Here is a 57,671-nt window from a genome sequence, read left to right as displayed (position 1 = left end):
TGTTGGGTACGTTCATTAGCTTGTTCTCGTTCTTCTAAAGTTGCGCCATTATTCAACTTTGTTAACGCTTCTTGTTGTTGGTTTAATTGATTTTTAGCAAGGGTCAAAGACTGTTCTGCATTGTCCATATCGGCTTTGGTACTGAGTCCAGAATTGTATAATTTTTGTGTACGATCATAATTGATTTGAGCCGTTTGAAGACTTTGGGTCGCTGATTGGATGGCAATTTGTTGTTGCTTGATATCTTCTGCTCGTGCGCCATTGTTGACTTCTTTTTCAGCCGCTTGTACTTGACGATGAGCAGACTGTGCTTGGCGCTGAGCAGCTTGTGCACTTTCGAGAGCAGACTGACTTTTACTCTGAGATACTTTGGATTGTTCTATCGCTAATTGGGCTTGTTTTTCCTGTGTGCTTGCTTTGGAATAACCCAATTGGATTGATTTTTGCTGTTGCATGATTTGTGTATCATACTGTTTCATTTGTTTTTGAAGTTTTTCAATTTGCAAGTCGACATCGGTAGAATCAAGAGTCATTAAGATGTCTCCTTTTTTGACTATTTTTTCTTCTGTGAAAGGAATGTTAACGACTTTACCACCTACTTCTTCAAAAGAAACATGGATGCTATCTGAACTTAAAGTAGAACTTTTGGAAGTCTGCGAGGCAGTGACTTGATCATGCCCTTTGGCTTGCAACAAAAATCCACCACTAAGTAAACATACAATAGAAATAACAGGGATAATAAGACTGGCTACTTGACTGCGATTCATGAATTAAACGCTCCTTAATCTAGTATAGAGAATAATATAAAGGATTTCTGGAAATAAAGTAAGCCGGCTAACTAAGTGATAGAAAAGACACTATTTATGTCTGATCTGATACGAATTATAGACTTCTTCACCTTCAGGAATGCCTAATTTAATTTTTTCAAGCAATAACAATAGCATTGCTTTTTCTTCTTCAGAAAGACCGCTCATAATCTTAGAAGTACTGAGAAAATGAACGGGTAATAACTCATTCATTAATGTCATACCGGTATCTGTAAGATGTGCAATACTCATACGACGATCAGAAGGGTGATCTTTTCTAAAAATCAGATGATCGCGTTCCATACGTTCTAACAATCCCGTCACAGTTGCTTTGGTAATACCGGCTCTCTCAGCGAGTTCGGATGCAAGAAGCCCTGTATTTTGATTGCGATATAACAAGATCAATAGAGCGAACTTGCCACTAGAGACATCGAATTTTTCAAAACCATTGGAACTGACTTTGAAAATGTTAGAAGCGGTACGCATAAAAAGAAGCATGGCTTCTGTAGCCGAAATATCGATTTCAGGTACAGATTTTGAAAATTCTTGAAGCATTTCTTTGGTAGGTAGATCACGTATATCAAAGTCCATATCTAATTCGTCCCTTTCAGACAGATTAGCCGTCATATCCATGTATAGTAAAGCAATTTCGACAGCCGCTCGATTCGTTATCACTTGATTATACAATGGAAGTTCTTGAGATGTCTCATGTTCTGACGAAATTAAATAATCCAAAAATACCAGACTCCTTCACTGTTTATTTTTTAGTAAGCCGGCTAACCATTTGATAAAAAAATATAGAACGACTTTTAGAATAGGATTGTGATCCCTTTAGCTAGGTTATAATAATTCAAATTTATTCTTTTGACAAGCTAAATATTTTTGAATATGCTACTTCTTAGCTTTGGATTGTTTTGAATACTTCTCTTTATTTTAAGTATTATTGACATCCCCAAACCTGAAGAGACGCAAATGTAAACGCCATCTTCAGAAGGGGACAAGATTATTTTTTAGCTGTTATTATTTTTTAATCCTATCAGATGCCTGTTGTTCTTCTTTGGCAGCGCGACGAGCAAACCATGTCGCTAATAACGAACCTGAAATATTATGCCATACACTGAAAATAGCACTCGGCACAGCAGCCAAAGGATTAAAGTGAGCCGCAGCAAGACTAGCCCCTAGCCCTGAATTTTGCATACCTGTCTCGAAAACAATTGCTTTGCGTTGTGCAGGATTCATGCGAATCGCTTTGGCAAATAGATATCCGAGCAAATAACCAAGTCCATTATGTAAAATAACGACAAGGAAAATCAACAATCCTGTTTCAACAATTTTGTCACGATTAAGACCAACAACGATCGAGACGATCAATACAATCGCAAGTGTAGAAACAAAAGGCAATGCCACTGTAGCCGCTTCTGCTTGCTTGCGAAATAGTGATTTTACAATAACGCCCAGTACGATAGGAACGATCACTACTTTGAGAATATCTAAAATCAGACTGCTTGCACTAATATCCATCCATTGTCCAGCAAGTAAAGAAATCATCGCTGGTGTAGCAAGTGGAGCGATCAATGTTGATACAGAAGCTATCGATACACCTAGCGCTACATCTCCTTTAGATAGAAAAGTCATTACATTAGAAGATGTACCACTTGGACAACAACCGACTAATATTACACCAACAGCAATATCTGGTGGAAGTTGCAACGCAATCGCTAGACCATACGCAAGTAACGGCATAATAATATAATGCCCTACCACTCCAAGTGCAACATCCAAAGGACGGCGAAACACTTCGCGAAAATCAGCAGAAGATAACGTTAGCCCCATACCAAACATCACAATTCCAAGCAATAACGAAATCTGTCCTTTCAAACCGGTAAACAACGTGGGCATAAAAAATCCAAGCAACGCAAACAATATGACCCAGATCGAAAATGTATCCCCTACAAACTTACTCACTTTGGCTACAGCATTCATGATGTAATCTCCTATTCTTGTAATTTGATAAAAACGTTGATTGTCTAAACAATAGATATAACTCAAGAGCATACCTGTGTTAGAATATTCTCCATCAACGCTTTAATGCGTAAAAACTAAAGTATGCAAATTTTACTATAAAAGATTTTACATGGCTATTGTTTTTTATTTCACAACTGATGCATGATAGACAAATAAACCAAATTCATAAAAAATGAGATCATCTATACTTACAATGAGAGCCATTTTAATTGATAAGGAGAGTCATTCAATATGCCAATCAATAATGATCTTCCAGAGCGTTATCAAGTCGGTATTTTGTTATTTGATGAAGTAGAAGTGATGGATTTTGCAGGGCCGTTTGAAGTGTTCTCACTCGCAGAGACAGTCGAAAAGCAGAAATTATTTCAAGTACATACGATATCTCCAGACGGGCAGCAGATCAGTGCTCGTAACGGGTTAAAAGTACAACCAGATTATGCTATCCATCATATGCCGGCATTGGATATATTGATTATTCCTGGCGGGTACGGTGCAGAAGAAATCATTATTCATGATCCTGTCATCATAGAGTGGATACAGACGCAGTCTCAACAGGTGAAATTGCTAGCTTCTATTTGTACCGGTGCATTAGTGTTAGCGGAAGCAGGATTATTGAATGGTCTACAAGCAACGACACACTGGATGGATCTGGATCGATTGCAACACGATTATCCTGAAGTGATCGTCAAATCAGGAGTGAAATTTGTGGATCAAGGAGCAATTATGACATCCGCAGGGATCTCCGCAGGTATTCATTTGGCATTACATATTGTAAAAGAATGGGTTAATATAGAGTGTGCTCGTACAGTAATCAAACGAATGGATATAGATATCGAAGTGTAATGAAAGAACTTACTTATGTAGAAAAGAGTGATTAACGATGTTTTACGGTCAGGCGATTTTGCCAGCAGCCAAAAGTATGAAGCAATTTGAACAAATCTTATCCAGTTCGTATGAATATGGAGTATTTTTAGATACTCATATCGCACAACTCAAAAATATTTATAAAATGGCAAATCAACAGCATAAAAAAATGTTTTTGCATGCTGATCTGGTGCACGGGCTTAAAAATGATGAGTATGCAGCCGAATACTTGTGTCAGGAGATTAAGCCTTACGGTATTATTTCGACACGTGGTAATATGATTTTGAAAGCCAAGCAAAAAGGTGTTATAGCGATTCAACGTGTATTTATGCTAGATACAATTGCGCTTGAAAAAAGTTATGCTTTATTGCAAAAGACACAGCCAGATTATATTGAAGTCTTACCGGGGGTAGTCCCTCATATGATCAAAGAAGTGATTGAACGTACTAATATTCCTGTATTTGCAGGCGGTCTTATTCGCACAGCAGATGATGTGGAACAGGCGCTAACTGCGGGGGCAACAGCGGTCACAACATCCAATGATCAGTTGTTTGCTCACTATCGTACAGATAAGTGAAAAATCATTAAAATGAAGATCACATGAAAATTATCATATTGACACCGCTTACATGTTACGATATGATGAACTTATCAAGTTAATAATGTGACGGAGAACCGGAGAGCCACGCAAAGACCCCTACAACTGAAGGGGTGGTTTGCAGTGGCTTTTTCTGTTGTCTATCGGTTGAAATAACTTGCTACTTTGAATGGAGGGAATTATCATGTCACCATTTATAGCAGAATTAGTAGGAACAATGATTCTGATTGCTTTAGGCGCTGGCGTTTCGGCAGGCGTTGCATTAAAAGGATCATTTGCAGAAAGTTCAGGTTGGATGGTTGTTACCGCAGGTTGGGGTCTTGGGGTAGGAATGGCTGTATATGCTGTAGGTGATATTAGCGGGGCTCATTTGAATCCGGCTGTCACACTAGCTCTTGCTTTTAACGGCGATTTTGCATGGAGTCAGGTTCCGTCATATATTTTGGCACAGATGATCGGAGCGATGGCAGGTGCATTGCTGGTCTATTTACAATACTTACCGCACTGGAAAGCAACTCCAGATCCTGCGACCAAACTAGGCGTATTTTCAACATCACCGGCTATTAAACATCCTGTCGGAAATATGCTGAGTGAAATTATCGGTACATTTATTTTTGTCATGGTATTGTTATCTATGGGTGCGAATCAATTTACAGAAGGTGTTCATCCATTGATTGTTGGTTTATTAGTGGTTAGTATCGGCTTATCGCTTGGAGGAACAACAGGGTATGCAATCAATCCAGCTCGTGATCTAGGTCCTCGTCTGATGCATACATTGTTGCCGATTGCAGGTAAAGGTTCTTCCAATTGGAAATATGCTTGGGTTCCATTTATCGGGCCATTGTTAGGCGGTTCGATCGGTGGTCTATTTTACAAAAATGTATTTCAAGGTCAAAGTACACCTCTGCTATGGGTACTGTTAGTAGTTACAGCGATTTGCTTGTTTTTCGCTCATCGTTCAGGTCGTAAAGCACAAGATTCTGTTTCTCGTAAAGTAACTGCGTAACTCATAACTATTCATCATTGTATAGGACTTATTAGTGTATACCACTCAAGGAGGAACTTATTTATGGAAAAATATATTATGGCACTGGATCAAGGAACAACAAGCTCGCGCGCAATTTTGTTTAACAAAAAAGGTGAAATTGTATATATGGCGCAGCGTGAATTTCCACAATATTTCCCGAAGCCGGGCACCGTTGAACAAAATGCAAATGAAATTTGGAGTTCGATTCTAGCGGTTATCGCTTCTTGTCTGTCCGAGTCTGGAATCAAGCCGGTACAGATCGCAGGAATCGGTATTACCAACCAACGTGAAACTACAGTTGTCTGGGATCGCAAAACAGGAGATCCTGTCTATAATGTACTGGTATGGCAATCTCGTCAAAGTGCTGAAATCTGTGAAGATCTCAAAAAACGTGATCTAGAACAAACATTCCGCGATAAAACAGGATTGTTGATTGATCCTTACTTCTCCGGTACCAAAGTAAAATGGATTCTGGATCATGTGGAAGGTACACGCGAACGTGCAGAACGTGGCGAATTAATGTTCGGTACGATTGATACGTGGTTAATCTGGAAATTATCCGGTGGTAAAGCGCATGTAACTGATTATTCTAATGCTTCTCGTACGTTAATGTACAATATCTATGAATTGAAATGGGACGAAGAGTTGCTTGATATCTTGGGTGTTCCAGCTTCGATGTTGCCAGAAGTACGTCCTTCTTCTGAAGTGTATGCACATACTGTCGATTATCATTTCTTCGGTCAAAATATTCCGATTGCTGGTGCAGCAGGAGATCAACAAGCAGCACTATTCGGACAAGCTTGTTATGAAAAAGGATCGATCAAAAACACATACGGTACAGGTTGCTTTATGCTGATGAATACAGGTGAAGAACCTATTCGCTCCGAGCATGGTCTAATTACAACTATCGCTTGCGGTGTAGATGGTAAAATTCATTATGCACTAGAAGGAAGTATCTTTGTAGCGGGTTCTGCTATTCAATGGTTACGCGATGGTCTGCGGATGTTCCGCGATGCAGCAGATAGTGAAGCTTATGCTGCACGTGTAGAATCTACAGATGGCGTCTATCTTGTACCTGCTTTTGTAGGATTGGGTAGTCCTTATTGGGATAGTGAAGTACGCGGAGCGGCTTTTGGTCTTAGTCGCGGTACAACCAAAGAGCATTTTATTCGCGCTACATTAGAATCACTAGCATATCAAACCAAAGATGTATTAACCGCGATGGAAAGCGACACAGGGCTCAAAGTCGAATCGCTTAAAGTCGATGGTGGAGCAGTAAAAAATAAATTCTTAATGCAGTTCCAAAGCGATATTCTAGGTGTTCCTGTAGATCGTCCTGTTGTAAATGAGACGACAGCTTTAGGAGCAGCTTATCTTGCAGGACTTGCAACAGGATACTGGACAAGTCTAGATGAGATTGCCGCAGCACACGAAGAATTGAACGATCAATTTACCCCGAATATGGAAGAATCACGTCGTGAAAGTCTATATGCTGGCTGGCAAAAAGCTGTTCATGCGACAATGGCTTTTAAATAAAATCATAACGTAAGTATGATCAGATCCATATAACTCATACCAAAAACCCCTTTTCTTATTCTAGAGAAGGGGTTTTTGGTCTAGTGTATTTTTAAAAAATGGATGCAATGCTTTTCATTCTGTGCTAATATTCCAATTGATAATGATAATCTTTATCATTTATTCAGGAATAAAATATTACGGATAAAAGGCGGTTATACAGCATGTACATCCTCAAAAAATTCAGTATGATTTTCACTACCATTTTGCTGATTGCTATTCTAGCGGCTTGTGGTCAAAGTACAACACCAACAGCTTCTCCACCGACATCATCAACAATGGAGAAACCAGCCACAACAGAAAATAAGACGATTACATACAAAGCGGCAAATGGCGAAGTGAAAGTGCCCAGTCATCCTCAGCGTGTTGTTGTTATTGCAGCTAGTTATTATGGATATCTATATGCGTTGGGCATTAAGCCGATTGCTACAATTGATTATGTTTTTCAAAGTTCTATGTTGAAAGAAACGCTGAATGGTGTTACTAATTTAAGCGATAGTCCAGATATTGAAGAAATATTAGCATTGAATCCAGACTTGATTGTGATCTGGGATAATGATAAAAATCTAGAAAAATATCAGGAAATTGCTCCGACTGTTGCAATCAAATATGGACAATATACGTACAAAGAGTTATTGCAAGAATTAGGTAAAATGACAGGCACAGAAGATAAAGCCAAAGAAGTAGCCGCCGCATGGGAAGCGAAAATTAATGAAGTCAAACCCAAAGTACATGCTGCTGTAGGCGACAAAACAGTCTCTATTCTTCAACCGTATGCCAAAGGAATCTATGCGATGGGAGATACCTACGGCCGCGGTGGAGAGATTATCTATCAAGCATTAGGTCTTAAAGCTACCCCGATGTTACAAAAAGAAGCGATAGATAGTGGTGCAGGTTTTACAAGTCTTTCTTTAGAAAATTTGCCTGATTTTGCAGGAGATTATATTTTCACTTCACCATGGGGTGGAGACGATGATAAAGATGGAAGTACAGTGTACAACAGTAGTCTATGGAAAGACTTGCCGGCAGTGAAAAGCAATCATGTCTACCGCATTGATCCTATCGCGTATTATTTCAACGATCCTATTTCGATGAATGCACAGCTTGATTATATCGTAAAAAGTTTAACTCAATCTTAATGGGTCAGTATAAATGTCTAAAAAATTGTCTAAATTCTTTGCTACCCTAAAGCTAATATGGTACAATGTAGTTAACAAGTTAATAATAACGTCATGAGACTTTGGAGAGACCACGAGTACACGCGGTATACAACCGTTTTAGTGTAATTATTCGTGGTCTCTTTTTTATTGCTTATGACTGGTAAAAATAAACAATATAGTGCGTTCAAATAAGGGAGGAACTACAGATGAATACAACATTTTCAGCACAAAACAGAGCCAATGCTTTAGAGCATATGAGTAGCGAAGTATTAGATGTATTAGTAATTGGTGGCGGAATAACAGGATCGGGAATTGCGTTAGATGCTGTGACTCGCGGTATGAAAACAGGTCTGGTTGAAATGCAAGATTATGCAGCAGGAACATCCAGCCGTTCTACTAAATTGGTTCATGGTGGATTGCGTTACTTGAAGCAATTTGAAGTGAAGATGGTAGCTGAAGTAGGGAAAGAACGTGCAGTCGTTTATGAAAATGGCCCGCATGTCACTACACCAGAATGGATGTTACTTCCTTTTCACAAAGGTGGAACATTCGGTAGCTTCAGTACTTCGATCGGTCTACGTGTATACGATTACTTAGCAGGCGTCAAAAGAAATGAACGTCGTAAAATGTTAAGTGTAAAAGAAACGATGTTCAAAGAACCTTTAATCAAAAAAGACGGTCTACAAGGTGGCGGTTATTATGTAGAATACCGTACCGATGATGCTCGTTTAACGATTGAAGTAATCAAAGAAGCGGTAAAACGTGGTGCGTATGCGTCTAACTATACCAAAGCATCTGAATTTATTTATGAAAATGGCAAGCTAAAAGGGGTTAAAGTTACCGATACAATTAGCGGTCATGAATATAGCATTTTCGCGCGTAAAGTTATCAATGCAGCAGGCCCGTGGGTAGATACACTTCGCCAATTGGATAAATCCAAAAAAGGTAAAGTGCTACAAATGACTAAAGGGATTCACCTGGTTATCGATCATGAGCGTTTCCCGCTTGAACAAGCTGTTTACTTTGATACACCGGACGGTCGGATGGTATTTGCGATTCCAAGAGACGGCAAAACGTATGTAGGTACAACAGATACGGTCTACAAAGCCGATCCTATTCACCCACAAATGACACTGGAAGATCGTGATTATGTATTAAAAGCGATCAATTATATGTTCCCGAGTGTAAAAGTGACAGCGGCTGATGTAGAATCTAGCTGGGCAGGTGTACGTCCATTGATCTATGAAGAAGGTAAAGATCCTTCTGAAATCTCTCGTAAAGATGAAGTATGGCAATCCGATAGCGGCTTGATTACGATTGCTGGTGGTAAATTAACCGGTTATCGCAAAATGGCTGAAATGGTTATCGATCTAGCGGCAGAATTAATCGGCAAAGAGCAAGGCAAAAAATTCAAAGCTTGTCAGACCAAACATATGGCTATCTCCGGTGGCGATGTAGGCGGTTCCGCTAACCTACCTGCTTTTATCTTGCAACAAGGAGATAAAGGTAGACAAGCTGGATTAACACTAGAACAAGCGGAATATCTAGCAGGATTTTACGGTTCCAATGTTAGCAAATTATTTGAACTGGTACGTCAGGCAGATCCGATTGCAGACGAGTTAGGATTACCAGCAGATATTCGTGCTCGTATTGCTTATGCTATCCAAGAAGAAATGACAGTCAAACCGGTTGATTTCTTTATCCGTCGTACAGGAGCTTTATTTTTCAATATCAACTGGGTACATGAATGGAAACAACCTGTAATCGAATATATGTCCAGACGCTTCAACTGGACAGCCGATCAAAAACGTCGTTATACAGACGAATTAGAAGGGCATTTGCATGATGCTGTTGTACCTTCTGATGCGCCAACGAAAAGTGGATTTGCAATCTAAAATTAGCTTGAGCATATAATCAAATTATGAAAGACTCTTCCGTTGTGGAAGAGTCTTTTTGTATGTAGCTTGTAATCAACTACGACTTTAGTCTAGGTTTATTATCTTCTATAGGCGGATGAGTTGAAGAGCAAGTTGTGATACAGTGTAATCAAAGATTACGAAATAGAAAAGGGGTGTGTAAGGATCATGATTAAAAAAGCAGTTCTTGCACCGGTATTATTGTTGTTGGGTGTTTATTTATTTTTGAATCCAGGTGGATCGACAGGAGTCGGAGCGATTTTTGCTACATTTTGGCCGACATTATTTGTGATTCCGCTAGGACTATTTTTTCACTGGTTGCATTTTTCGTTGCTGCATTCCAAACATAAAGGATTATTGATTCCAGGTGGAATTTTGCTAGGAGCAGGTGTAGTGAGTCAAATCGCTACATTGTTTGATCTTTGGGCAGTGATGTGGCCGGGTTACATACTTGCAGTAGCATTAGGATTATTTGAATTTTACTGGTTAGGTTCTCGTAACAAATGGTTATTGATTCCGATTAATATTTTAACTGTAGTCGGATTGTTGTTTTTTGCTGTATTTTCGTTAGATTCTATTCTTCATCATGTAGTATTTGTACAACCTCTGGTTGCGCTTGCTGTTCTATTAGGTGGAGCATGGTTATTGGTCGATCGTAAGCCAAAAACCAAATAATAAAGTACAGTATATTGAAGTTATTGCTAGATGATACATTCGTATAGGTTATAAAATCATTCCAAAGTAAAGCGATTAGAACGGTAATCTCAGTTCTGATTGCTTTTTTTGTTGTGTATCACTATTCTTTTTTTGAATAGAATCAAAGCACAGCAGTCAAAAATGGGTAATGTATTGCATATGTGTACATCTATACATACTTTTATTGTACAAAGAGATAGATCACGCAAAGGGGAGCAAGGGATGGAATTTTTGAATTTAATATTGGTGATTGTACTTATTTTGTTAACCGCCTTTTTTGTGGCATCTGAATATTCGATTATTCGTGTACGTATTTCCAAAATCAATCAATTGGCTGAAGAAGGCAACAAAAACGCAGTTGCTGTTCAGAATATTATTTCCAAATTGGATGAGTTTTTATCAGCTTGTCAGTTGGGAACAACATTAACATCGTTAGCACTGGGTTGGTTAGGCGAGTCGACGATTGAAGAATTACTTCATCCGGTCTTTGTCTGGGTGCATGTTCCAGCAGGATTAGAATCGGTCATATCGTTTATTATCGCGTTCTTATTACTGACTTATTTTGAAGTATTGATCGGGGAACTGGTTCCCAAATCGTTTGCGATTCAATTGGCTGAACCGATGGCGTTATTTTTTGCTCGTCCGATGATGGTGTTTTACCGGATAACGTATCCATTCAACTGGGTATTGAGTCGTTCAGCACGTCTGATTACAGGATTATTCGGCGTAAAGCCTATTTCTGAACAAGATGCGGCGCAGAGTGAAGCAGAGTTACGATTTGCTTTATCTGAAGGATTCAAAAGTGGTAATATTACACCGACCGAATATCGTTATTTGAATAATGTGTTTGAGTTTGATGAATTAGTCGGTAGTGAGATTATGGTTCCGCGTACAGAGATGAAGTATATCGGGCATGAAGCACAATTAGCAGACTTCTATGAGCTGGTGAAAGAAGAGCCTTACAGCCTGATTCCTGTGGCTCTGGATGGAGACAAAGACCGAATTATTGGCTTGCTCAATGTCAAAGAAGTATTGCGAGATGCAGTAAGTCATCCACATACACCTACCGATCCGATTGCGCCTTTTATCAAGCCTGTACTGCAATTGATTGAGACTGTGCCTGCTCGTGAATTACTAGGGCAAATGCAAAAGCAAAATATTCATATGGCGGTTTTGTTAGATGAGTATGGCGGAACAGCAGGTATGGTGACACTAGAAGATATTTTAGAAGAAATTGTTGGTGATATTCCTTCCAAATCCGATATCGAACCTGCCGCTACACCAGCGATTCATAAGCTAGGAGACAAGCATTATCGTCTACAACCACTGGCATTAATCCATGAAGTGAATCGTCGTCTAGGAACCGATATCGAAGCCGGTGAAGCCTATACGATTGGTGGTTGGATCTGGGCGCAGAAATTTAATATTCATGAAGGTGAATCGGTACGGGTCGAAGAATATGAATTTACCGTAACTCGTATGGAGAATCGTCATATCAAAGAAATCGAAGTGACTACATTTGAAGAGGAAGATGAAGAAGAGCAAGAGTAATCATTTTCGTCTATTCTGTAACGATGGTATACTATAACAAGTTCGTATACTCAAAGAGGTGATTATAGATGGCTAAGAAAAATAGAGCATCTGCAAGACCGACCGCTACACCAGCACAAGATCGACCAGCTACACTCAAAGACATGCTAAGTGCTGATGTACTGGATAAGCTCAAAGCGCAAGCAACCGAGCTCAAAGCAGAAGAGCAACAACGCAAAGAAAAGCAACAACAAGAAGCAGAAGATGCTCGCAAAGCAGAACAAAAACGTCGTGATAACGATTTTGAATATTTGCTCGAAAATACCAAACAAGACTGGAAAAAATTCAAATAAATCGGTATATGATCTTTTGAATAAAGAAGTAGTATAGTCTTGATCAGGTATACAGAAGTAATCCAAATGCCGGTATAGTGCTCGTAGGAGTGCTTTATCGGCATTTGTTATACATGTTAAATATAGAAAGTGGGAATAAATAATGAGTGGTCAGACACGTGCCAATATTAAAGCAGGAATAGAAGTCGATATTGTACTCAAACAAGATCAACGTACAGGTAAATTAACAAGAGGGATTGTCAAAGATATTTTGACCAATTCACCCAACCATCCGCATGGAATCAAAGTGCGTCTACAATCAGGAGATGTAGGACGGGTAAAAAATATTATTAGTATTTAAAGTGAAAAATTGTTAAATTTATAGTAGTTAAGATTTTTAAAAGAGAGGATATTAATTATGACACAGCAAATGAGTCCAGATTCATTAAGTGAAATTATAATTAAAGCACAAGATTTTTTTAGAAAAGAAATTATACCCAGTCATCAAGCCAATACTAAGAAACTCAAAAAACTTAAAGAATTTGATCTTAATCCATTTTTAGATAAATACAAAGCTAGTTTTTTAATGGGAAATGATAATCCAGAGAGTATAGCTCGAGCATTGGTTTATCCAAGGGTTTTGGGAACATCAATCAACACTTCTTTTGGAAATAAGCTACAGAAGTTTTGCCATGAAGTTTTAGAAGGATTTTCATCAACTACATCTGGTATAGATATTGAATTTATAGATAAAATAGATGGACGAAAAAAGTATTGTCAAATAAAAGCGGGACCAAATACTCTTAATAAAGATGATGTTAAAACAATTAAGGATCATTTCAAAGCCATTAAACATCTTGCTAGAACAAATAATATGAGAATTGATATGGAAGATTTAATTGTAGGTGTATTTTATGGCACATCTAAAGATTTAAGTTCTCATTATAAAAAGATAAACGATGATTATCCAGTCTTTGCAGGAAAAGATTTTTGGCAGAGGCTAACAGGACATGAAGATTTCTATCAGAACTTAACGGATGCAATTGGAGATGTTGCTTCTGAAATTGATGGTTCTCAATTAATCGAAGAAGTTATTGATGCTCTAGCTTTAGAGATAGAAAATGAATTAAAAGCAAAAAGACTTTGAATGTACTTCAAAGCCTTTCAAACTAAAACATCTAATTATTTGATTTGATTTAAAACATTAATAATAGATAATCCGATTGCTTTTGCCATATTAATAGGTACTGCATTTCCTATTTGTTTATACGCATTAGCAGTTGAACAATCAAACTCCCAACTATCAGGAAAACTTTGTATTCTAGCATATTCTCTGACTGTAAATGGTCTGGTCTCGTCAGGATGGCAGCGTTCAGTTTGTTTTTGAGCTGGGGAACAGGTTAAAGTTAAAGAAGGTTCTTCCCATGAGAGTCTTCTTGCCATTCCTGTTCTACCACCACCTGAGTAATAACTTTTTCCCATATAACTTTTAGCTATTTCATCAGGAAGGTCTCTCCAATATCCACCTGGTGGTACAAGATCTAAAACCTTCTTTTTAGATTCAGGATATTTAGCACCATCTGAATAAGGAACGTCCTTTAAAATATCTTTTAAGGTAGGTTTATATTCAAATGGTTGTGGGAAATGATATTCTAAATGATAGTTTTCTACTAAATCGTTTCTGATACCTATAATGACTAGTCTTTCTCTTTTTTGAGCAACATTATAATCCAGCGATTTCAAAACCTGCCAACTAACTTTATAACCAATGTCTGAGAATACTTTAAGCATTAGAGATAAAGTTTTTCCATTATCATGGTTAAGTAAACCTTTTACGTTTTCAGCTAAAAACGTTTTAGGAAGAAGTTGCTTCAGTATTTGAGCATAATAATAAAACATAGTGCCTCTAGCGTCAGATAATCCCATTTTCTTTCCAGCATAACTAAAAGATTGGCAAGGATAACCTCCAGATAAGAGATCAAGTTCACCTATAGGAATATTTACAAAGTTTCGAATTCCTTGATCTGCTACTTGAATAATATCTTTTTCAATAATATTAAGATGAGGTCTGTTTTTTCTGAGAGTTTTGCAAGCATACTTATCTATTTCTACAAGACCTTTAGATTCAAAACCGGCTTTTTCGAGTCCTAGTGCTAATCCGCCTGCCCCTGCAAAGAGTTCTATTGCTGAATAGGTTGTGGATGCTTTAATATCGTTTATTGATTTAAAATTATTATTTTTATAATCCGAAGCATGTATTGCTTCATTTTGTGACTGTTCTAATAAAGTTTCTGTATCATCTAGAGTAAGAGAAATTTGCTCGGGTAGAATAATGTCTTCAAATTTGACGTTTAGCATTTCACATAATTTCATGGCATTAGATTTTATAGGATTAAAATTAGGAGATAGCAACATTGACAATTGACTCTTGCTAATTCCTAACTGGGCTGCTAAATCTTTTTGCGTAGAGATTCCATTTTTTTTCATATGTAATCTCACTTTATCTTTACTAATTGTATACAAATATAACCCTCCAATATAGTTAAAATAGTTTTTAACTTTTATAGGGTTATTATGAATGTTTTTTTTAAAAAGTCAATATAACTATTAAATTAAATTTAAAAGGATGATCAATAATGAAAAAGAATAGACTCGGTACATCCGATTTAATCGTAGGTGAGATTGGACTAGGTTGTATGTCTCTTGGAACAGACGAGAGCCAAGTGATTCCTTTGCTTCATGAAGCGCTTGATCTCGGGATTAACTTTTTGGATACAGCAGACATTTACGATAACGGTCATAACGAAGAATTGATTGGTAAAGCGATCAAAGGTCGTCGTAGTGATGTGATTATCGCCAGCAAAGTAGGGAATACTCGTGTAGAAGGTCAAGACGGCTTAGTCTGGAATCCGTCCAAAGCTCATATTATGGAAGCAATCAAAGAAAGCTTACGACGCTTGCAGACCGACTATATCGATCTGTATCAATTACATGGCGGTACATTGGACGATAATATCGATGAAACGATTGAAGCTTTTGCCCAATTAAAAAGAGAAGGTCTCATTCGTGAATACGGTATTTCTTCGATTCGTCCTAATGTTATCCGTGAATATGTAGATCGTTCTCATATTGTAAGTGTGATGAGCCAATATAGTATTTTAGATCGCCGTCCTGAAGAAGAAGTATTACCTTTATTAACACAAAAAGGGATCAGTTCTATTGTGCGTGGTGCTGTAGCAAGCGGCGCATTAGCAGATGGACGCGAGGACAAAGCACAGAAGGGTTATCTGGACATTAGCGGCGAAGAAGTCATCAGTCTACGTCAGCAATTAGAACCTCTTACACAGGCAAATAGAAGCCTTTCACAGACTGCTATTCAATATGTACTTGCTCATCCAGCAGTAGCAGTGCTAGCAGCAGGAGCAAGTTCTTCACAACAATTACGTGAAAATGTAGAAGCGGCTTCATCGCCAGCATTAACCGATGATGAACTACAAATGATTCGCTCAATTCGTGCTGCTAATCAGTATACACAACATCGTTAATCATATGAAAAAGCGTTCATATTCGTATTTGATACATTTATTCTATTTTTTTACGCTCACATCGGTCTAAAGTTCTTATTTTGGGTTAATAATAAGACAGTGTAGTGAGAGGAGAATAAATATGTGGAATGCGTTAATGTGGGGTGCGATAGCAGGCTCTGCGGTTTTATTAGGAGCTTTGATTGCGATGTTTTTCAATATGCCGAAAAAGATTATTGGCTGGATTATGGCTTTTGGTACAGGAACGCTTATTGGAGCAGTTGCTTTTGAATTGTTATCGGATGCCGTTGAAGATGGAGGCATCTGGGCAACAGGCATAGGTTTTATGGTGGGTGCGATTGTATACACTGCATTTGATCTATACATATCCCGTAAAGGGGGAGCGAACCGTAAGCGTTCCTATATGAGTAAGGACGACTCTTCATCGCCTGCTTCCAATTCTTCTTCCAAAGCAAAAGACGGCAGTAGTCAAAGTGGACTTGGTATATTTGCAGGTACTGTAATGGATGCGATTCCTGAATCGATTATGATCGGAGCAAGTCTACTTGCCGGTCAGGGTGTCAGCCTGGTATTGGTTATTTCTATTTTTGTCAGCAATATTCCTGAAGGATTATCCAGTACGGTAGGGCTGAAGCAAAGTCATTATTCACGTGGCAAAATTTTTGGCATGTGGGCAGTTGTGCTTGTGATCTCTGCTCTAGCTTCGATGGCAGGGTATCTGTTTTTAGAATTATTACCAGATGAGATCAAAGCAGGCATCGGTGCTTTTGCCGGTGGTGGTATTATAGCGATGATCTGTTCTACGATGATGCCAGAAGCGTATGAAGATGGCGGCCCGTTAGTCGGGTTGATCGCTTCACTTGGATTACTGACTGCGTTGTTGTTAAGTATCGGATCATAAGCAAATCAGGAAGCGATAGTTGTGTTTAAAAAAGAGCTTATTCGGTGTACATAACATCGATAAGCTTTTTTTGTCATCTTCTCGATCATTTGGTATACTAATTGATAATCATTATCAGTAGGGGGAGAGAGTCGTATGCGGGGAACACTTTTTACCAAAATGTATGCAGGTCGAGACTTGCTGATTTATTTGCCACCTTCTTATGATACAGCATCGTATACGTTACCAGTCGTGTATGTTCATGATGGTGGAGATGTATTTGATCTGGTATTGAACGGAACTTTATATAACTTGGAACAACGCTTTGCCGCAGGTACTTTGCCAGAATTGATTCTGGTGGGAATTGCTGCATATGATCCTTTAGTTGAATATACCCCGTGGTATGCACGCGCTCTGTATCCAGGGCTGGGTCATGGAGATTTTGGCGGACGTGCCACCGAGTATTTGAATATGATTGCTCATGAGCTTAAACCATGGATTGATCAGAACTTCTATACAGATAGTCGACCTGAAATGACAGGGATTGTAGGCAAGTCTCTGGGAGGTCTGGTGTCTTTATTTGCAGCTTATGTCTATCCACATGTTTTTGGCAGAATAGGAAGCATGTCGGCTTCGCTCTGGTATGAAGGATTTATCGAATTTATGAAAGAGCGTCAGCATCTATCTCCTGATCTGCGTATCTATATGGATATAGGCAATCTAGAAGGCTTAGGAAAAGCTAATCGTCAGCGGTTGATCCAGACGTGTACCGATGAAGCAGTAAGTATTTTGCTGAACAATATTCCAGAACCTCATTTCTATTTTGAACGCATTGATGGTGACGATCATGATCCTGAAACGTTTTATCAGCGTTTTCCTGATCTGATGGGCTGGTTATTTGATCAAAAAACAGTCGGTTTATTGAAATAATTATAATTTCTGCTCCACATTACAGACTGTATTCTTGCCAAATGCGAATAAAGAGCAGATAATAAAGATAGCAACATCTTCATATTAAGAGATTATATTTTGTATAGTTGCTAATTGAATCATCACTCAAAGGAGGAATCACTTCCTAATGGAAAGAATAGAATCGGAAGATCAATACCGCAATTTGATTAATGGTAACGACCTTACTGTGATCAAATTTGATACAAACTGGTGCCCGGATTGCAAAACGCTTGACCGCTTTATGGTCGATATTATCGAAAAGAACAATGACAAACAGTTCTTTGCGATGGATGCAGAAAAGTTTCAAGATTTAGCAGAGCAAAATGAAGTAAGAGGAATACCAAGCTTGCTTGTGTACCGTAATGGTGAAAAAATAGCTCATTTGCACAGTAAATTTGCTAAAACTCCTACACAAGTTGCTGAATATTTAGCAACAGTAGAGTAATATAAATAAAAACGCCCGAATGGAATATATTCCATTCGGACGTTTTTTATATACAGCAGGATGCTACAAGTGCAACCTTGTTAACTTTTGACCGATAATTCGTTGATCGTCAAATCTTTACGCTTCATAATCAAATGTTCTACACTTCTGAAATGTCCTAATAATTCATGTGCCTCATCATCACTAAGCCCACGAATACTTTCAACTAATTTATTAGACATAATTTTGTACATTCCATCTAGTGCTTCTTCCCCTTTACGGGTAATTGAAATACTCACATACCGGCGATCTTGATCTGATCGTGTACGCTCAATCAACTCTTCTTGTCCTAACTTATCGCAGATCTGTGTAACGGCACTGGTAGTCAGACCTGTTGCCCGGACAATGTCTGTACCATATTGACTGCCGTTTGCTAGTAAAAAGTGCAGGATGTACACTTCTGTAGCATTAGACTTGAGTTGTCGCATTAAGGTAGGGAGCTCCATAATACGTGGCATACGATCCACAAGTGTTAAATAGCTTTTGAGAAGTTCATTAGACGTTTCCAAATTGTAAATCCTCCTTCGATATATATAAATAAAACTCTTAGTTAACTATCATTGTATACTGCACTATACAACTACAATTAACAGTAAAAAACGAAAGTAAATGTGAAAAAGATACTAAGATTTCGATCATTCTTAAAACTTCCTTAACAATATAGTAATTTGTTACCATACTATCGTCAATGCAAATTCGACAGATTGAGACAAGTAAACGTTATCATTGACGTAAAATTGAACATTTTTTATAATTAAATCTAAAATAATGTGATTTGACTATCACTTTGTGTGAATTCCAATCTATGACAAATATAAAGGTGGCTGCTATACATTGAATAATTCTTCACTTTCTTTTGTAACGATGGACGAAATTGTACGTGAAGGTGATCCGATTTTGCGAAAAGTAGCGGAACCTGTGAAATTACCGTTATCTGATGAAGATCGTACACGTGCGAATCGAATGATGGATTTTTTGAAAAAATCACAAGATGAGAAATTAGCTGAACAATATGGTTTGCGTCCAGGAATAGGATTATCAGCTAATCAGGTTGGTTGGGATGGAAGAGTGTTTGTAGTCTATTTTACTAATGACCAAGATCGGCAACTTGAGTATGTGTTTTGCAATCCCAAATTAGTGAGTCATTCTACAGCAATGGTCTATCTGGAGCACGGAGAGGGATGTTTGTCTGTTGACCGTGATGTAGAAGGATTCGTACCACGGTATGAGAAAATAACGATCAAAGCATTTACACCTGACGGGAAGCCGTTTACGTTGAAGCTAAAAGGGTTTGAAGCTGTCGTGATTCAGCACGAATTAGATCATTTGAACGGTGTAATGTTCTACGACCATATTAATAAAAAAGATCCAGGTCGTTTGCCAGAGGTTGAGTTTATTCGTCCACTGTAAGTATTCATTACAGCTATAGAGGACGGTTGAATCATATCGCTGGATATTATGGATGAAAATGGATTTATATTGTTAATGTGCTAAGTTATTAATGATATCGGTAAAAAGACTGCTGTTGTGAAGGCAGTCTTTTCAAATTGGTTTGTGATATGATAAATAGAATAAACATAAGCCAGATGATATGTTATATTATTCTGATTTCTGTAAGCGTTTTATCCTAGACGGCAAACTAATGGTGTAGAAAGTAGGGGGAGTCATGTGGAAGCCGTTGATTGAGCGAATGAATAATGTGAAAATTAAAAATAAATTGATTTTTGCGTATATCTTTATTGTCGCGCTTCCTATACTGGGGATTGGTGGAGTTGTGGTAGATTACTTTAGGCAATCGGCTCTAGATAATGCAATCGAGCAGACAACCAATAATGTAGAACGTGTCAAAAACCAAATGGATACAATGTTGCGCGTACCGATCGATATTTCTAACAAACTACTATTCGATTCTAGACTTAGTGATGTAGTCAACACACGCTATACTAAAGTCTATGATCTGGTCGTTGCTTATCATAATTATCAGGAATTTCAAGAATATCTGCGTTTGTACTCTGAAATATCAGCAATCCGATTTTACACCACTAATAATACGATTCAGAATAATTTAGAATTTATGAAAGTAAACAATGAAGTTCGGGATAGCAAATGGTATCAGACCGCTATCAATAGTCGCAAAATCAATTGGATTTATCGTAACGATATCGAAATCAGTGAAACCAAAAAACTCAGTCTGGTGCGTAAAATTAATTTTACGGACTATACGACCAATGGAGTACTGGTTATCGAACTGAGCCAATCGTATCTGAATTCAATTTTGAGTGCAGAACCATTTGAAACGATGATTTTGGATCATAGTGGTTATGTAGTAGCTGCCAAAGATATCACTTTAATCGGTAAACAGTTGGGTGATCCAGAGCTAGGTATAAGCACTGATCTTCAAGGGAAAGGCATCTATGAGCGTGATGTGAAAGGACAGCTCTCGAATATTGTAGTCGATGAAGTTATGCCAGACAGCAGTGATAACGGGCTGAAAATTATCTCGGTATTTGCAAATGAAAGTATAGTACGGGATTCCAATCGTATTATTCTAATCGGTACCGGATTACTGGTATTGATTCTGTGTACGGGATTGTTATTTTTATACTTGATTTCTCACCTGATTACACGCCGCTTATCCGGTCTAAGTCGTCAGATGAACAAAGTAGGTACAGGCGATCTAAAAGCAGTCTCACATATTGCAGGAGCCGATGAGATTGGACAGCTTTCACGCAAATTCAACGATATGGTTGTGAGTATACGAACATTAATGGATCAAGTGTATGAATCCAATGAACGCAACACGCGTCTTGAAGTGAGTCAAAAAGAGATCAGTTTTAAAATGTTAGCCAGTCAAATCAATCCTCACTTTCTTTTTAATGCTCTGGAATCGATACGTATGAAAGCTCATATTCGTGGTGAACAAGAGATCGCGTATATTGTGCGCTTGCTGGGTAAGTTGATTCGTAATAATTTGGAGATTGGTATGAAAAATACGACTTTACAAGGTGAAATGGAATTAATTAAGTCGTATTTGGAAATTCAAAAGTTTCGCTTTGGTGATCGTCTAAATTATGAATTACTGATCGATCCTCAAACCAAAGCAATATCGATTCCACCACTTATTATTCAGCCCTTAGTAGAAAATGCAATTATTCATGGTCTGGAGAGCCGGGAAAATGGCGGATTGATTATTATTCGTACTTTGCGGATTGATCAAGATATCATGATTGATGTTATCGACAATGGAGCAGGGATATCGGATGAACGTTTACAATGGGTAAAAAATTCTTTGCAAGTTAATGAGAGCCAGCAAGGAGATCGTATCGGATTACGTAATGTACATCAGCGATTGATTTTGTCCTATGGTGCAACCTATGGACTTCATATATCCAGTATGCTTGGGGAAGGAACTCAAATTTCATTTAAAATACCAGCCACAACCGATTAATTAATGTCAGGGGGCAATAAATAATGTTTAAAGTGATGATCGTAGATGATGAACCAGCGATTCGCGAAGGACTAAAAACGATTATTAATTGGAACGAGATTGGATTTGAAGTTGTCGATGCTGCGGTAAATGGAAGAGATGCTATTCAGAAATTTGAACGCTGGAAACCGGATTTAACGATTATGGATATTCGTATGCCCGGGATGAGTGGACTTGAAGTGATCGAACAAATTCGCCAGCAATATCAGCAAGCGCATTTTTTAATTTTGAGTGGACATGCTGATTTTGAATATGCACGTAAAGCATTAGGATTCGGTGTAGATGGATATTTACTCAAACCGGTAGATGAAGATGAAATGCAAGATGAACTTCGTCGTGTGTATGGATCGCTTCATCGAGAGCAACAAGATATGATTATCCATATTCTTGAGACACCATTATCTGAAAAAGTAGAACAATTGTTAGTCTCTTCTTCCTCACAACATCAAAGTGCAACTTCACTTCATTTACAATGGGAACGTTACCAAATGATTTTAATTGAATGTAGTCATGTGCAAGGAGATGAAAAAGTAAACTTTTTTACGCAATTGCAAAAGTTGGCTGATTATTCCAATGACTCGTATCATCGGGTTGTGTTTCGTGCAGGTCAGTATATCGGCTTACTAACAGAGCAACCTTATATGCAACATCATGAATTAATACAATTGAAAGAACACATCTGGTCATGGTTGCATGATGAACCTGAAATGTATCTGGCTGCAAGTCATGTAGTCACAGACCTAGAAGATCTTCGTTTGATCTATGACGAAGCATCCTCATTGATCGGACAACGATTCTGGTATGAGGATCATGGTGTGATGTCGACAGAGCTTGAGGTAGCTTCCACTACTGAGCAACCACTTGCAGAAGTTCCTTTAGCAGGGGAATGGTCAGACCGTCTATATTATGCTGTTGATATTCGCAATATAGCTACAGCGAAGCGAGTGTTGGAAGAATTGTGTGATATTTCATGGAAAGCCGGACTCTCTGAACGCGAAGTGAAAAGCCTTTGTTCTCATGTGCTATCACTTGCTCTTAGCCGTTTGCCGGCAAGTGTACCAGGTTCTGGCGCAGCTGTGCAGCAATGTCTATCTTTGATTCCTGAATTGTACGCGGTATCGACTACCAGACAGATGATTACATTAGTTGTAAACCGATTAGAACTATTGCTACAGTCGATCAATCATGGCACTCATGAATCGGTTATGAAGCAGATGACCGATTTTATTCAGCGCAATTATAGCGATAACCTCAAGCTTGAATTGTTGGCTGAAATATTTAACTACAATAGTGCATACTTGGGCAAAATGTTCAAAACGCATACAGGCGAATCATTTAACCACTTTCTTGATCAAGTACGGTTAGAGCAAGCCAAATCATTGTTGGCACAAGGAATGAAAGTACACAAAGTCGCTTCACAAGTTGGATATGCCAATGTAGATTATTTCCATAGTAAATTCAAAAAATATACAGGAGTTTCGCCGTCTGCATACCGTGATCAACAAAGTGATCATCTGTAGATGCGAAGAAATAACCTGATTATGTATAGGTTCAAATACATGTCATACTGCGTTGATACAGGCACAATTTGACTTTTAAGTATAAAATGTAAGCGATATCTAATTTTTATATGATTTTATGTATAATTTAGAAGGTATAAATAGAAAGCGCTTTCTTTTATAATCGGTATATACCCCTAAGTCGTATGACAATAGGGATGAAGAAGCGGAACCCGAAAGGGATGAATGATCGATTATAGGAGGGTGGACTGTATTATGGACACAACAACCAAGCGTGCTTCTTCTCAAAAAGGAGAGCGAGTATCCAAAACAACGATCAAAAGAGGCGGCGGCTTCTGGAAAATATTTAAGCAGCAACGCTATCTCTATCTCATGTCACTGCCGTTTGTCATCTGGGCTTTCATTTTTAGTTATGTGCCTTTGTGGGGCTGGACGATGGCTTTCCAGAATTACAAACCAGCCAAGTCATTTTTTGCTCAAAAATGGGTTGGATTCGATCAATTTACAGCCTTATTCGCAGATCAGCAATTTTACTTAGCTCTACGTAATACGCTGGCTATGAGTTTTATGGGTCTGATTTTTGGATTTGTTGTTCCTGTTATTTTTGCCATCTTGTTGAATGAAGTGAGAGGCATGTTTTTCAAAAGAACAGTACAGACTGTTTCGTATCTTCCTCACTTTGTATCATGGGTTGTTGTAGCGGGGATTGTAACGAAGTCGTTATCGACTGATGGTGGTATTGTTAACGAACTGTTAGTATCGATGCATATTATCGATCAACCGATTCAATTTATGGCGCAAGGCAAATGGTTCTGGGGAATTGTAACCGCTTCAGATATTTGGAAAGAGATGGGTTGGAACACCATTATCTATCTGGCAGCAATCACAGGTATTGACCAGGAACAGTATGAAGCTTCTCGTGTAGACGGTGCTGGACGTTTTCGCCAAATGTGGCATATTACACTTCCAGGTATGCGTACCACGATTACAGTGCTGTTGATTATGTCGATTGGACATTTGGTGAGTATCGGTTTTGAAAAGCAATTCTTGCTCGGTAACAATTTGGTACAGGATTATTCACAAGTGCTTGATTTGTACGCGTTGAAATATGGATTGGAAATGAACCGTTATTCTTACGGTACTGCTATTAGTATTTTCAACTCGGTGATTAGTATTATCTTGTTGTTTACAGCTAATGGAATTTTCAAGAAAACAACCAAAGAAAGCATTATGTAAATGATCTGTATTCAAAAGGAGGCGAGCGACCATGGCAGCAAACAAAGCGTTTAATGCGACCAGAGGCGATAAAATATTCGATATTTGTAATACGATTGTGATGTTAATGGTACTTGTAGTGACGTTATATCCTTTCTTGAATGTACTTGCGATTTCGTTAAATCAATCGACAGATACCGTTCGAGGCGGAATTCATATTTTCCCAAGAGCATTTACGTTAGAGAACTATGCCACTATTTTTCAATATCAAGGATTGTTAACAGGGGCATGGATATCTGTACTTAGAACGATTGTAGGTACGTTACTTGGATTGCTTAGTGCTTCGATGCTTGCATTCACACTAAGCCGGGTTGATTTTCAAGCTCGCAAATTCATTTCTACTTTTCTAGCATTAACGATGTATGTTACTGCGGGTCTTGTTCCTACGTTCTTGTTGATGAGAGACTTGCACTTGATCGGAACATTTTGGGTCTATGTATTACCAGGTATCGTCAGTGCATTTAACGTATTTATTATCCGTTCCTTTATCGATGGCTTACCGTATGCATTACAAGAATCAGCGAAGCTTGACGGAGCGAATGATTTCACAATCTATTGGAAAGTGATTTTGCCATTATGTAAGCCTGTACTTGCAACGATCGCTTTGTTCTTAGCAGTTGGACAATGGAATTCTTGGTTTGATACGTATCTGTATAATGCAAGCAGCCCGGAATGGACAACACTACAGTACGAGTTGATGAAAGTATTGCAACAAAGTACCCAGCAAAATGGCGCAGTCAATGCGAACGATATGGCGAAGCAAATGGCAAGTATTTCACCAGAATCGATTCGAATGGCGATTACAATTGTTGTTACGTTACCGATCTTGGCTGTATATCCATTCTTGCAGAAGTACTTTGTTAGTGGTATGACGCTAGGCGCAGTGAAAGCTTAATACGGCTACCGGGTGGTGTGTCACCACCTTAGCATATACTTATTTCTACCCTGTTCTATGATTGAAGCAATATCTATATTCAAAAGGGAGGCAATTTTAATGCCGAGAAAATTATTCAGATATGCTTTGGCTCCATTATTAGTCTTTGCACTTGCGAGTGTAACAGCATGCGGAAGTTCAGATCCAGTAGAAACGGAAACATCCGATGTATCTACACCGATTACCATTTCATTTTTCGGTTCTGATGCCAACCCAACATGGAATAGTATGCAAGATGAAGTCGGTAAAGAAATTACAAAAGCAACCAATGTTACGATCAATGCAGAGTATGATGTAAGTGGCGGAGGTACTCAAAAGATTGCTTTGATGACGGCTTCCGGTACGTATCCAGATATGATTTTCCCTAAAGGTTCGATCAGCAAATTAGTAGAAGCAGGAGCATTAATCGACCTGACTGATCTCATTAATAAATATGGCCCGAATATCAAAAAAGTATATGGAGACGATCTTGCTCGCTTGCAATACAGTAAAGAAGATCCTTCTATCTATGTATTACCAACCAATGCAGGCGTAGGGCAAACTAGCTTTGATGCAGGTGGTGGATTTGAAGTTCAGCATGCTGTTATGAAAGAAATGGGATACCCTAAAATCGAAACGGTTAAAGATTTCGAAAAAGTATTAAAAGATTACAAAGAAAAACATCCAACAATCAATGGACAACCAACGATTCCATTGTCTCTCAATGCAGATGACTGGAAAATTATGATTACGGTTACAAATCCAGCGTTCTTGTCTACTGGAGCACCGGATGATGGTGAATTCTATATCAATCCTGAAACGTATGAAGCGCAACTTCATTACAAACGTCCGGAAGAAAAAGAATATTTCCGCTGGTTAAACCATATGTATAACGAAGGTTTGTTAGATCCTGAGACATTCACACAAAAAACAGACCAATACAACTCTAAAATTGCAAGCGGACGTGTTCTTGGTCTTATCGATCAAGATTGGGATTACCAACAAGCTGAAAATGCTTTGAAATCTTCAGGTATGGCTGAGCGTACGTACGGTCACTATCCTGTACAGTTAACAACAGAAACAAAAGATCGTTCATTCCAGGATATCGGAGCACCAGTAGGTTATGGTGTAGGGATTACGACATCAGCTAAAGATCCTATCCGTATTATCAAATTCTTAGATTGGATGTCTTCTGATGAAGCTCAAATCTTGAATCAATGGGGTATCGAAGGCAAGCATTATGAAATGAAAGATGGCAAACGCGTGATTCCTGCGGATGTTCAAGATAAAAAAACCAATGACAATACGAACTTTGTTAAAACAACAGGTGTAAGCGGATATACTGCATTTGCTGTGCATTACGGCGATGGAGTAAAAGATCCATCAGGTAACTATTACACAACCAATTTCCCGGAACAAATCATCGCAGGTTATACTCCTGCTGAAAAAGAAACACTAAAAGCTTATGGTGCAACAACATGGAAAGATATCTTCCCGCAAAAAGATGAGTTCCCGGTTAAACCATGGGGTGCAGCGTATAACTTACCATCACCGGATGATCAAGAATACACTGTAAACTTCCAAAAAGGACAAGATATTGTACGTAAACGTATTCCAGAAGCCATTTTAGCTTCTCCATCAGAATTTGATGGTATTTACGATGAAATGGTTGCTGAACTAAGTACAGAACCAATGAAAAAAATGGAAGCTTCGTATACACAATTGATCAAAGATACGGTTGAATTGTGGAGCAAACCTGTCACTGCCAAATAAATATCTTAGATAATTGCAAAAGCTGTAATACAGCACACAGAGGGGCTTCGGATTAACGAAGCCCCTTTATGTATGAAATTCAATCAGGAGGTCATATACCGATGGATCAAAATAAGCAGTCATTATGGAAGCTGTGGTACAACCAACCAGCACAACTGTGGGAAGAAGCTTTGCCTATAGGAAATGGTCGTCTGGGAGGAATGGTATTCGGTGGTACTCAGCATGATCGTATTCAATTGAATGAAGATACATTATGGTCTGGTCGACCTCGTGAAACTGTGAATCCTAGTAGTCTAGCTGAATTATCTCACGTTCGAGAATTGATTTTTGATAACCAATTGGAAAAAGCGCAAGCGATTATTAATACCAGTATGTTAGGACAAGATACAGAAGGCTATCAACCTGTAGGTGACTTGTGGGTAGATATAGAATACCCTTCTGCTCAACCTGACATAACAGATTATCGACGTGAGCTACTGGTCGATCAAGCACTGACCCGCACATCATGGCAAGCAGATGGACATCGTATTGAAAAAGAAGTATTTGTCAGTCATCCTCATCAAGCGATAGTCTATCGATTACGTAGTAATAGTGAGCAGCCTCTGAGTATTCGTGTACGGCTCGACAGTGTACAACCGCATCAGATCAAGACGCAGGATCATGAATTATCTCTAGCTGGCTATTGCTTGCCAAGTATCGAAGATTACCGCCGAATAGAACCACCGTATGCTTATCATGCAGAAGCAGAGAAAGGTATTCAATTTCATGTAGGGATCAAAGTGTTTGTCGATCAAGGGCATATTCAAGCCAAAGATCAGCACTTATTTGTTGAACAAGCACATGAAATTATGATTGTATTATCGGTTGTTACTAATTTCGAAGGATATGATCAATTACCGGGAAGTAGCGGACGTGTATTATCAGAAGAATGTACAGCGATTCTTGATCAAGCAGGAAATATCGGATACGAGTCTTTGTTAGAACAGCATTTAGCAGACTATAAGAGCCTATTTAATCGGGTAGAATTGCAGTTAGAAGATGAACAAATTCAATTAGCATCTGCATCCGATCCAAATATACCAGCTCATGAGTTACCAACTGATCAGCGACTACAACAATATCAACAGCATCGTCATGATCCAGAGTTAGAAGCGCTCTATTTTCATTATGGAAGATATTTGTTAATCTCGTCGTCACGACCTGGAAGTGAGCCGGCTAATCTACAAGGGATATGGAACGAACATGTACAAGCTCCATGGAATAGTGATTACACCACAAATATCAATACTCAAATGAATTACTGGCCTGCTGAAGTATGTCAGTTGTCTGAATGTCATCAACCTTTATTTCAAATGATTGAAGATCTAAGTCAAAGCGGGCAAGAAGTGGCGAAAGTACACTATGGAGCTAAAGGGTGGACAACCCATCATAATAGTGATCTCTGGCGATTATCTGTACCCACTCAAGGAGATGCAAGCTGGGCATTCTGGCCTTTAGGTGGAATATGGTTATGTGCACATCTATGGGAACATTATGAATATCATCGTGATCTAGACTTTTTGCAGGAGACGGCTTATCCGATTTTGAAAGAAGCGGCTCAATTTGCACTGGATTGGTTGGTAGAAGATCGTGAAGGTTATTTGGTTACTGTTCCTTCGACGTCGCCTGAGAATAAATTTCTAACTTCTTCTGGAGAAGCTTGCAGTACATCAGCGGCATCCACTATGGATATGACATTGATTCGCGAGTTATTTGAGCATTGTATCACCAGTACAGCATTGCTTGAAGTGGATCAAGATTGGGCAAGTCAATTACAAGATGCGTATAAGCGTCTATATCCTTGTCATATTGGTCGTCATGGTCAATTGCAAGAATGGTACAAAGATTATGAAGAACACGAACCAGGTCATCGTCATGTGTCTCATTTGTATGGTCTGTACCCCGGGCATGAGATTAATCGTTATCAGACTCCTGAGTTAGTCGAAGCTGCGCGTATCTCGCTCGAACGCCGTATTCAACATGGCGGAGGGCATACAGGATGGAGTTGCGCTTGGCTGATTAATCTATATGCTCGTTTGTTAGATGGAGAAACAGCGCATGAATTTGTAAGTACGTTGTTGTCACGTTCTACCTATCCGAATCTATTTGATGCTCATCCTCCATTTCAGATTGATGGTAATTTTGGTGGAACCGCAGGTATAGCTGAGATGTTGCTTCAGAGCCATTTACAAGAACTGCATTTACTGCCTGCTCTGCCACAAGTCTGGAATAAAGGAATCGTGAAAGGGTTACGTGCGCGTGGTGGATATACGGTAGATATGCACTGGCAACAAGGGCAACTGGTAGAAGTCACAGTAGAATCGCAGTTTCATGGGACATGTCGATTGGTCAGCGCTATTGCTTTGCAACTGGAAGATCCATTAACAGCTTCGACACTGATAGAACCGGATGATCAACAAAGTGATTTTGTGATCGAGTTTACTGCTGAAGCAGGCAGAAGTTACACGTTGCATACAAAAGTATAGACATATGAGCTTTTGAATTACACTATAAATCTATCCATATTTTGATCCTCAGCAGTAGAAAAATATTTTTTCTTCTATATATAAATATATTCTTATTAAATATGTAACTATAAATATATTAAATTAGAGATGAAAAAAGGCGGCATTTTCTGAAGAAGACAGAGAATATCGCCTTTTTGCCGATAAAATAGATGACATTTGACAATAATTTGTACTAAATAAAAGAGAAATAAAAAGAATATAATTAAATAACGAATCAAAAGGGTCAAATTGTGGTAATAGAAACTATAACAAATAGAAACGTAATCTTTAAAGTGCTCCTAGATTGGAGTAACGATGGCTACTAACAGAAGAGGGGAGTGCTTAATCATGGCGACAAATACAAAAGGCCGTTCAAATTCAAATTCACCCGGCAAAAATGCACGTGGATTGACTCGTTTGCTAACAATTATAGGTTGGATTGCTTTTGTTGTTGGTGTAGTAACGATTATTTTGAATATCCAACCATTTAACGATAACAATGCTGGATTGATGATGGGGATCGGATGTGTAGTAGGTAGCGTGTTTATCTACTTTATTGGTAAATCGATCGGTTCAATGCAAGTGCGTAATGAAGAAGGAAAAGAAAGTATCAATGACGATTAAATAGCTCTTTTGCAAATCAAATGAATCTTTTTTTAATTAAATATATGCTCCTTTAAGAATTAATTCTTAAAGGGGCTTTTTTACGGAATCACAATATGATAATATATAAATAATGTGAAAAGATTCACGATAACCTGTTAATAAATTGACAGATTTGTTAACAAGTCAAAAAAACATGGAATTTACACCTTCTATGGATACGCAAATAGCACACTTAGTGTTAACATAGAAATGTGTGGTTTCAATATTATGAACGTCTTAAACGTTATGTGAGAAAGGGGATTAAGATGAACAAAAAACCGGGTTCTCGTCTTATGATGTGGGTTATGATTATTGTGTCGGTTCTGTCATTAGCTTTGACAGTATGGGCGCTTTATGCAGGTAGCCACAATTACTTTGTTCTCGATCCGAAAGGGCCTATTGCAGCAGGACAAAGAGATCTAATCGTGATTTCAACGATTCTAACTGCCATTGTTATTGTTCCGGTAACAATACTCACTTTTGTTATAGTGTGGAGATACCGTGACAAACCAGGCAGAAAGGCAAAATACGATCCGGATTTCAACCACAGCACCAAGCTTGAAACCATCTGGTGGGGGATTCCAATCATCGTTATTGCTGTACTTGGTATTGTAACTGTTCGTTACACCTATGCGTTAGAACCTTCTGTAGCTATTCAATCACAGAAGGAACCTATTACAATCCAAGTCGCATCTATGGACTGGAAATGGTTATTTATGTACCCGGACGAAGGTATTGCTTCTGTGAACTCAATCACAATTCCAGAAGATACTCCTGTACGATTTGAACTGACTTCTGATGCTCCTATGAACTCTTTCTGGGTTCCAGAACTTGGTGGACAAATCTATACGATGTCGGGTATGGCTATGACATTGTATCTACAAGCTGATCATCAAGGAACATTCTTTGGATCAGGTGCTAACTTCAGTGGTGAGCACTTCTCCCAAATGAGATTCGATGTGAATGCTGTATCTGACGAGCAATATCAGACTTGGGTGAACAAAGTAAAAACCGAGTCTAAACCAATGAGTATGGAGACATACCAATCGCTAACGGTTCCTGGAACTGCTGACAAACAAACGTTTTCTGCATTCCCGGAAGGTCTATTCCAACAACTGGTTACCAAATACTTGCCAGGCGGTTTAGCTGGAGCTAAAGATCGTGCTACTCATACAACACCTTCTACTCAGATCAATGAGAAGCAAAGTGAAGAAGGACAAAGTGATATGGGCACAGGCGATCACGATGGCATGGAAATGAATGATCAAGAAAGCACAGACACGAATACTAGCAATTAAATTCAGATTTATTTGAAGTTAGTTGTACCGTAGCGTGTGACATAAAAGACAGGGAAAGGAGCTCCCCGATGCTCGAGAAAATTAAAGATTTTGCATCTGACTTTTTCGTCACCGGCGACCCACTAATTTACGGTGCAGATGTATCTATCGGACTTGCGATGATTGCTATCGTTGTGGGACTCACCTATTTCAAAAAATGGGGCTGGTTGTGGCGTAATTATTTAACAACAGTTGACCACAAAAAAATCGGTATCATGTATATTCTTGCTTCGATTTTGATGTTGTTCCGTGGCGGCGTGGATGCCATTATGATGCGTACTCAACTCGCATTCCCAAATCTCGAATTTTTACATCCTGAACATTATAATCAGGTCTTTACAACGCATGGCGTAGTTATGATCCTGTTTATGGCGATGCCATTTATGTTCGGACTCTTTAATATCGTAGTTCCTCTTCAATTAGGAGCACGCGATGTAGCTTATCCATTTTTGAATGCATTAAGTTTCTGGTTGTTCTTCTTGGGCGCGATGCTATTCAACTTATCTTTCGTTATCGGTGGTTCACCGGATGCAGGTTGGTTGAGTTATCCACCACTATCAGAACTACAGTTTAATCCAGGACCAGGACAGAACTTCTACATCTGGGGTATTCAGATCTCAGGTATTGGTTCCCTTGCAACAGGTATTAACTTCTTAGTAACGATTATCAAAATGCGTGCACCAGGCATGACATTTATGAAAATGCCTATGTTTACATGGTCTGTATTCGCGACATGTATCATTATCATTTTCGCTTTCCCAATTTTGACAGTTACACTAGCACTGTTGTTTATCGATAGGTTTGCGGGGGCTCACTTCTTTACACTCGATGGTGGCGGTAACCCGATGATGTATATCAACTTGATCTGGATGTGGGGTCACCCTGAGGTATACATTGTTATTTTACCGGCGTTCGGTATTTTCTCCGAAATCGTCAGCGTATTCTCACGTAAAAAGCTATTTGGTTACACATCCATGGTATTCGCCATGTTGATTATTGCATTCGTATCGTTCTTTACCTGGGCGCATCACTTCTTCACGATGGGTTCCGGCGCAGATGTTAATGCGTTCTTCGCATTATCAACGATGCTGATTGCAATTCCTACAGGGGTTAAAATCTTTAACTGGTTGTTTACGATGTATCGTGGTCGAATTCGCTTCGATCTGCCGATGCTCTGGACGATCGGATTTATCCCATGTTTTATTATCGGTGGTATGACAGGGGTTCTATTGTCTGTTGCTCCTGCTGACTTCCAGTATCATAACAGTTACTTCCTGATTGCTCACTTCCACCAAGTTCTTATTGGTGGTGTAGTATTCGGTTACTTCGCTGGTATGTACTACTGGTGGCCAAAAATGTTCGGTTTCAAACTGAACGAAACATTAGGTAGATGGGCATTCTGGTTCTGGAACATCGGTTTCTACGTATGTTTCATGCCTCAATACTTGCTCGGTCTAATGGGTATGACTCGTCGTATCAGTACATTTGATTGGGACACTGGCTGGGGTCCATTAAACGTTGTATCCACTATGGGTGCATACTTGATGGGTGTAGCATTCTTGTTCCAAGTACTTCAAATTGCTTACAGTATCAAAAATCGTGAAGTCGATACGACTGGCGATATCTGGGACGCTCATACACTGGAATGGAGTATTCCTTCTCCTGCACCAGAGTATAACTTTGCAGTGGTTCCAGTTGTGGATAGTAGAGATCCGCTATGGGTGGAGAAACAGCGTCGTGCGGCTGGTAAGCTTCCGAAAAATCCGCCGAAACCTGTATATGCTCCTATTCATATGCCGAAAAACTCTTCGATTCCAATTATAATGTCAACATTCTTCTTTATTGCCGGATTCGGCTTTGTCTTCTTGTGGACATGGATGGCGGTTCTTGGTCTGATTGGTGTAGCAGGTTGTATGATTGCTCGCTCTTTCCAATACGATACCGACTATTACATTCCAGTTGAAGAAATCGAGAAGACGGAAGCATCGATAAGGGGGACGGTCTAATGGCACAAGCTGTATCACAGCATGGTCACGACCATGATCATAGTCATGACCACGGACATCACGATCCGCAGGAAATGAAAATGCTTGGCTTTTGGATTTTCCTGATTACCGACGTTATCTTGTTCGGTACTTTGTTTGCAACGTATGTTGTACTTCATAAAAACACCGCTGGTGGTCCTGGCGGTGCAGAAATATTCGAAATGCCTGGCGTTATTGCTGAGACATTTATCTTGTTAACAAGTAGTTTTACAAGTGGACTTGCTGTACTTGCTATGAACAAAGGAAAAGTGAAACAACTAATTGGTTGGTTGATCGTTACTTTTATTCTAGGAGCTTCGTTTATCGGGCTTGAAGTAACAGAGTTCGCGAAATTGATTAATGAAGGACATGGTATCTCGGCAAGTGCATTCTTCAGTGCATTCTTTACGCTTGTAGGGACTCACGGACTTCACGTTTCAGTTGGTCTAGTATGGATGTTGTTATTGATTATCCAACTGTCTCGTCGTGGTATCACTGACGTAACACGCGGTAAAATTAACGTCATCAGCTTGTACTGGCACTTTTTGGACGCGGTATGGATCTTCTTGCTATCCGTCGTCTACTTGTTGGGGGTGATGTAATATGGCGCAGCATTCAACAGATTCACATGCACATGGTGAAGATCATGCTCATGGCTCGCTTAAATCTTATATCATTGGTTTTATCCTTTCGATTATCTTAACGATTATTCCGTTAGTTGTTGTGATGAACCATATGTTCAAAGCAGGACCAACGATTCTAATTGTTATGATCACTGCAGTATTGCAGTTCGTTGTACAGCTATTCTTCTTTATGCATGTACGCGATCGTACGGGTAACCAACCTCGTTGGAACGTAATGGCTTTGATTTTTGGTCTAGCGATTGTATTGGTTGTTGTATCTGGTTCTGTATGGATCATGGCTTACAACGGCGTAGGATACTAATCCACTAGATTAGAACTCATAAGTACTAGATACGAGATATACTTTAAAAGCTCTTTTGCTGGATCTGCTACAGATGATGACTCTGTAGTAGTGAAGGTGAAAGAGCTTTTTTTGTTATTCTGTTTGCTATCAAAACATAACAGATAACAAAAGCAGTATAGCAAAAAGAGCCTTGTTCTGCTGTGACAAACAGCAAAGCAAGGCTCTTTTTGTATACAGGATCAATACTTGATGCAGTCTACCACATCATCAGTATGATGGTTAGCTATAGGATAGATTAGTATGATGATTGAGGGATAGAAGGAATAACACGATGCTGTAATTGATCCAAATATGTTTGGACTTCATCACGAAGTTCAGGACGCTGAAGAGCAAAATCAATCGTTGCTTTGACATAACCCAGCGGATCACCAATATCATAACGATTGCCTTGAATCTCTAATGCGGCTAAATGAGGCAGGCGTGAGATTGCATCGGTTAATTGAATTTCGCCACCTTTACCGGGTAACGTATCTTCTAAATAGTCGAAGATTTCAGGTGGCAATACATAACGTCCTATGACTGCTAGATCAGAGGGAGCCTCTTCGATATTAGGTTTTTCTACAATATCACTGACAGGAATAATTGAATAAGGGACTTTAGGCATTACTGCTGGAGCAACAATGCCGTATTTATTCGTATGTTCATAAGGGACATGTTGTACACCTACAATTGCTGTAGAAGGATACACATGTTGATTTAATAATTGCTGTAATCCGGGCACTTCATTAACGATAAGATCATCACCAAGCAGTACAGCAAAAGGTTCATTTCCAACAAATTGCTTAGCGCACAAAATCGCATGCCCTAGACCTAAAGGTTTCTTTTGACGAATATAATGAATATCTGCCAGTTCAGAAATACGATTTACCTGTTCCAACAACTCATTTTTTCCTTTAGAAGCCAAATCAAGTTCAAGCTCGATCGAATGGTCAAAATGATCTTCAATCGAACGTTTGCCACGTCCTGTAACAATAAGGATAGATTCGATTCCACTCGCAACGGCTTCTTCAATAATATATTGGATCGCTGGTTTGTCTACGATAGGTAACATTTCTTTTGGTTGAGCTTTGGTAGCAGGCAACAAACGTGTGCCAAGTCCTGCAGCAGGTATAATCGCTTTACGAACTTTCATAGAAATGCCTCCTGAATCTGTATTGTAATCATAAACGTAAGCTATATCTGTGATATGGATATTTGCTTAGCGGAATACCCATAATTTGCTGACTGTATAATTGATTGCTAATCCTAGAATAGTGACAGCTATTTTGGCAATCCAGACTGGAATACTGGCAGGAACTAGACTGATTGCAATAGCAGTAATGATCGCAACTGTGATATTCACCAGTAAAAAGCGAATCATTTCAGAAAAGTCAAAGCCTTTACCTCGTGCAAACGTCCAACGACGGTTCCAGAGGTAACTATTCAGCGTCCCTGCACCATAGCCAATAAATTGGGCTGCTACAACGCCTGTAACGCTCTGTAACAGCATAAAAACGATAAAGTCGATAACTGTATTGGAGACACCAACTGTAGCAAAGCGAATCGCTTGATTCGCAAATAATTTAGAAACCAGCATGACGTTGTTCGCTCATCACACGACGTTGTTCTTGCAATTGTTCATGAATAGGAAGCGGTTGTTCCTGAGCAAAATTTCTTGTTTGCTGTATAAGATAAAGAGGACGTTGCTTCACTTCATCATAGATCCGGCCAATATATTCACCGATAAGACCAAGAATCACTAACGTAATCCCATTTAAAAATAAGATCGTTGCGACGATCGAAGCCCAACCGGGTGTCGTTGAAAAATGCAGTAACTTCTGTGCTAATACAAAAATCAGATAAAAGAAACTGAACAAGGATACAACACTACCTAAAATACTGGCTAGTTTTAAAGGTTTGAGAGAGAAAGCGACCAGTGCATCTGATGCAAACCGGATCATTTTTTTAAGAGGATACTTGGTCTCACCTGCAAAGCGTTCTTCACGTACATAACTGATAGACGTTTGACGGAATCCGACCCAGCTCACCAGACCACGTACAAAGCGATTATTTTCTTTTAACGTCTTCATCGCTTCGCATACTTTACGATCAATCAAACGAAAGTCTCCTGTATCCATTGGAATATCAATATCACTTAATTTGTTAAGTGTACGATAGAACATCGAAGCAGACCATTTTTTGAAGCCTGTTTCTCCTTTACGTTCTGCCCGGGTAGCGTAGACAACATCGTAGCCTTCTTTCCATTTGTCGATCATTTGCAAAATCAATTCTGGTGGATCTTGAAGATCAGCATCTATCACAACGATCGCTTCGCCTTGAGCATGATCCATACCCGCTGTAATCGCAATTTGATGACCAAAATTACGAGAAAAGTCGATCAATTTCACTGACGTATCCATAGCACAAAGTTGATTAACCATCGAAGCAGTCTGATCACGACTTCCATCGTTTACAAAAATCAATTCATACGGTTCGTGTGTTTGTTGCATCACTTCAGTAAGACGACGATAACATTCCATCACAACAGCTTCCTCATTATAGACAGGGACAACGATTGAATAGCGCATAGTGATTCCTCCTTATAAATACATCTTTATGTTATAAAAACAGTTGGTTTACGATTAATTTAATTCATACAAAGTTAGTTGAGAACTTCTACCCCCGCCCCCGCGTTGAGAACTTTGAGAGGTAGTATCGGTTGATGCAGTAGAGGTAGCACTCCATTCACTTTGCGGAATTTCAGTGCCATGTTCTTGTACCCATGTCGTCAAATCTGAACTTCCACTACCCATACCGCCACCAAGAATAACATATTTGAGTTGCCCAGTTGTGACTAGCGCTTCTAATTGAGTTGTGGTCAGTGCCGTATCAGAGCCTTTGAATCCGCCCCAAGCAATCACAGGTGATCCGGTAGCTAAAATAATCGGTGTAGCTGTCTGTGAAGAAGTAGTAGCTACCAGATATTTCTCACCGGTTTTATGTTGTTGCAAATAAGTGATCAAACCAGAATCGATTGTAGAGCTGTTACTACGCCCACTAGAGGTTGCTAGTTCCGGCCCGGCAGATGGTTGAGTAGAATTGCCTCCATATATTGCTGGGGTCATAGACCAGTAGGCAGGTGCCACAAGTAAAGCGACTAACGCCAGAGTAAGCGATATTCTGTTCATCGTTTGACGTGAACGAAGTGCAATTACCACAGACACGATGCCAATCAGAGCAGTAAAAATACCCAAAATCATTTGATCTAACGAAATCGTAATATATAATCCGGTTGCGATACCAATTGCCATAAATACCGTCAACCAGCGCTTGTGTATATTTTGCCATAAATGAGCGATCGCTGCACCTGTGAGAGCGGCAATCGCAGGAGCCATCATAATAAAGTAATAACGATGAATATGTCCTGCAATACTGAAAAAGATAATCATCGGTGCAAGCCATGCTGCCCAGAAGAGAACAAAGTGTCGTTGTTCCCGGCGTTGCCACCATAATATCAAAGCACTTAATAAGGCTAAAGGAAGGAACCAAGCGATTTGCCCTGCATTGGCTGTGCTAAATAAGCGAAGGAATCCAGCATCACCAGCATCATTGCTACCGCCACCAGAACCACCCATTCCACCGCCGCCACGTCCATCATTACCACCACCAAATCCACCTTGTGGTGGAGCATTTCCGTTCGTTGTGCTCACAGAAGATGCAGATTGATTGGAACTAGCTGCATTGCTTGTAGGCTGAGCGGATAGTGTCGATGTTTGGGAAGACGATGTATCTGTTGAAGTCTTGGCTGTCGTTGATTCTTCTGTTGTGCTTATAGCGCTTGATGTTTCGTTACTATGACTACGACCACCAGGCGCACCAGATGGCATAGTCCCACCGCCACCTCCACCACTAGAATCACCTGTAAGACGACTGATTCCATTGTATCCAAGAGCAAGTTCCAGTACTGAATTGGATGTTCCACTACTTCCTACAAAGGGACGTTGATCCGCAGGAGTAACATCTACAATCACTGCCCATGAAAGAGAGATCATTCCCATCAATACACTGGCTGTTAACAAATGAAGTAGTTTTTGTTTCCATCGACCTTTGCGTGCTAACCAGTACAGTAGATAAAATGCAGGAAGCACCATAAACGCTTGAAGCATTTTGGTATTAAATCCAACTCCGACTAGCCCGAATGATATACAAAGTGTTAGTAATTTGCCACTACGTACACTTTTGAATAATAGATAAGTCGCTAGCATCAAAAAGAAAAGAAGTGTGCTGTCTGCATTATTCGTCCGGCTAACCGCTACAGCGATTGGTGTCAAAGACATAATAAGTCCGGCTATACGTGCAGCAGTGATTCCGAAATAAGGCTTAATAATGAGATACAGTAAAATAACGGATCCAGCTAATCCAAGTGCAGACGGTAAAGCTAGACTCCAGCTATGGATTCCAAATAGTTTGGCGCTGATCGCTTGAAGCCAGAAAGCGACAGGAGGCTTATCAATCGTAATAAAACCACCAGGATCATAAGCATTGAAAAAGAAATTGTGCCAGCTCTGCACCATGCTTGTAGTAGCAGCAGTGTAATAACTATTCAGATCACCTGATTGATTAATGTTATATAGCGAAAGACCCGCGGCGATAAGCGCCAGTACAGCTAAAATCGGATCTATCCTTCGAATACGGGATTCTTTCACTTGTATATATCCTCCTTTGTGGATCACGTCGTGTAACTTTATGTAAAAAATATAACAAGGCTTTATGAACAAAAAATGAACGTTCCCTTAAAGGCGGCTAAAGATTGCTATAAATACATATAAAAAAGCGAGAAACCCTTGAAGTACAAGGAATTTCTCGCTTAATGAATACAGGATGAATAGAACCTGAAAAGCATATAGCTCGCTTCTATTATTCAGACCGGTATCAGTCTTATTTAACAAAGTTAAGCTCCTTTAGGTGGTTCAACAGATAACGGTAAAAAAACAGTCATTTTCGTTCCTTGTCCATTATCGCTAGAGCCTTCTATTCGTCCACCATGCAATCCAATAATCTTCTGCACAATCGACAATCCTAATCCATTACCACCGGTAACCGATGTACGCGAAGTATCGACTTTGTAAAAGCGATCAAAAATATGTTCTAAATGATCAGGTGCGATTCCGCAACCGGTATCTTGCACAGACACTATAATCCATTGCTGATCATGTGTCAGTGTAATATAGATATTCCCTTGTTCAGGCGTGAACTTGATCGCATTCGATAATAAGTTAATCCATACCTGACTGAGTAAATCCTCATCCCCATGAAAAGTGATTTTGTCGAGATCAGCAGATAGGTCGATATTTTTTTCCATCCAAAGGGGTACACAAGAAGCAACAGACATTCGGATTTGTTCATCTAAACGGAAAGGAACGGTATGAAGCTTCACAACATCAAGCGAAGCTAACTTCAATAGATTGCTACTGAGCTTGGATAATCGTTCACTTTCCTGTTCGATAATCGTCAAATGTCTTACTTGTTCAGGAGAAGCACTATCTCGCAAAGCGCCTGCAAATCCACGAATAGAAGTCAGAGGAGTCTGAATCTCATGCGATACATTGGATACAAATTCTTGACGCATCGCTTCGATCTTAGATAATTCGCCAATCATTCGATTAAAGTTCCGGCTTAATTCACCTATCTCATCTTTTCGTCGTAGATTTACACGAACTTGATAATCGCCTTTGGCTACACGTCTTGTTGCTTCTGATAATTTGGCAATCGGCTTGGCAATTAAGCGAGCCGCAAATAAAAACAGCACAACCCCAATCACTAACATGACCGATAAGACTAAAAACATCCAACTATTAAATTGATTCACAAAATGACCGGGTGCAGGACGAGCAAAAAGAGCATATTTTTGACCATTACGTTCAAACGGTACACCGACATAACGGGGTTCTTTTTTATCTTTTGAATTAAAAAATGAGAAATCAAAACTAGGAACAGTGTTATTGGTAGTCGGTATAGCTGTAGGGTGATAGACCTGTCCACTTAATACTTCTTCTTTCACTGTCTCTGGAATATTCCATTGATTCAAAGGATCAGGAGGTGTTGGTTTTGCTTTATTTTTTGTATCTGTTGAGGTACTTGTTGTAGAAGCAGGAGGTGTCGGAGGTACAGGTGGAGGGGAAAGTCCCGGAGGCCCTCCCGGTCCTTCACCAATAGAACGATAAGTCGTACCATCTGCGCCGATCACTACAATCTGCATCTGTCCGCCCTGACTATCTAGATATTTCTGAATCATATTTTTGGGAATAGAAGATTGAATCTCAGCCATAGACTTAGCATCTGCCAAAATACGATCTTCTACAAAGTTAACCTGTTGTCGTTGAAATACCCAATCAGACATCAGTAAAGTAATGACAAAGCTGGCTACTACAACTGCGATAAACGTCAGTACAAGCTGACTATAAATATTTTTCAACCCTATTTCACCTCAATCCGGTAACCGATGCCCCGAATTGTCTGGATCGCAAATCCATTTTCTTCTGTAAAACGATCGCGTAGACGCTTAATATGCACATCGACAGTACGCTCATCGCCATCATAATCATGTCCCCAGATTTTCTCAATCAACTGATCACGTGTAAAAATCTGTCCGGGAAATCCAGCAAGAGTGTATAACAGATCAAATTCTTTGGCAGGTAAAGCTTGTAGACTGCCATTTGTATCGGCTTCTTTGGTCGATGCATCCAATCTCACATTACCAATCGAAAGCGATTCGCCTGAAAAAATACGATAGCGTCGCAATAAGGCTTTGACACGCATCACTAGTTCTTCCGCTACAAAAGGCTTCGCTAAATAATCATCTGTACCCAAACGGAATCCTTTGATTTTATCTTCAGATTCTCCTTTCGCAGTCACTAGAAGAATCGGTACATCTCCATAATACCGGCGAATATCTTGAGTTAGTTGCCATCCATCCATATGAGGCATCATCACATCCAGAATAATCAAATCCCATTTGCCATTTCCAAGCATATCAAATGCTTCTTTACCATCTCGTGCAGTATGCACACTATATCCTTCACGACTCAAATACATATGAATTAATTCCAAAATGGAAGGATCATCATCAGCTATCAAAATACGTACCATATTGTAACGCTCCTTTTAGAAGTAATCAGATAATCGCACCAAGTGCTTGCACTATCATATCAGATCAATATGAAGAATACATGAACACGATAAGTTCACATTATGTAGATCATAACATCAACTAAACAACACGCCTATCAACGAATTTGTAAAAAAATCCAAAAATTATTATTAATCACTTCACAAAATGAACGATATGAACTAAAATGAACTTATATGAACGTTTGTATCCAAATTATACTGATTGAGAGGATGAGTAATTATGGAAAACCGTTATGTGTCTCACCCGAATGATGTGAAATCTTTTGATACGGATCGTCTACGTGAGGAATTTTTGATCGAATCTTTATTTCAAACCGACGAACTTGTAACCGTATACAGTCATGTGGATCGCTATATTGTTGGTTCGGCTGTACCTGCTTCTAAAGACATTAAATTAGAAGTGAATCTTAAAGATATCGGAACAGACTTTTTCTTGGAACGTCGTGAGATAGGGATTATCAATATTGGAGCTCCCGGTAAAGTTACCGCAGATGGTCAAGAATACGAAGTAGCTGCCAAAGAATGTCTGTATATCGGACTGGGAACCAAAGAAGTGACTTTTTCAGGTAGCGGTAGTGAACCGGCTAAATTTTACTTTGTATCCACGCCAGCCCACCATCAGTACCCTACAGTAAAAGCAACTCAAGAAGATGCAACACCAAGTCATCTGGGTGATATCAAAACATCGAACGAGCGCACGATCTATAAATATATTCATCAAGGCGGTATCAAAAGCTGTCAGTTAGTCATGGGGATTACAGAACTTGCTCCAGGTAATATGTGGAATACGATGCCTTGTCATACTCATAACCGTCGTTCGGAAGTCTATCTGTATTTCAATTTGGATGAAAATGCAACTGTGTTCCACTTTATGGGCGAACCGCAAAATACCAAACATCTAGTTGTACGTGATGGACAGGTAGCGATTTCTCCAAGCTGGTCGATCCATAGCGGTGTAGGTACAAGCAATTATACATTTTGCTGGGCAATGGCTGGCGAAAATCAAACGTTCGATGATATGGACGCGGTTGCTATGAAAGATTTAAAATAAACCCAAAACCATTCCGGCATCATACTGGAAGGGACGGGGGAATTATGAGTGCATTGAAGCGTCATGAACGCATTATGGAAATATTAATATCTCATCAAGAAGTAACAGTTAGTCAATTGAGTGAGATGATGAATGTAACAGGCAAAACGATTCGTGAAGATTTAGCAAAGCTAGAAGATATGGGATTGTTAACTCGTGTACATGGCGGAGCTGTACTGGCGCAAAATGATCAATATGGCATTTTATCCGGTCAAGGAACCAATACCAAGCATATGTCTGAAAAAGTAGAAATCGCCGAACGAGCGCTTCATTATATACAGCCTAATGACATTATTGCACTCGATGGAGGTAGTACTACGCTTGAGATTGCTAAGCGACTGCCTAATATTCCATTAACCGTAGTCACTAATGATCTGTTTATTTTGAGCGAACTTGCCAAGCGTGAACAAGTACGTCTGGTTGTTCCTGGCGGGGAACGAACGCGTAATATGTTGATCAGTTCGCAAGCAGTAGAGTATGTACGGGGTCTGAATATTCATAAAGCATTTGTATCGTCTACAGCGCTTCATCCTGAATTCGGATTGTCGATCTATACAGGTGATCTGGTTCCATTCAAAAAAGCACTGGTCGAAACAGCGCAACACGTCTACGGGGTAGTCGATCATCAAAAGTTTGGACAATTTGCACTGTGGACGTTTGCGACTTGCCAACAGCTCGATATGATTATTACCGATCATGGCTTGTCTGCTGAACAACTAGAACATTTTAAAGAATCCAATCTTCCATTGGATATCGCTATACAGTAGAAAGGATGGATATATCGATGAATAGTTTTGATTTAACCGGCAAAGTAGCTCTTGTGACAGGAGCCAGTGGTGGTCTGGGACAAGGAATGGCATTAGGGCTTGCTCAAGCAGGTGCAGATATCGTTGCTGTTTCTTATTCCAGTAGTCAAGATACAGTGGATAAAGTAAAAGCTTTAGGACGCGAAGCGATTAATATCGAAGCTGATCTTAGCAAGCATGACACACTAGAAGATGTAGTGAATCAAGCATTAGCATTTAAAGGGAAAATCGATATTCTGGTTAACAATGCAGGTATTATTCGTCGTTCTCCAGCAGTGGAACATCCCTGGAAAGACTTTGCAGATGTTATCGATATTAATCTAGAGACTGTATTTTACCTTTCACAGTTGGTAGGTCGCCATATGATCGAACAAGGAAGCGGTAAAATTATTAGCGTCGCTTCGATGTTATCGTATCAAGGCGGTATTAATGTGCCAGGTTATACAGCGAGTAAACATGGTGTGGCAGGGATTACCAAAGCACTTGCGAATGAATGGGCAAGCAAAGGTATTCAGATCAATGCGATAGCTCCAGGTTATATGTTAACTGATAATACAGCGCCGATTGTAGCTGATCCTGCTCGCTTCGATGCGATTACAGATCGTATTCCAGCAGGACGCTGGGGAACAGCCGAAGATATGCAAGGACCTGTCGTCTTTTTAGCTTCCAAAGCTTCAGATTACTTGAATGGGCATATCATCTGTGTAGATGGTGGATGGATGGCACGCTAATTTTATTTGGAAAATGTTGCGATATAGAGTGAAATTGTAATAGACAGTCTATCAGAGAAAGGCAGTGTGATGATGAAACAAGGAGTACTTGCACATATCTATGGACAATTGCCACTCGCAGAACTTGCTGCTAGAGTGTCTGCTGGTGGGTTCACTTCTGTTCAGTTAGCACTGGCTAAAGCGATCTCGGATATTGATACATCAAATGGTCGATTAAGTCCTGGACTTGCTAATCATATCGCTGAACAATTTGATCGTCAAAATGTACGCATCGCTGTACTGGGTTGTTATATTGATCCGATTCATCCAGATCAAAATGAACGTCGTTATGGAATTGAACGGTTCAAAGAACATTTGCGGTATGCACGTGATTTTGGTTGCAGTATGGTTGCTACCGAAACAGGAGGTTATACAACCTATCAATCTTCAGAACCGGAACGGTATGCCGAAGTGGGCTGGCGTATTTTGGAAGAAACGATATCCGAACTCGCTGAAGAAGCGGATAAATGGGGCGTACATATGGCAATTGAACCGGTTGCTGACCACACCCTTCATTCTACTGAGCGGATGTTACAGTTAATCGAAGATATTCCTACTACAGCGATAGGCATGCTGTTTGATCCTTGTAATATGATGAAAATCGAACATGTAGACCATCAAGAAGAATTTCTACGCGATACATTTGAAAAGCTGGCTCATCGTATGTTGTTAATCCATGCTAAAGATTTTACATTTGCACCGGACGGTAGTAAGCCTTATAGTACAGCAGGTAAAGGGATACTGGATTATCCATTATTTTTCCGCTTGCTTCAGCAATACAAACCTCATATCGATATTTCACTGGAAGGTGTGCCTTTAGAAGATCTTCCGCAGGCATCACTATACATGCGCCAAATCTGGCAAAACGTACAGTCTTAACTGCTAATCCATGATTATTTTTTGATATCCTTTTGTTGAAGAACAGCCTTGATTAAAGGGCTGTTCTTTTTTGTAGAATTAGGTAAAATATTAAATGATTGCTATCATCTTCAATAAGCTTCATACTTTAAGTTCATGTTCTTTTTCTTTTTCACCGCTAGAGCAACAAGTAGATCAGAGTAGGAAAAGGGAGGATATTATGTCTCAATTATTGCATCATCGGAATCGAAAAGTAGCTTTGATTACCGGAGCAGGTATTGGACTTGGACGTGGAATTGCTGAAGTATTAGCTCATAACGGGTATCGGGTCGCGCTAACGTATCATTCAGAATCAGAAGATATCGATACGGTTACTCAAGAATTATCACATATTTATGGAGCACAGCCTTTTGCGATTCAGACTGATCTGACACAACCGGATCAACCGGAATCTGTGATTAAGCAGACCTTAGCACATTTCGGACGGATCGACTTACTTGTTAACAATGCAGGTGGAGGCAATGGTTCAGCTCTGTTAGACTTAGAAATGGAACATTTGGATCACTCGATTCATCTTAATTATCGTGCACCTATACTAGCTTCCAAATATGCAGCCCAAGCGATGATTGAGCAAGAGATTGCAGGCAATATTATTTTTATTACTTCTTCCCGCGCAGAACGTGCTTATCCTACAGATAGTATCTATGGTGGAATGAAAGCAGCGTTGATACGCTCTGCGGCTTCATTTGCACTTGAATTTGCTCCGTATGGTATACGGGTGAATTGTGTAGGCCCGGGCGCTACTGTAAATCGATTAGAGTATGATGCGATTAAGCAACCATTAGGACGTAAGATTCCTTTGGGACGTATGGGTACACCGGCTGATATCGGCAAAGCAGTAGCATGGTTATCTTCTGATGATGCTTCTTATATTACAGGAATCAATTTACGCGTTGATGGTGGATTGATTTTGCCGGGGATGCCAGAAGATACCTCTCCAGAAGCAGGTTATGGCTGGGGCGCTATTTACAATCATTTAGACAAAGATTAAGTTATGGTTATATAAGAAATAGACTTCAAACCTGCGGACTTCTTTTATAGAAGAAAGCAGGTTTTATTTGTATAGCAAGGTTCCTTCATGAAAACTTCATTTGACTATAAGCATCATTTTCCTCATAATTGGTAATAGTTTAGAATGATTATAAATTGTATGCAATTAATTGTGAATATTATCTATTAGAGTTTAACTGTTATATTACAATACACATTCAGTTGAGTGTGATCATCATGCTCATCTTAAATATGGAGGAATGCAATATGTATAAATCGATTATTGTTGGAACAGGTCCTGCTGGACTAACTGCTGCTATCTATTTGGCTCGTGCTAATCTTAGCCCGTTGATTATTGAAGGCCCGCAACCAGGTGGACAATTGACAACAACGACAGAAGTAGAAAATTTCCCGGGCTTCCCTGATGGTATCATGGGACCTGAATTGATGGACAATATGCGCAAACAAGCCGAGCGCTTTGGTGCAGAATTCCGTACAGGTTGGGTAAACAGTGTAGATTTGGCAGATCGTCCGTTCAAATTGCAAGTCGAAGGTATGGGCGAATTGGTCACCGAGACATTGATTATTTCTACAGGGGCTACAGCTAAATATCTAGGTATTCCTAACGAACAAGATAATATCGGACGTGGCGTAAGTACTTGCGCAACATGTGATGGATTCTTTTTCCGCGGTAAAGAAATCGTGGTTGTTGGTGGTGGAGACTCTGCATTGGAAGAAGCTAGCTTTTTAACTCGTTTTGCTTCTAAAGTAACATTGGTTCACCGTCGCGAAGAATTGCGTGCTTCCAAAATCATGCAAGATCGCGCTCGTTCAAATGAAAAAATCGAGTGGGCTTTGAACCAGAATCCGCTTGAAGTGGTTGCTGGCGATAGCGGTGTAACAGGGCTTAAAGTGATGAACAACAATACAGGTCAGGAAGAAGTTATTCCTGCACATGGCGTATTCGTAGCGATCGGTCATCATCCAAATACAGGCTTCTTGAACAATCAATTAACTACCGATGCGAACGGTTATATCGTATCGAATCCGGGTACGTCAGAGACTAATATTCCGGGCGTGTTCGCTTGTGGCGATGTACAAGATACTCGTTACCGTCAAGCGATTACAGCAGCAGGTAGTGGATGTATGGCAGCGATGGATTGTGAGAAATTTATCGAAGCTTTGGAACATCAAGAAGTGGTTGTTGGTTAATTGTATCAATACAAATGTCACATATAATGTCTACAGATAGCAGAATGATTTCAAGTTCTGCTATGTACATAATCTAATGAAATCAAAGGAGTGTTACATTATTATGGAAAAAGCAATCGTTTATACAAGTACAAACTGCCCTCATTGCAAACAGGTGAAAAGTTTTTTGAATGACAAAGGAATCGAGTTTGAAGAGCGCAATATCGAATTGGAAGAAAAATATGCAGAAGAAGCTTGGAATATGGGTGTACGCGCTGTTCCCGTTACATTGATCGGTGAGTACAAAATCATGGGTATGAATATGACTCAATTTAACAAAGCGCTAGCACAAGCGTAAATTATAAGTTTTAATTATTTAGAAATCAAAAAAGAGTACACTTTGAAATCATTTCAAAGTGTACTCTTTTTTTGATTTAAACCCAAAATTTGACTTATAAAATAATTTATGATATTTTAAAAAAGTAAAAAATACATATATTCAAGGAGTGACTAGTTTGAAAAAGCAAAAAAAAGTATTTTATTCGTGTATTTTAGGAATTTCTCTTTTATCTGTAGCTGTACCTAGCTTTGCTTCTACATCGAATACAGTTTCAGGAGGATGGAGTGAATCAAAGGGTTATTATGTAAATAGTTCTAACGTTCCAAGTATTACTATAGCCTCATCTACTTCTCCAGATTCTCATACTGGAAAAAGAATTACTAACAATTATGGTAGTTCTGCTTCACCTGTTTTTGAATATGCTGCTTATGGAAAAACAGTTTGGAAGAATGTAGATCATTATACTACAGCTCAAATTGAAAATAGTAATAATGTTGTTAGAACAACTAGCGGACGTAAATATAATAATAGCAACTGGATTTCAGAAGCGACATCACCTTATTATATTCCAGGTCTTGTCGAAAATATTGAAGCTAGAACATATTGGGGTAAAAAATAATATAACCTTATAAAAAATGGAGGTTATCCTTAAAAAGATAACTTCCATTTTTTGTTTTGAGAAGTGAGGGTTTTATGATTCTTTTAAAAAAAGATAACATTCTTATATTTATTATTTTAATTTTTCTATTTTTATTTTTATCTATATTTCAATTTTATATACATAAGCAAAAAACATATGAAGAATTATCAAATAATTTGTATTCTAATAATGCTTCTTCATTAAAAATAACAAAAAATACGGAATCATTAGATTTTAATAATAATAATTATCGAATTTTTTTGGAAAAAAATAATACTTTTAAATATGTATTAAAAAATGTTGGGGATTGGTCCCCACCTTTGATTTCTGGAAATTTTTTCAAAAAAGATGCTAGACAAGCAGTTGTAGGTCAAGAGATGAAAAATCGTATTATAAATAAGCAGAATAATAAATATATAACGTATGAGGGACAAAATTATAAAGTTGTTGGGATAATGGGTGCTTCATTTCCTAGTTCAATTGATTATCTTATCTTATTAAATGAGCCAAATATAGAATTAAGTGATGAAAATAAAATTGTAATTGATAGTGAGAAAAAGTCTATAGTAAAAAAAATTGTTAATTATATAAAAATTAAAGATAAAACAGCTTCTGTAATTGAAAATTTTCAAAGAGGCTTATTAAGAACTGGGAAACTTAATGATTTGTCTATATTCCTTTTAGTAGAAGTTTATGTTTTGTGTTTGATTTGTTTTATTTTTATAATTAGATATTGGTATGAAAGAGAAAAAAAAACAATTAATACTCTTTATATATTAGGAATTTCTTCTAAGAAAATTTTTATAGAACTTTTTAAAATTAGTTTATATTTTCTTATTTTAAGTTATTTTACTGCTTTAATCATTTTAAGTTGTTTTTTAAATTTTAATTTTTTTTATTTTAAAGAAGCAATAATTTCTTTATCAACCATTATTCTGATAAATTTTTTTGAGATTAGCTTTTTTATCTATAAAAGTTATAGAACAAATAAAAGAGGTGTTAAAGAAAGTTGATTATTCAAGAATTGAAATATTATGTAATTAAATATAAAATATTATTATTTTTTTTAATAATACATTTGATTGCTTTTTTTTTGCTGATAGGAACATTTATTGGGTTTATTCAACAAATAGAGTATGAAAGTGAAAAATTACAAAATAATTTTGAGAATAAGGCGATATATCATTTATTAGATGGTTATTACGAATCTAATGATTATGAGAACTTTATAAGAAAACCTGATCATCTAAAAATTTTAAAAAATTATTATCACGAATTAATTAATACCAATGATTTTGAATATCTTGCTATATTTGATCAGTCCATTGTGTTAAAAGGGAAACAGTCTCTCAAGCAATTTACTGAAGGATATGAAAATGGCTCTGAAATCCGAGAAATGACTCGTGATAATAATTTTTATACTGAAGTTAAATCTATTCAAATAAATAGTAAAGCTATCGATTATTTCAAGTTGAAAGCAACAAAGGGAACATTGTGGACAAAAAAAGATTTTGATATGCCCAATAAAGTAATGCCTATAATTATGGGTTCTTCTTATAGTAAGATTTTTGATGTTGGACAAACTATTGAAATTGAATATTATAATGAGAATATTCAAGCAAAAGTAATAGGATTTTTAGAAAAAAATAGTCGGATATATTATCAAACTTCTCCAGAATTCTATTTAGATAACTATATTTTGGTACCTTATCGGAACTATAAAGAGCCTACTTCAGAAAAAGAAGAAGATTTCCAAAGAAAAAATTATTTTGCAATGAATAATGGTTATATAATAACAGAAAATAATATAAAGAATAAACAATTAATGCTAAAAAGAGTAGAAGCGATAGCGCAGAAAACTAATTTTGAAAAGTATTCATTTATTGGAATTAATCCCCACTTTATTCAATACAGAGGATTATTAACGGTCATGATTGAAAATAAAAATCTTGCTTATATTATCTTTTGCTGTAGCTTTATTATTAATATTCTTATTCTCATTCTTATATTTTTCTTACAGCAGAAAAAAAGATATTCAGATTTTTATATTCATTATATCAATGGTAGTTCGGAAAAGTACCTTACTAAAATGCAAATATTAGAAATAACTATAATAATTTTATTTAGTTATATTACAAGTTGGTTTATTTTAAATAAATTACTGAAAATTAGTGATGTTATATCTGATATATATGTATTTGTACTTTTTATATGCATGATTATTTTAATCAATTTTTTATTAAGTATAAATATAATGAAAAAAACATTTTTGAAGAATACAAATACAGAAAGGGAATAAAATGATACTTGAATTAACTGATATAAAAAAACAATTTAAAAATGGAAGTGAATTAACTTCTATATTTGAGAAAGTTAATTTACAAATTGCTCAAGGTGAATCTCTAGCTATTAAAGGAAAAAGTGGTTCTGGAAAATCTACTTTATTAAAAATTCTAGCTGGTTTAGTAACAGCCGATTATGGAAAAATATTATTTAATAATAAGAATATATCAGAATATAATAGTGAAGAACTTGCTAACTATAGAAAAAAAAATATTGGATTTATTACCCAATACTTTAACCTTCTGAATGACAGAAATGTATATAATAATATTGCTTTACCTTTACAATATATGAGAGAGAGTAAAAGCGATATAAAAGAAAAAGTAAGTAATATTATGGATGAATTAGAAATTAGTCACCTTAAAAAAAGACCAATAATTAATTTGTCTGGTGGAGAACAACAAAGAGTCGCTATAGCAAGAGCAATAGTTAAATCTCCTTCGATTTTGTTAGCAGATGAACCTACTGGAGCATTAGATGAAAAAACGGAAGAAACTATTTTGGAAATATTTCAAAACCTTAATAGAAAAGGAGCCACATTGGTTATAGTTACGCATGATCAAGTAGTTTCTAATTTATGTGAGAAGGTATATGAATTGAAAAATAAAAATTTGAATAGATTGAGTAATACAAAAACTATTTAAAAAAAGAGCAATAAAACAATTATTATAATAGTTGTTTTATTGCTCTTTTTTTTAATCCGATATAATTTAAAAATCGCAAATATTACAATATATAATACTTAAAATAACAACTGGGTAACAGCGCGAAAAATCATAAAAAATCCAAAACCTGCGATCAAAAAGGATACGCCCTTTTTGCGCCTCGCTTGTGAGAAGTTAAATACACTCAGGCTTACTAATGGAACGATGATAAAAGAAAATAAAAACAACATTACGTAAAAAGGCAGCGAAATGTCGGCAGTTCCCAACAGGTTCATGGCAGCTCTCTCCGTTTCACATTCGTTCGTATTGCATAACACATAACGAAATTATAGACCGAAAGAGCAATATATTTTCCACTAAAATAAGGCAATTTTACGTCAAATTTAAGATAAATATTTCACATTTGTTTTCAATATCATATAGAAATGTGTCCAAATCATATTAAAGGGATACTTTTACCCGACCTAAAAACTGTGAGACAGCCATATATGCTGTTCCAATTACAGTAGATTGATCTTGTAATTCAGAATATTGAATAATTAACTTTTGCCGATGATAAGGAAGAGTTCTTCTAGATACCACTTCTTGTAAATACTGATCGATCCAGGGCTCTGCCTGTCTCATATGCCCGCCAATAATAACTAATTCAGGATTGAATCCATTGACTAGATTTGTTATACCAATCCCTAGATATTCGCCGATCGTTTGAAATAAAGCTCTAGCTTCCGGTTCATCAAATTCAGCACGTCTGACCCAATCTGCGGTAGTGCTACCGGGAATCGGTTCTTTGACCGCATGATCGTAAGCCAGTTCAGAAGCATATAATTCCCAGCATCCTTGACTACCACATGAACAGGGCAGACCATACGACTCTACAGACATATGTCCTGTTTCTCCCGCATATCCGCGTGATCCTTTATAAAGTTCGCCTTCAATAATAATTCCTGATCCTATACCTGTACCAACACTGACATAGACCAGATGGTGAGCTTGTCTACCTGCCCCGAACTGCAATTCTCCTAATGCTCCTGCATTGGCTTCATTATCGACAATAACAGGAATATGAAATAGAAGCTCTAATTGTTCTCGTAAAGCTACACCTTCCCAGCCAAGATTGGGTGCAAATAACACATTTCCTTGTTCATCCACCATTCCTGGTACACCAACTCCCATACCGACAATCCCATGAATCGAATCAGGCAGATCGCGTAACAATACACTCATTTCTGTTTGTAGCTGTTGAATAACGTCATTGACTTGATGGCTGGCAAGTGCAGACGTTGAATTGGCAATAATTTCACCTTCTAAATTGGTCAGAATTAAAATAAGCTCGTTGACTGTAATCTCTACACCTGCCGCATAACCGGCATTTTTGTTAAATAACAAAATCAGTGGCTTGCGTCCACCACTGGATTGTCCTTGACCGGATTCAAGCACCAATTGATCATCTATCAGCTCTTGTACAAGATTAGAAACGGTTGCTTTATTTAGCCCTGTCGATTGGGAGACCTGTGTACGTGATAGAGGAGCATACTGGCGAATATTATCTAACACCAGAGACTTATTTATCTTTTTAACCAGTGCTTGATCACCTGTGATTTTCATGAGTTTCTTCCTTTCAGATAACGATTCATTAACTTTGTTTAACCGATAGACAAAGTATATCATATATGTTAGGATAGCGATGTAAACGATTTCTTTTTGGTCACAATAGGAATACGGTTCTGCTAAATGATTGTTAGATGATCGATTTTAGGCGCACCTTCTCTGCTTACTAAGCCGCTCTAAAAGAGATTTTTGTAACAATCTCCATACGAATGATAAGAGGAGGATTTTATTGATGGCTTACTTTACAAATATTGAAAAAATTACTTACGAAGGTGTTCAATCCAAAAATCCATACGCTTTTAAATTTTATAACCCGACTCAAGTGATTGCTGGTAAAACGATGGAAGAACATTTACGCTTCGGTATGGCTTACTGGCATACGATGGTAGCCGGTGGAGCTGATCCATTTGGTGTGAATACAGCAGTACGTCCTTGGGATTCGTATACAGGTCTTGATCTTGCCAAAGCTCGTGCTGAAGCGCTTTTTGAATTGATGGATAAGCTAGATATGCCTTACTTCTGCTTCCATGATGTTGATATTGCTCCTGAAGGAGATAGCTTGCGAGAATTTTACAGCAATATTGATACGATTGTCGACCTTTTAGAAGGATATATGAAGCAATCCGGTAAAAAATTGCTTTGGAATACAGCGAATATGTTCAGTAATCCACGCTTTATGCATGGTGCAGCTTCAACTAGCAACGCAGATGTGTATGCTCATGCAGCCGCTCAGATCAAAAAAGGTCTTGAAGTAGGTAAACGTCTAGGCGCTGAAAACTATGTGTTCTGGGGCGGTCGTGAAGGGTATGAGACATTACTTAATACCGATTATGCACTAGAGCAAGATAATATTTCACGTATGTTCCATATGGCGATCGATTATGCCAAAGAAATTCAGTTTGACGCTCAATTCTTGATCGAACCGAAACCGAAAGAGCCAACCAAACATCAATATGATTTTGATGCGGCAACTACGATTGCTTTCTTGCAAAAAAATGGTCTGGATAAACATTTCAAATTGAATCTGGAAGCGAACCATGCAACGCTTGCAGGGCACAATTTCCAACATGAATTACGCGTTGCTCGTACGAATGGGATGTTGGGATCACTGGATGCCAATCAGGGCGATCTATTGATTGGATGGGATACAGATGAGTTCCCGGTAGATCTTTATGCGGCAACGTTAACGATGTATGAAGTGTTGCAAAATGGCGGTCTTGGCAAAGGTGGCGTTAACTTTGATGCAAAAGTACGTCGTCCTTCGTTTGAGCCAGAAGATTTGTTCTTAGCTCATATCGCTGGTATGGATACATTTGCTAAAGGTCTGACCACTGCTGCACGTCTGATCGAAGATCGTGTATTCGAAGACTTTATCGACAAACGCTACAGCAGTTTCCAAGAAGGCATTGGAGCTGATGTATTGAGCGGTAAAGCTACATTGTCTTCCCTTGCAGAGTATGCGCTCAACAACGAGACTCCTCGTGCCAATGAATCCGGTCGTGAAGAGTGGTTGAAATCTGTTCTTAATCAGTATTTGGTGACGGAATAAGAGGGATACACTTTAGGGATTAGTTTGTGGGAATAGTGGGTGCAGTGGGATGGAGTTAAAGCGCTACGAGAATCTGTTCTTCTTGTCGTCGCCTTTAAGGTTGGATATCTTGGGTAGACTGCTGAGCAGTCGATATCCAACCTTAAAGGCGAGCGCTTCGCTCTTTCAGAAGAATAGATTCTCTTCGCTTGAGCGTGCAGTCAACTGTGGCTAAAGATATAAGATTAGAGCAAAAGATAACGCTAAAAGATAAGGTCAAAGGCATGTCTCCCTTATTCCCTTGTGGGGAGGGAGGCATTTTTTGATGAGGTGAGCATTTTGGGAAAATGCTTTTGGTTTTGATTAGGGTAGAAGAGAAAGATGATTGTGTGAAGAATAAAGTTGTTGTTGAAATGATAAGTGAATAGAATTATGAATTTTGAAATTTATATTGAGGTTTGAGAGATATATTTATGTTGTTCCAAAGCTTTGATTTTTGGATCTATATAAGGTAAACGAATGTACAAGGAGGGGTTAGAATGAGTTATGTGATTGGGGTCGATTTGGGGACGAGTGCGGTGAAGACGGTGTTGGTGGATAAGCAGGGGAATATTGCTTATGAGACATCTGAATCGTATCCGTTATCTCAACCGAAAGCAGGCTATAGTGAGCAAAGCCCTGAAGATTGGGTGAAAGGGACATTAACGTCGCTTCGTCGGTTAGTCGAGATTGCAGGAGTATCATCTGAAGAGATCGAAGGGTTGAGCTTTTCGGGGCAGATGCACGGCTTGGTATTGCTAGATGGAGACAATAAGGTGATTCGTCCAGCGATTTTGTGGAATGATACCCGTACCAGTAAGCAGTGTCGCCGTATTGAAGAGACATTAGGTGATGAATTACTACAGATTGCTCGTAATCGAGCATTAGAAGGATTTACGTTGCCTAAAATTTTATGGGTGCAGGAACATGAGCCAGAGCATATGGCAGCAACACGATTATTTTTGCTTCCTAAAGATTATGTACGTTATCAGTTAACCGGCGATCTAGCGATGGATTATTCAGATGCGGCAGGTACATTGTTACTCGATGTAACGGGGAAACAGTGGAGTGAGAAAATCGCTTCTGCTTTTGATCTGCCAATGTCGTTGTTCCCACGTCTAATCGAATCGTTTGAAGATGTGGGCGGATTGTTGCCAGAAGTGGCTGAACAAACAGGATTGAGTGTGAATACACGCGTCTATGGCGGTGGCGCAGATAATGCTTGTGGCGCGATTGGTGCAGGGATTCTAAGCGAAGGACAGACCATGTGCAGTATAGGTACATCCGGGGTAGTGCTGTCTTATGAAGAGCGCAAAGATTTGGATTTTGCAGGGAAAGTTCATTTCTTCAATCATAGTGAACAAGATGCTTTTTATATTATGGGTGTTACGCTTGCGGCAGGGTATAGTCTCGAATGGTTCCGCAGTGCATTTGGCAAAGACCTTTCATTTGATCAGTTATTGCATGGTGTCAATAATGTGGCAGCAGGTGCAGAAGGCCTGTTGTTTACACCTTATATTGTAGGGGAGCGGACTCCACATCCAGATGCAGATATTCGTGGAAGCTTTATCGGTATTGATGCCGCTCATAAGTTACCGCATTTTGCGCGTGCTGTATTAGAAGGCATTACATTTTCACTACGCGAATCGATTGATATTTTACGTGAATCTGGCAAAAATATCACTTCTGTCGTCTCGATCGGTGGCGGAGCGAAAAATGAGACCTGGCTACAAATGCAAGCTGATATCTTTAATGCCGAGATCGTTCGTTTAGAAAATGAGCAAGGGCCTGCGATGGGAGCAGCGATGCTGGCGGCTTATGGCAGTGGCTGGTTCCCATCTTTACAAGATTGCGCAGAGACCTTTTTACGACCGGCAAAGTCGTATCAACCGGATGCTGAGCGAGCTGAAAAGTATGATCAGTTGTTTGCGATTTATCAGGATATTTATACACAGACCGCAGAGTTGAATAAACGTTTGGCGGCTTTTAGAGGATAGATAGGCGTATAGATAAAAAATAATGAACAAAAACCCTTCTGTTACAATACAAAGAAGGGTTTTTGTTTTAAAGTGGAAATATATCACAAGTTCATTGTTGTAAAAACAGGAGTAGTACTTTTATGAAGAAGGTCTCAAGCTAAAAATGTAGTGTACAAATTGTTCTTTATAAGCGGTATACTCTTGAATGCCTTCAGTTTGCTGATCAACAAAAGATTGCTTAATATTCTGATACTCTATTTTCTTCTCTGGATGAGTATTTAGATAATCTCGAAAGAAAATAAGATTTTTCCATAACTCACTTTCGAACTGTACCATATGAATAAAATGAGTTTTGATCTCGAAATGAGTATCTTTAAATTTGGCATATACATATTCGTTTTCTCTTTGTACTTTCAAACGATAAAATCCAATCGTTTTCAAATACTCATCGTAGATAGTAACTTGCTCTAACTCATCAACTCCGACAAGGATATCGATAACAGGTTTGGCTTGGATATTTGATATCGCTGTGCTTCCAATATGCTGTATTCTACCTTCTTGCAATTGGGTAGCAGTACAGATACTTTTTTTAATCTTTTCAAACAGTGTATTCCAATAAGGATCGTAGTCCACAAGCTTCACCTGATTTTTAGCAATCCCTAGTTCGTTTTCCATACAGTAACCCATCCTTTGGTAGA

General features: G+C 38.6%; 54 protein-coding genes (1 of these 54 only partly in view). 40 read left to right on the top strand and 14 right to left on the bottom strand.

Annotated elements, in window-relative coordinates:
- The 3 genes from ACFSGI_RS02920 to ACFSGI_RS02910 all read right to left on the bottom strand — a co-directional run.
- Positions 1 to 767 carry the 5' portion of an HlyD family secretion protein gene (locus ACFSGI_RS02920; protein WP_204827046.1) on the bottom strand. The gene continues 595 nt to the left of window position 1, outside the view, so only the first 767 of its 1,362 coding nucleotides appear in the window; it begins with the start codon at positions 765 to 767; the stop codon falls past the left edge of the window.
- Positions 768 to 857: 90 nt separating this feature from the next.
- A complete protein-coding gene (locus ACFSGI_RS02915) occupies positions 858 to 1,541 on the bottom strand; it encodes a MarR family winged helix-turn-helix transcriptional regulator (RefSeq protein ID WP_379282385.1) in 684 nt (227 codons plus the stop codon).
- Between the two features lie 285 nt (positions 1,542 to 1,826).
- Positions 1,827 to 2,789, bottom strand: a complete 963-nt coding sequence (locus ACFSGI_RS02910) for a bile acid:sodium symporter family protein (protein ID WP_204827047.1) — start codon at positions 2,787 to 2,789, stop codon at positions 1,827 to 1,829.
- A 273-nt stretch (positions 2,790 to 3,062) separates the two neighbouring features.
- Here ACFSGI_RS02910 and ACFSGI_RS02905 point away from each other — a divergent pair, with 273 nt between their 5' ends.
- The 11 genes from ACFSGI_RS02905 to ACFSGI_RS02855 all read left to right on the top strand — a co-directional run bounded on the left by ACFSGI_RS02905 (position 3,063) and on the right by ACFSGI_RS02855 (position 13,676).
- Positions 3,063 to 3,674 carry a DJ-1/PfpI family protein gene (locus ACFSGI_RS02905; RefSeq protein WP_204827048.1) on the top strand — a complete coding sequence of 204 codons (612 nt, stop codon included), beginning with the start codon at positions 3,063 to 3,065 and terminating at the stop codon, positions 3,672 to 3,674.
- Between the two features lie 37 nt (positions 3,675 to 3,711).
- Entirely contained in the window at positions 3,712 to 4,272 is a 561-nt protein-coding gene (locus tag ACFSGI_RS02900) for a glycerol-3-phosphate responsive antiterminator (protein WP_204827049.1), read from the top strand.
- Positions 4,273 to 4,477: 205 nt separating this feature from the next.
- Positions 4,478 to 5,299: an MIP/aquaporin family protein gene (locus ACFSGI_RS02895; RefSeq protein WP_204827050.1), complete on the top strand. Its 822-nt coding sequence runs from the start codon at positions 4,478 to 4,480 to the stop codon at positions 5,297 to 5,299.
- Positions 5,300 to 5,362: 63 nt separating this feature from the next.
- Positions 5,363 to 6,856, top strand: coding sequence for a glycerol kinase GlpK (gene glpK / locus ACFSGI_RS02890; RefSeq protein WP_204827051.1), 1,494 nt, complete (start codon positions 5,363 to 5,365; stop codon positions 6,854 to 6,856).
- A 203-nt stretch (positions 6,857 to 7,059) separates the two neighbouring features.
- Positions 7,060 to 8,034, top strand: coding sequence for an iron-hydroxamate ABC transporter substrate-binding protein (locus ACFSGI_RS02885; RefSeq protein WP_204827052.1), 975 nt, complete (start codon positions 7,060 to 7,062; stop codon positions 8,032 to 8,034).
- Positions 8,035 to 8,261: 227 nt separating this feature from the next.
- Positions 8,262 to 9,950 (top strand): glycerol-3-phosphate dehydrogenase/oxidase, encoded by a 1,689-nt coding sequence (locus ACFSGI_RS02880; protein WP_204827053.1) that lies wholly within the window; start codon positions 8,262 to 8,264, stop codon positions 9,948 to 9,950.
- 189 nt (positions 9,951 to 10,139) lie between these two features.
- Positions 10,140 to 10,646 (top strand): hypothetical protein, encoded by a 507-nt coding sequence (locus tag ACFSGI_RS02875; RefSeq protein WP_204827054.1) that lies wholly within the window; start codon positions 10,140 to 10,142, stop codon positions 10,644 to 10,646.
- Between the two features lie 243 nt (positions 10,647 to 10,889).
- The gene (locus ACFSGI_RS02870) at positions 10,890 to 12,218 is read left to right on the top strand and encodes a hemolysin family protein (protein WP_204827055.1); all 1,329 of its coding nucleotides are present in this window, start codon (positions 10,890 to 10,892) and stop codon (positions 12,216 to 12,218) included.
- 68 nt (positions 12,219 to 12,286) lie between these two features.
- Complete coding sequence (locus ACFSGI_RS02865) at positions 12,287 to 12,550, top strand: YqkE family protein (RefSeq protein ID WP_204827056.1); 264 nt, start codon at positions 12,287 to 12,289, stop codon at positions 12,548 to 12,550.
- A 142-nt stretch (positions 12,551 to 12,692) separates the two neighbouring features.
- A complete protein-coding gene (locus ACFSGI_RS02860; RefSeq protein ID WP_204827057.1) occupies positions 12,693 to 12,890 on the top strand; it encodes a YwbE family protein in 198 nt (65 codons plus the stop codon).
- A 57-nt stretch (positions 12,891 to 12,947) separates the two neighbouring features.
- A complete protein-coding gene (locus tag ACFSGI_RS02855) occupies positions 12,948 to 13,676 on the top strand; it encodes a PmeII family type II restriction endonuclease (protein ID WP_204827058.1) in 729 nt (242 codons plus the stop codon).
- A gap of 35 nt (positions 13,677 to 13,711) precedes the next feature.
- Here the strand turns inward: ACFSGI_RS02855 and dcm are convergent, their stop codons facing one another.
- Positions 13,712 to 15,016, bottom strand: a complete 1,305-nt coding sequence (gene dcm, locus ACFSGI_RS02850) for a DNA (cytosine-5-)-methyltransferase (RefSeq protein WP_204827144.1) — start codon at positions 15,014 to 15,016, stop codon at positions 13,712 to 13,714.
- A 149-nt stretch (positions 15,017 to 15,165) separates the two neighbouring features.
- Here dcm and ACFSGI_RS02845 point away from each other — a divergent pair, with 149 nt between their 5' ends.
- From ACFSGI_RS02845 to ACFSGI_RS02830, 4 genes are all read left to right on the top strand, one after another.
- Positions 15,166 to 16,074 (top strand): aldo/keto reductase, encoded by a 909-nt coding sequence (locus ACFSGI_RS02845; protein ID WP_204827059.1) that lies wholly within the window; start codon positions 15,166 to 15,168, stop codon positions 16,072 to 16,074.
- A gap of 121 nt (positions 16,075 to 16,195) precedes the next feature.
- The gene (locus ACFSGI_RS02840; protein WP_204827060.1) at positions 16,196 to 16,975 is read left to right on the top strand and encodes a ZIP family metal transporter; all 780 of its coding nucleotides are present in this window, start codon (positions 16,196 to 16,198) and stop codon (positions 16,973 to 16,975) included.
- 135 nt (positions 16,976 to 17,110) lie between these two features.
- Positions 17,111 to 17,884 (top strand): alpha/beta hydrolase, encoded by a 774-nt coding sequence (locus ACFSGI_RS02835; protein ID WP_204827061.1) that lies wholly within the window; start codon positions 17,111 to 17,113, stop codon positions 17,882 to 17,884.
- A 148-nt stretch (positions 17,885 to 18,032) separates the two neighbouring features.
- Positions 18,033 to 18,350, top strand: a complete 318-nt coding sequence (locus ACFSGI_RS02830) for a thioredoxin family protein (protein ID WP_204827062.1) — start codon at positions 18,033 to 18,035, stop codon at positions 18,348 to 18,350.
- Positions 18,351 to 18,430: 80 nt separating this feature from the next.
- Here ACFSGI_RS02830 and ACFSGI_RS02825 read toward each other — a convergent pair whose 3' ends face one another.
- The gene (locus ACFSGI_RS02825) at positions 18,431 to 18,898 is read right to left on the bottom strand and encodes a MarR family winged helix-turn-helix transcriptional regulator (protein ID WP_204827063.1); all 468 of its coding nucleotides are present in this window, start codon (positions 18,896 to 18,898) and stop codon (positions 18,431 to 18,433) included.
- A 325-nt stretch (positions 18,899 to 19,223) separates the two neighbouring features.
- Here ACFSGI_RS02825 and def point away from each other — a divergent pair, with 325 nt between their 5' ends.
- From def to cyoD, 12 genes are all read left to right on the top strand, one after another.
- Positions 19,224 to 19,799 carry a peptide deformylase gene (gene def / locus ACFSGI_RS02820; protein ID WP_204827064.1) on the top strand — a complete coding sequence of 192 codons (576 nt, stop codon included), beginning with the start codon at positions 19,224 to 19,226 and terminating at the stop codon, positions 19,797 to 19,799.
- Positions 19,800 to 20,055: 256 nt separating this feature from the next.
- Positions 20,056 to 21,837, top strand: coding sequence for a sensor histidine kinase (locus tag ACFSGI_RS02815; RefSeq protein ID WP_204827065.1), 1,782 nt, complete (start codon positions 20,056 to 20,058; stop codon positions 21,835 to 21,837).
- Between the two features lie 23 nt (positions 21,838 to 21,860).
- On the top strand, positions 21,861 to 23,396 hold the full coding sequence (locus ACFSGI_RS02810) for a response regulator transcription factor (protein ID WP_204827066.1): 1,536 nt from the start codon (positions 21,861 to 21,863) through the stop codon (positions 23,394 to 23,396).
- A 255-nt stretch (positions 23,397 to 23,651) separates the two neighbouring features.
- Entirely contained in the window at positions 23,652 to 24,632 is a 981-nt protein-coding gene (locus tag ACFSGI_RS02805) for an ABC transporter permease (protein WP_204827067.1), read from the top strand.
- Between the two features lie 31 nt (positions 24,633 to 24,663).
- Entirely contained in the window at positions 24,664 to 25,566 is a 903-nt protein-coding gene (locus ACFSGI_RS02800) for a carbohydrate ABC transporter permease (RefSeq protein WP_204827068.1), read from the top strand.
- A 99-nt stretch (positions 25,567 to 25,665) separates the two neighbouring features.
- The gene (locus ACFSGI_RS02795) at positions 25,666 to 27,357 is read left to right on the top strand and encodes an ABC transporter substrate-binding protein (protein ID WP_204827069.1); all 1,692 of its coding nucleotides are present in this window, start codon (positions 25,666 to 25,668) and stop codon (positions 27,355 to 27,357) included.
- Positions 27,358 to 27,458: 101 nt separating this feature from the next.
- Positions 27,459 to 29,882, top strand: a complete 2,424-nt coding sequence (locus ACFSGI_RS02790) for a glycoside hydrolase family 95 protein (RefSeq protein ID WP_204827070.1) — start codon at positions 27,459 to 27,461, stop codon at positions 29,880 to 29,882.
- A gap of 369 nt (positions 29,883 to 30,251) precedes the next feature.
- Positions 30,252 to 30,527, top strand: coding sequence for a hypothetical protein (locus tag ACFSGI_RS02785; protein WP_379282372.1), 276 nt, complete (start codon positions 30,252 to 30,254; stop codon positions 30,525 to 30,527).
- Positions 30,528 to 30,814: 287 nt separating this feature from the next.
- Positions 30,815 to 31,846, top strand: coding sequence for a cytochrome aa3 quinol oxidase subunit II (qoxA, locus tag ACFSGI_RS02780; RefSeq protein ID WP_204827071.1), 1,032 nt, complete (start codon positions 30,815 to 30,817; stop codon positions 31,844 to 31,846).
- A gap of 68 nt (positions 31,847 to 31,914) precedes the next feature.
- Entirely contained in the window at positions 31,915 to 33,891 is a 1,977-nt protein-coding gene (locus ACFSGI_RS02775) for a cbb3-type cytochrome c oxidase subunit I (RefSeq protein ID WP_204827072.1), read from the top strand.
- Positions 33,891 to 34,511, top strand: a complete 621-nt coding sequence (gene cyoC, locus ACFSGI_RS02770) for a cytochrome o ubiquinol oxidase subunit III (RefSeq protein ID WP_204827073.1) — start codon at positions 33,891 to 33,893, stop codon at positions 34,509 to 34,511. Before ACFSGI_RS02775 ends, cyoC begins: the two co-directional genes overlap by 1 nt.
- 1 nt (position 34,512) lies before the next feature.
- The gene (gene cyoD / locus ACFSGI_RS02765) at positions 34,513 to 34,854 is read left to right on the top strand and encodes a cytochrome o ubiquinol oxidase subunit IV (protein WP_204827074.1); all 342 of its coding nucleotides are present in this window, start codon (positions 34,513 to 34,515) and stop codon (positions 34,852 to 34,854) included.
- 277 nt (positions 34,855 to 35,131) lie between these two features.
- On the opposite strand, the gene galU is transcribed toward cyoD, so the two are convergent.
- The 6 genes from galU to ACFSGI_RS02735 all read right to left on the bottom strand — a co-directional run bounded on the left by galU (position 35,132) and on the right by ACFSGI_RS02735 (position 42,024).
- The gene (galU, locus tag ACFSGI_RS02760; protein ID WP_204827075.1) at positions 35,132 to 36,028 is read right to left on the bottom strand and encodes a UTP--glucose-1-phosphate uridylyltransferase GalU; all 897 of its coding nucleotides are present in this window, start codon (positions 36,026 to 36,028) and stop codon (positions 35,132 to 35,134) included.
- 66 nt (positions 36,029 to 36,094) lie between these two features.
- Positions 36,095 to 36,472 carry a GtrA family protein gene (locus tag ACFSGI_RS02755; protein ID WP_204827076.1) on the bottom strand — a complete coding sequence of 126 codons (378 nt, stop codon included), beginning with the start codon at positions 36,470 to 36,472 and terminating at the stop codon, positions 36,095 to 36,097.
- Entirely contained in the window at positions 36,459 to 37,463 is a 1,005-nt protein-coding gene (locus ACFSGI_RS02750) for a glycosyltransferase family 2 protein (RefSeq protein WP_204827077.1), read from the bottom strand. The genes ACFSGI_RS02755 and ACFSGI_RS02750 overlap by 14 nt, the downstream gene beginning before the upstream one ends.
- Positions 37,464 to 37,517: 54 nt before the next feature.
- Positions 37,518 to 39,581, bottom strand: coding sequence for an ArnT family glycosyltransferase (locus tag ACFSGI_RS02745; protein ID WP_204827078.1), 2,064 nt, complete (start codon positions 39,579 to 39,581; stop codon positions 37,518 to 37,520).
- 245 nt (positions 39,582 to 39,826) lie between these two features.
- Positions 39,827 to 41,350 carry a sensor histidine kinase gene (locus ACFSGI_RS02740; RefSeq protein ID WP_204827079.1) on the bottom strand — a complete coding sequence of 508 codons (1,524 nt, stop codon included), beginning with the start codon at positions 41,348 to 41,350 and terminating at the stop codon, positions 39,827 to 39,829.
- 2 nt (positions 41,351 to 41,352) lie between these two features.
- Positions 41,353 to 42,024 (bottom strand): response regulator transcription factor, encoded by a 672-nt coding sequence (locus ACFSGI_RS02735; protein WP_204827080.1) that lies wholly within the window; start codon positions 42,022 to 42,024, stop codon positions 41,353 to 41,355.
- 262 nt (positions 42,025 to 42,286) lie between these two features.
- Here ACFSGI_RS02735 and kduI point away from each other — a divergent pair, with 262 nt between their 5' ends.
- From kduI to ACFSGI_RS02680, 11 genes are all read left to right on the top strand, one after another.
- Positions 42,287 to 43,117, top strand: a complete 831-nt coding sequence (gene kduI / locus ACFSGI_RS02730) for a 5-dehydro-4-deoxy-D-glucuronate isomerase (protein ID WP_204827081.1) — start codon at positions 42,287 to 42,289, stop codon at positions 43,115 to 43,117.
- Between the two features lie 44 nt (positions 43,118 to 43,161).
- Positions 43,162 to 43,923: a DeoR/GlpR family DNA-binding transcription regulator gene (locus ACFSGI_RS02725; RefSeq protein ID WP_204827082.1), complete on the top strand. Its 762-nt coding sequence runs from the start codon at positions 43,162 to 43,164 to the stop codon at positions 43,921 to 43,923.
- Positions 43,924 to 43,940: 17 nt separating this feature from the next.
- Complete coding sequence (gene kduD, locus ACFSGI_RS02720; RefSeq protein WP_204827083.1) at positions 43,941 to 44,693, top strand: 2-dehydro-3-deoxy-D-gluconate 5-dehydrogenase KduD; 753 nt, start codon at positions 43,941 to 43,943, stop codon at positions 44,691 to 44,693.
- 69 nt (positions 44,694 to 44,762) lie between these two features.
- On the top strand, positions 44,763 to 45,611 hold the full coding sequence (locus tag ACFSGI_RS02715) for a sugar phosphate isomerase/epimerase family protein (protein ID WP_379282361.1): 849 nt from the start codon (positions 44,763 to 44,765) through the stop codon (positions 45,609 to 45,611).
- A 199-nt stretch (positions 45,612 to 45,810) separates the two neighbouring features.
- Positions 45,811 to 46,641: an SDR family NAD(P)-dependent oxidoreductase gene (locus ACFSGI_RS02710; RefSeq protein WP_204827084.1), complete on the top strand. Its 831-nt coding sequence runs from the start codon at positions 45,811 to 45,813 to the stop codon at positions 46,639 to 46,641.
- Positions 46,642 to 46,907: 266 nt separating this feature from the next.
- Entirely contained in the window at positions 46,908 to 47,852 is a 945-nt protein-coding gene (gene trxB, locus ACFSGI_RS02705; RefSeq protein WP_204827085.1) for a thioredoxin-disulfide reductase, read from the top strand.
- A gap of 103 nt (positions 47,853 to 47,955) precedes the next feature.
- A complete protein-coding gene (locus ACFSGI_RS02700; protein ID WP_204827086.1) occupies positions 47,956 to 48,189 on the top strand; it encodes a glutaredoxin family protein in 234 nt (77 codons plus the stop codon).
- Positions 48,190 to 48,346: 157 nt separating this feature from the next.
- Positions 48,347 to 48,790: a hypothetical protein gene (locus ACFSGI_RS02695; protein ID WP_204827087.1), complete on the top strand. Its 444-nt coding sequence runs from the start codon at positions 48,347 to 48,349 to the stop codon at positions 48,788 to 48,790.
- Positions 48,791 to 48,864: 74 nt separating this feature from the next.
- Positions 48,865 to 49,824 carry an ABC transporter permease gene (locus ACFSGI_RS02690; protein ID WP_204827088.1) on the top strand — a complete coding sequence of 320 codons (960 nt, stop codon included), beginning with the start codon at positions 48,865 to 48,867 and terminating at the stop codon, positions 49,822 to 49,824.
- Entirely contained in the window at positions 49,821 to 51,110 is a 1,290-nt protein-coding gene (locus ACFSGI_RS02685) for a hypothetical protein (protein ID WP_204827089.1), read from the top strand. Before ACFSGI_RS02690 ends, ACFSGI_RS02685 begins: the two co-directional genes overlap by 4 nt.
- Position 51,111: 1 nt before the next feature.
- A complete protein-coding gene (locus ACFSGI_RS02680) occupies positions 51,112 to 51,798 on the top strand; it encodes an ABC transporter ATP-binding protein (protein WP_379282356.1) in 687 nt (228 codons plus the stop codon).
- 98 nt (positions 51,799 to 51,896) lie between these two features.
- Here ACFSGI_RS02680 and ACFSGI_RS02675 read toward each other — a convergent pair whose 3' ends face one another.
- Both ACFSGI_RS02675 and ACFSGI_RS02670 read right to left on the bottom strand, forming a co-directional pair.
- Positions 51,897 to 52,094: a hypothetical protein gene (locus ACFSGI_RS02675; protein ID WP_204827090.1), complete on the bottom strand. Its 198-nt coding sequence runs from the start codon at positions 52,092 to 52,094 to the stop codon at positions 51,897 to 51,899.
- A 166-nt stretch (positions 52,095 to 52,260) separates the two neighbouring features.
- Positions 52,261 to 53,424, bottom strand: a complete 1,164-nt coding sequence (locus ACFSGI_RS02670; RefSeq protein ID WP_204827091.1) for an ROK family protein — start codon at positions 53,422 to 53,424, stop codon at positions 52,261 to 52,263.
- 235 nt (positions 53,425 to 53,659) lie between these two features.
- Between ACFSGI_RS02670 and xylA the strand changes: the two genes are divergently transcribed.
- Both xylA and xylB read left to right on the top strand, forming a co-directional pair.
- A complete protein-coding gene (gene xylA, locus ACFSGI_RS02665) occupies positions 53,660 to 54,976 on the top strand; it encodes a xylose isomerase (RefSeq protein ID WP_204827092.1) in 1,317 nt (438 codons plus the stop codon).
- Positions 54,977 to 55,494: 518 nt separating this feature from the next.
- Positions 55,495 to 56,991, top strand: a complete 1,497-nt coding sequence (gene xylB / locus ACFSGI_RS02660) for a xylulokinase (protein ID WP_204827093.1) — start codon at positions 55,495 to 55,497, stop codon at positions 56,989 to 56,991.
- 120 nt (positions 56,992 to 57,111) lie between these two features.
- Here xylB and ACFSGI_RS02655 read toward each other — a convergent pair whose 3' ends face one another.
- Complete coding sequence (locus ACFSGI_RS02655; protein ID WP_204827094.1) at positions 57,112 to 57,648, bottom strand: GrpB family protein; 537 nt, start codon at positions 57,646 to 57,648, stop codon at positions 57,112 to 57,114.
- Between the last annotated feature and the right edge of the window lie 23 nt (positions 57,649 to 57,671).

It is taken from the genome of Paenibacillus nicotianae (genome assembly GCF_042681745.1).
Classification (GTDB): Bacteria; Bacillota; Bacilli; order Paenibacillales; family Paenibacillaceae; genus Saccharibacillus; species Saccharibacillus nicotianae.
The sequence above is the reverse complement of the archived record's forward strand: the minus strand, read 5'-3'. Positions and strand labels throughout refer to the sequence as shown.

Coding starts and splice junctions, on each gene's coding strand:
- ACFSGI_RS02910 (WP_204827047.1), bottom strand. CDS start 2,789: ATGAATGCTGTAGCCAAAGTGAGTAAGTTTGTAGGGGATACATTTTCG.
- ACFSGI_RS02905 (WP_204827048.1), top strand. CDS start 3,063: ATGCCAATCAATAATGATCTTCCAGAGCGTTATCAAGTCGGTATTTTG.
- ACFSGI_RS02900 (WP_204827049.1), top strand. CDS start 3,712: ATGTTTTACGGTCAGGCGATTTTGCCAGCAGCCAAAAGTATGAAGCAA.
- ACFSGI_RS02895 (WP_204827050.1), top strand. CDS start 4,478: ATGTCACCATTTATAGCAGAATTAGTAGGAACAATGATTCTGATTGCT.
- glpK (WP_204827051.1), top strand. CDS start 5,363: ATGGAAAAATATATTATGGCACTGGATCAAGGAACAACAAGCTCGCGC.
- ACFSGI_RS02885 (WP_204827052.1), top strand. CDS start 7,060: ATGTACATCCTCAAAAAATTCAGTATGATTTTCACTACCATTTTGCTG.
- ACFSGI_RS02880 (WP_204827053.1), top strand. CDS start 8,262: ATGAATACAACATTTTCAGCACAAAACAGAGCCAATGCTTTAGAGCAT.
- ACFSGI_RS02875 (WP_204827054.1), top strand. CDS start 10,140: ATGATTAAAAAAGCAGTTCTTGCACCGGTATTATTGTTGTTGGGTGTT.
- ACFSGI_RS02870 (WP_204827055.1), top strand. CDS start 10,890: ATGGAATTTTTGAATTTAATATTGGTGATTGTACTTATTTTGTTAACC.
- ACFSGI_RS02865 (WP_204827056.1), top strand. CDS start 12,287: ATGGCTAAGAAAAATAGAGCATCTGCAAGACCGACCGCTACACCAGCA.
- ACFSGI_RS02860 (WP_204827057.1), top strand. CDS start 12,693: ATGAGTGGTCAGACACGTGCCAATATTAAAGCAGGAATAGAAGTCGAT.
- ACFSGI_RS02855 (WP_204827058.1), top strand. CDS start 12,948: ATGACACAGCAAATGAGTCCAGATTCATTAAGTGAAATTATAATTAAA.
- dcm (WP_204827144.1), bottom strand. CDS start 15,016: ATGAAAAAAAATGGAATCTCTACGCAAAAAGATTTAGCAGCCCAGTTA.
- ACFSGI_RS02845 (WP_204827059.1), top strand. CDS start 15,166: ATGAAAAAGAATAGACTCGGTACATCCGATTTAATCGTAGGTGAGATT.
- ACFSGI_RS02840 (WP_204827060.1), top strand. CDS start 16,196: ATGTGGAATGCGTTAATGTGGGGTGCGATAGCAGGCTCTGCGGTTTTA.
- ACFSGI_RS02835 (WP_204827061.1), top strand. CDS start 17,111: ATGCGGGGAACACTTTTTACCAAAATGTATGCAGGTCGAGACTTGCTG.
- ACFSGI_RS02830 (WP_204827062.1), top strand. CDS start 18,033: ATGGAAAGAATAGAATCGGAAGATCAATACCGCAATTTGATTAATGGT.
- ACFSGI_RS02815 (WP_204827065.1), top strand. CDS start 20,056: ATGTGGAAGCCGTTGATTGAGCGAATGAATAATGTGAAAATTAAAAAT.
- ACFSGI_RS02810 (WP_204827066.1), top strand. CDS start 21,861: ATGTTTAAAGTGATGATCGTAGATGATGAACCAGCGATTCGCGAAGGA.
- ACFSGI_RS02805 (WP_204827067.1), top strand. CDS start 23,652: ATGGACACAACAACCAAGCGTGCTTCTTCTCAAAAAGGAGAGCGAGTA.
- ACFSGI_RS02800 (WP_204827068.1), top strand. CDS start 24,664: ATGGCAGCAAACAAAGCGTTTAATGCGACCAGAGGCGATAAAATATTC.
- ACFSGI_RS02795 (WP_204827069.1), top strand. CDS start 25,666: ATGCCGAGAAAATTATTCAGATATGCTTTGGCTCCATTATTAGTCTTT.
- ACFSGI_RS02790 (WP_204827070.1), top strand. CDS start 27,459: ATGGATCAAAATAAGCAGTCATTATGGAAGCTGTGGTACAACCAACCA.
- ACFSGI_RS02785 (WP_379282372.1), top strand. CDS start 30,252: ATGGCGACAAATACAAAAGGCCGTTCAAATTCAAATTCACCCGGCAAA.
- qoxA (WP_204827071.1), top strand. CDS start 30,815: ATGAACAAAAAACCGGGTTCTCGTCTTATGATGTGGGTTATGATTATT.
- ACFSGI_RS02775 (WP_204827072.1), top strand. CDS start 31,915: ATGCTCGAGAAAATTAAAGATTTTGCATCTGACTTTTTCGTCACCGGC.
- cyoC (WP_204827073.1), top strand. CDS start 33,891: ATGGCACAAGCTGTATCACAGCATGGTCACGACCATGATCATAGTCAT.
- cyoD (WP_204827074.1), top strand. CDS start 34,513: ATGGCGCAGCATTCAACAGATTCACATGCACATGGTGAAGATCATGCT.
- galU (WP_204827075.1), bottom strand. CDS start 36,028: ATGAAAGTTCGTAAAGCGATTATACCTGCTGCAGGACTTGGCACACGT.
- ACFSGI_RS02755 (WP_204827076.1), bottom strand. CDS start 36,472: ATGCTGGTTTCTAAATTATTTGCGAATCAAGCGATTCGCTTTGCTACA.
- ACFSGI_RS02750 (WP_204827077.1), bottom strand. CDS start 37,463: ATGCGCTATTCAATCGTTGTCCCTGTCTATAATGAGGAAGCTGTTGTG.
- ACFSGI_RS02735 (WP_204827080.1), bottom strand. CDS start 42,024: ATGGTACGTATTTTGATAGCTGATGATGATCCTTCCATTTTGGAATTA.
- kduI (WP_204827081.1), top strand. CDS start 42,287: ATGGAAAACCGTTATGTGTCTCACCCGAATGATGTGAAATCTTTTGAT.
- ACFSGI_RS02725 (WP_204827082.1), top strand. CDS start 43,162: ATGAGTGCATTGAAGCGTCATGAACGCATTATGGAAATATTAATATCT.
- kduD (WP_204827083.1), top strand. CDS start 43,941: ATGAATAGTTTTGATTTAACCGGCAAAGTAGCTCTTGTGACAGGAGCC.
- ACFSGI_RS02715 (WP_379282361.1), top strand. CDS start 44,763: ATGATGAAACAAGGAGTACTTGCACATATCTATGGACAATTGCCACTC.
- ACFSGI_RS02710 (WP_204827084.1), top strand. CDS start 45,811: ATGTCTCAATTATTGCATCATCGGAATCGAAAAGTAGCTTTGATTACC.
- trxB (WP_204827085.1), top strand. CDS start 46,908: ATGTATAAATCGATTATTGTTGGAACAGGTCCTGCTGGACTAACTGCT.
- ACFSGI_RS02700 (WP_204827086.1), top strand. CDS start 47,956: ATGGAAAAAGCAATCGTTTATACAAGTACAAACTGCCCTCATTGCAAA.
- ACFSGI_RS02690 (WP_204827088.1), top strand. CDS start 48,865: ATGATTCTTTTAAAAAAAGATAACATTCTTATATTTATTATTTTAATT.
- ACFSGI_RS02680 (WP_379282356.1), top strand. CDS start 51,112: ATGATACTTGAATTAACTGATATAAAAAAACAATTTAAAAATGGAAGT.
- ACFSGI_RS02675 (WP_204827090.1), bottom strand. CDS start 52,094: ATGAACCTGTTGGGAACTGCCGACATTTCGCTGCCTTTTTACGTAATG.
- ACFSGI_RS02670 (WP_204827091.1), bottom strand. CDS start 53,424: ATGAAAATCACAGGTGATCAAGCACTGGTTAAAAAGATAAATAAGTCT.
- xylA (WP_204827092.1), top strand. CDS start 53,660: ATGGCTTACTTTACAAATATTGAAAAAATTACTTACGAAGGTGTTCAA.
- xylB (WP_204827093.1), top strand. CDS start 55,495: ATGAGTTATGTGATTGGGGTCGATTTGGGGACGAGTGCGGTGAAGACG.
- ACFSGI_RS02655 (WP_204827094.1), bottom strand. CDS start 57,648: ATGGAAAACGAACTAGGGATTGCTAAAAATCAGGTGAAGCTTGTGGAC.